36 protein-coding genes and 2 pseudogenes are annotated in these 45473 nt (G+C 63.5%); 22 read left to right on the top strand and 16 right to left on the bottom strand.

The features are described 5' to 3' along the window. Nucleotides 1-240 precede the first annotated feature (240 nt). Both rsmI and ACDC67_RS14685 read right to left on the bottom strand, forming a co-directional pair. A complete protein-coding gene (gene rsmI, locus ACDC67_RS14690; protein ID WP_376694346.1) occupies nucleotides 241-1074 on the bottom strand; it encodes a 16S rRNA (cytidine(1402)-2'-O)-methyltransferase in 834 nt (277 codons plus the stop codon). Beyond that, nucleotides 1074-1847: an AMP nucleosidase gene (locus ACDC67_RS14685; RefSeq protein WP_376694344.1), complete on the bottom strand. Its 774-nt coding sequence runs from the start codon at nucleotides 1845-1847 to the stop codon at nucleotides 1074-1076. Before ACDC67_RS14685 ends, rsmI begins: the two co-directional genes overlap by 1 nt. A gap of 170 nt (nucleotides 1848-2017) precedes the next feature. Between ACDC67_RS14685 and ACDC67_RS14680 the strand changes: the two genes are divergently transcribed. The 4 genes from ACDC67_RS14680 to thrC all read left to right on the top strand — a co-directional run bounded on the left by ACDC67_RS14680 (nucleotide 2018) and on the right by thrC (nucleotide 8532). Then, nucleotides 2018-3058 carry a YeiH family protein gene (locus ACDC67_RS14680; protein WP_376694342.1) on the top strand — a complete coding sequence of 347 codons (1041 nt, stop codon included), beginning with the start codon at nucleotides 2018-2020 and terminating at the stop codon, nucleotides 3056-3058. A 736-nt stretch (nucleotides 3059-3794) separates the two neighbouring features. Next, nucleotides 3795-6266, top strand: a complete 2472-nt coding sequence (gene thrA / locus ACDC67_RS14675) for a bifunctional aspartate kinase/homoserine dehydrogenase I (RefSeq protein WP_376694341.1) — start codon at nucleotides 3795-3797, stop codon at nucleotides 6264-6266. Then, nucleotides 6263-7213, top strand: a complete 951-nt coding sequence (locus ACDC67_RS14670) for a homoserine kinase (RefSeq protein WP_376694339.1) — start codon at nucleotides 6263-6265, stop codon at nucleotides 7211-7213. The genes thrA and ACDC67_RS14670 overlap by 4 nt, the downstream gene beginning before the upstream one ends. After that, complete coding sequence (gene thrC / locus ACDC67_RS14665) at nucleotides 7210-8532, top strand: threonine synthase (RefSeq protein WP_376694337.1); 1323 nt, start codon at nucleotides 7210-7212, stop codon at nucleotides 8530-8532. The genes ACDC67_RS14670 and thrC overlap by 4 nt, the downstream gene beginning before the upstream one ends. Before the next feature lie 83 nt (nucleotides 8533-8615). On the opposite strand, the gene tnpA is transcribed toward thrC, so the two are convergent. Beyond that, nucleotides 8616-9044 carry an IS200/IS605 family transposase gene (gene tnpA, locus ACDC67_RS14660; protein ID WP_376694335.1) on the bottom strand — a complete coding sequence of 143 codons (429 nt, stop codon included), beginning with the start codon at nucleotides 9042-9044 and terminating at the stop codon, nucleotides 8616-8618. 416 nt (nucleotides 9045-9460) lie between these two features. Here tnpA and ACDC67_RS14655 point away from each other — a divergent pair, with 416 nt between their 5' ends. Continuing rightward, on the top strand, nucleotides 9461-11542 hold the full coding sequence (locus ACDC67_RS14655; protein ID WP_376694334.1) for a hypothetical protein: 2082 nt from the start codon (nucleotides 9461-9463) through the stop codon (nucleotides 11540-11542). Nucleotides 11543-11867: 325 nt separating this feature from the next. Here ACDC67_RS14655 and ACDC67_RS14650 read toward each other — a convergent pair whose 3' ends face one another. The 7 genes from ACDC67_RS14650 to ACDC67_RS14615 form a co-directional block, all read right to left on the bottom strand. Further along, nucleotides 11868-13925, bottom strand: coding sequence for an oxidoreductase (locus tag ACDC67_RS14650; RefSeq protein ID WP_376694332.1), 2058 nt, complete (start codon nucleotides 13923-13925; stop codon nucleotides 11868-11870). A gap of 606 nt (nucleotides 13926-14531) precedes the next feature. Next, nucleotides 14532-15479 carry a DnaJ C-terminal domain-containing protein gene (locus ACDC67_RS14645; protein ID WP_376694330.1) on the bottom strand — a complete coding sequence of 316 codons (948 nt, stop codon included), beginning with the start codon at nucleotides 15477-15479 and terminating at the stop codon, nucleotides 14532-14534. A gap of 689 nt (nucleotides 15480-16168) precedes the next feature. Next, nucleotides 16169-18811: a serine/threonine-protein kinase gene (locus ACDC67_RS14640; protein ID WP_376694328.1), complete on the bottom strand. Its 2643-nt coding sequence runs from the start codon at nucleotides 18809-18811 to the stop codon at nucleotides 16169-16171. Between the two features lie 3 nt (nucleotides 18812-18814). Continuing rightward, complete coding sequence (locus ACDC67_RS14635) at nucleotides 18815-19357, bottom strand: ECF-type sigma factor (protein ID WP_376694326.1); 543 nt, start codon at nucleotides 19355-19357, stop codon at nucleotides 18815-18817. Nucleotides 19358-20404: 1047 nt separating this feature from the next. Then, nucleotides 20405-20833 (bottom strand): putative toxin-antitoxin system toxin component, PIN family, encoded by a 429-nt coding sequence (locus tag ACDC67_RS14625; RefSeq protein WP_376694323.1) that lies wholly within the window; start codon nucleotides 20831-20833, stop codon nucleotides 20405-20407. After that, nucleotides 20823-21074: a type II toxin-antitoxin system Phd/YefM family antitoxin gene (locus ACDC67_RS14620; protein WP_376694321.1), complete on the bottom strand. Its 252-nt coding sequence runs from the start codon at nucleotides 21072-21074 to the stop codon at nucleotides 20823-20825. Before ACDC67_RS14620 ends, ACDC67_RS14625 begins: the two co-directional genes overlap by 11 nt. Before the next feature lie 761 nt (nucleotides 21075-21835). After that, nucleotides 21836-22333, bottom strand: coding sequence for a GNAT family N-acetyltransferase (locus ACDC67_RS14615; RefSeq protein ID WP_376694319.1), 498 nt, complete (start codon nucleotides 22331-22333; stop codon nucleotides 21836-21838). 161 nt (nucleotides 22334-22494) lie between these two features. Between ACDC67_RS14615 and ACDC67_RS14610 the strand changes: the two are divergent. Next, nucleotides 22495-22659, top strand: a pseudogene (locus ACDC67_RS14610) (DUF2061 domain-containing protein); the annotation flags it as partial. Between the two features lie 276 nt (nucleotides 22660-22935). Here the strand turns inward: ACDC67_RS14610 and ACDC67_RS14605 are convergent. Together ACDC67_RS14605 and ACDC67_RS14600 are read right to left on the bottom strand one after the other, a co-directional pair. Further along, nucleotides 22936-23148: a ribbon-helix-helix protein, CopG family gene (locus tag ACDC67_RS14605; RefSeq protein ID WP_376694317.1), complete on the bottom strand. Its 213-nt coding sequence runs from the start codon at nucleotides 23146-23148 to the stop codon at nucleotides 22936-22938. Beyond that, entirely contained in the window at nucleotides 23145-23564 is a 420-nt protein-coding gene (locus ACDC67_RS14600) for a putative toxin-antitoxin system toxin component, PIN family (protein ID WP_376694316.1), read from the bottom strand. The genes ACDC67_RS14605 and ACDC67_RS14600 overlap by 4 nt, the downstream gene beginning before the upstream one ends. A gap of 69 nt (nucleotides 23565-23633) precedes the next feature. Here ACDC67_RS14600 and ACDC67_RS14595 point away from each other — a divergent pair. Further along, nucleotides 23634-23907: pseudogene (locus ACDC67_RS14595) on the top strand (helix-turn-helix transcriptional regulator). Between the two features lie 206 nt (nucleotides 23908-24113). Here the strand turns inward: ACDC67_RS14595 and ACDC67_RS14590 are convergent. The 3 genes from ACDC67_RS14590 to ACDC67_RS14580 form a co-directional block, all read right to left on the bottom strand. After that, entirely contained in the window at nucleotides 24114-26192 is a 2079-nt protein-coding gene (locus tag ACDC67_RS14590; protein ID WP_376694314.1) for a putative bifunctional diguanylate cyclase/phosphodiesterase, read from the bottom strand. A gap of 150 nt (nucleotides 26193-26342) precedes the next feature. Next, on the bottom strand, nucleotides 26343-27191 hold the full coding sequence (locus ACDC67_RS14585) for a nucleotidyl transferase AbiEii/AbiGii toxin family protein (protein WP_376694312.1): 849 nt from the start codon (nucleotides 27189-27191) through the stop codon (nucleotides 26343-26345). Next, complete coding sequence (locus tag ACDC67_RS14580) at nucleotides 27188-27874, bottom strand: type IV toxin-antitoxin system AbiEi family antitoxin domain-containing protein (protein ID WP_376694310.1); 687 nt, start codon at nucleotides 27872-27874, stop codon at nucleotides 27188-27190. The genes ACDC67_RS14585 and ACDC67_RS14580 overlap by 4 nt, the downstream gene beginning before the upstream one ends. Before the next feature lie 35 nt (nucleotides 27875-27909). On the opposite strand from ACDC67_RS14580, the gene ACDC67_RS14575 reads away from it, so the two are divergent. From ACDC67_RS14575 to ACDC67_RS14505, 15 genes are all read left to right on the top strand, one after another. Further along, nucleotides 27910-28044, top strand: coding sequence for a hypothetical protein (locus ACDC67_RS14575; protein WP_376694308.1), 135 nt, complete (start codon nucleotides 27910-27912; stop codon nucleotides 28042-28044). A 58-nt stretch (nucleotides 28045-28102) separates the two neighbouring features. Further along, nucleotides 28103-29026: a glycosyltransferase family 2 protein gene (locus ACDC67_RS14570; protein ID WP_376694306.1), complete on the top strand. Its 924-nt coding sequence runs from the start codon at nucleotides 28103-28105 to the stop codon at nucleotides 29024-29026. 71 nt (nucleotides 29027-29097) lie between these two features. Beyond that, nucleotides 29098-30201: a nitroreductase family protein gene (locus ACDC67_RS14565; protein ID WP_376694304.1), complete on the top strand. Its 1104-nt coding sequence runs from the start codon at nucleotides 29098-29100 to the stop codon at nucleotides 30199-30201. Next, nucleotides 30198-31133, top strand: coding sequence for a lysylphosphatidylglycerol synthase domain-containing protein (locus ACDC67_RS14560; protein ID WP_376694302.1), 936 nt, complete (start codon nucleotides 30198-30200; stop codon nucleotides 31131-31133). The genes ACDC67_RS14565 and ACDC67_RS14560 overlap by 4 nt, the downstream gene beginning before the upstream one ends. Further along, nucleotides 31130-32368, top strand: coding sequence for a polysaccharide pyruvyl transferase family protein (locus ACDC67_RS14555; protein ID WP_376694300.1), 1239 nt, complete (start codon nucleotides 31130-31132; stop codon nucleotides 32366-32368). The genes ACDC67_RS14560 and ACDC67_RS14555 overlap by 4 nt, the downstream gene beginning before the upstream one ends. Before the next feature lie 83 nt (nucleotides 32369-32451). Next, nucleotides 32452-34419 carry a DUF2339 domain-containing protein gene (locus tag ACDC67_RS14550; RefSeq protein WP_376694298.1) on the top strand — a complete coding sequence of 656 codons (1968 nt, stop codon included), beginning with the start codon at nucleotides 32452-32454 and terminating at the stop codon, nucleotides 34417-34419. Next, nucleotides 34416-35273 carry a hypothetical protein gene (locus tag ACDC67_RS14545; protein WP_376694296.1) on the top strand — a complete coding sequence of 286 codons (858 nt, stop codon included), beginning with the start codon at nucleotides 34416-34418 and terminating at the stop codon, nucleotides 35271-35273. Before ACDC67_RS14550 ends, ACDC67_RS14545 begins: the two co-directional genes overlap by 4 nt. Nucleotides 35274-35368: 95 nt before the next feature. Continuing rightward, nucleotides 35369-37294: a hypothetical protein gene (locus tag ACDC67_RS14540; protein WP_376694294.1), complete on the top strand. Its 1926-nt coding sequence runs from the start codon at nucleotides 35369-35371 to the stop codon at nucleotides 37292-37294. An 84-nt stretch (nucleotides 37295-37378) separates the two neighbouring features. Then, nucleotides 37379-37816, top strand: coding sequence for a pilin (locus ACDC67_RS14535; protein WP_376694292.1), 438 nt, complete (start codon nucleotides 37379-37381; stop codon nucleotides 37814-37816). Between the two features lie 264 nt (nucleotides 37817-38080). Further along, complete coding sequence (locus ACDC67_RS14530) at nucleotides 38081-38524, top strand: pilin (RefSeq protein WP_376694349.1); 444 nt, start codon at nucleotides 38081-38083, stop codon at nucleotides 38522-38524. A gap of 197 nt (nucleotides 38525-38721) precedes the next feature. Further along, nucleotides 38722-40440, top strand: a complete 1719-nt coding sequence (pilB, locus tag ACDC67_RS14525; RefSeq protein ID WP_376694347.1) for a type IV-A pilus assembly ATPase PilB — start codon at nucleotides 38722-38724, stop codon at nucleotides 40438-40440. 247 nt (nucleotides 40441-40687) lie between these two features. Continuing rightward, complete coding sequence (locus tag ACDC67_RS14520; RefSeq protein WP_376694290.1) at nucleotides 40688-41911, top strand: type II secretion system F family protein; 1224 nt, start codon at nucleotides 40688-40690, stop codon at nucleotides 41909-41911. Nucleotides 41912-42150: 239 nt separating this feature from the next. Then, nucleotides 42151-42378, top strand: a complete 228-nt coding sequence (locus tag ACDC67_RS14515; RefSeq protein ID WP_376694288.1) for a BrnT family toxin — start codon at nucleotides 42151-42153, stop codon at nucleotides 42376-42378. Nucleotides 42379-42436: 58 nt separating this feature from the next. Then, on the top strand, nucleotides 42437-42646 hold the full coding sequence (locus ACDC67_RS14510) for a BrnA antitoxin family protein (protein WP_376694287.1): 210 nt from the start codon (nucleotides 42437-42439) through the stop codon (nucleotides 42644-42646). 41 nt (nucleotides 42647-42687) lie between these two features. Then, the gene (locus ACDC67_RS14505) at nucleotides 42688-43551 is read left to right on the top strand and encodes a prepilin peptidase (protein WP_376694285.1); all 864 of its coding nucleotides are present in this window, start codon (nucleotides 42688-42690) and stop codon (nucleotides 43549-43551) included. A 413-nt stretch (nucleotides 43552-43964) separates the two neighbouring features. On the opposite strand, the gene ychF is transcribed toward ACDC67_RS14505, so the two are convergent. After that, complete coding sequence (gene ychF / locus ACDC67_RS14500; RefSeq protein WP_376694283.1) at nucleotides 43965-45056, bottom strand: redox-regulated ATPase YchF; 1092 nt, start codon at nucleotides 45054-45056, stop codon at nucleotides 43965-43967. Between the last annotated feature and the right edge of the window lie 417 nt (nucleotides 45057-45473).

The raw sequence follows: 45473 nt of genomic DNA, 5'->3' as shown, positions 1-45473 counted from the left end.
ATGCGTTGCGCTTCGCTCCACGCATCCTACGTTTCCGTGCCGCCTGAGGTGGGCACCGGGTCCGTAGGATGTGTGGAGGCCGGAGGCCGTAACGCATCATTTCCGGCGGTGGGTGCGGCGTCGGTGCCGCCCAACATCGTCCCCGTCGTCCGTGATCCGTGATCCGTGATCCGTGATCCGGAAACCGTAAACCGTAAACCGTAAACCGTAAACCGTAAACCGCACGAACATCGCGCGGATCTACGTCCGCATCCTTTCAATCAGGGCGAACGCTTCCTGGCGGTTCATGCCGGTCAGGCGGGCGAGGATCTTGGCGGCGCGGGATGGGGGGAGTTCGCGGGCGAGTTCTTCGGCCAGTGCGTTGGGGTCGACGGTGGGTGCGGTGGCTTCGCTGCCGGCGACGACCAGGACGGCTTCGCCGCGTTGCTGGTCGGGGTCGGTGGCGATCCATTCCTGCAGAGGTTTCAATTCGTCGCGCCTGACCGTTTCGTGCAGCTTGGTGAGTTCGCGCGCCAGGGTGGCGCGTCGGTCCGGGCCGAAGGCGGCGGTCATGTCTTCAAGCACCGTCGGCAGGTCACGCGCCGGGGTGTAGAACACCAGGGTGGCGGTCTGGCCGGCCAGTTCGCCCAGGCGCTTGCGGCGCGCGCCGGGCTTGGCCGGCAGGAAGCCCTCGAACCAGAAGCGGTCGGTGGCCAGGCCGGCAATCGACAGCGCGGCGGTGGCCGCACAGGGACCGGGGACGGTGCGTACCGGCACGTCCGCATCGTGCGCGGCCGAGACCAGGCGGTACCCGGGGTCGGAGATCAGGGGCGTACCGGCGTCGCTGACCAGGGCGACGTCGACGCCCGAGCGCAGCCGCTCGATCAGGCCGTCGACTTCGCGCGTCTCGCTGTATTCGTGCAAGCGCACCATCTCGGCACGATCGGCGCGATCGGCCAGGAGGCGCGAAGACACCCGCGTGTCCTCGGCGGCAATGACCGGCACCGATTCGAGCACGGACCTGGCGCGCGGGGACAGGTCGTCGAGGTTGCCGATCGGCGTGGCCACGACCCAGAGCGTGCCGGCGGTGCTCATCAGTCGAAGCGCAGGTGCTTGACCGAGCGCCCCTCGTCGCGGATCTCCTTGAGCGCGTCGATGCCGATGGCGATCTGCTTGTCGACGTAGTGCTGCGTGACGGCACGGTCGGACACGTCGGTCTTGACGCCGTCGGGCACCATCGGCTGGTCGGAGACGAGCAGCAGCGCGCCGGTGGGAATCGAGTTGGCGAAGCCGGTGGTGAAGATCGTGGCCGTTTCCATGTCGATGGCCATGCAGCGGGTCTTGCGCAGGTACTTCTTGAAGTCCTTGTCGTGCTCCCACACCCGGCGGTTGGTGGTGTAGACCGTGCCGGTCCAGTAGTCCAGGCCGTGATCGCGGGTGGTCGACGACACGGCGCGCTGGAGTTTGAAGGCCGGCAGCGACGGCACTTCGGGGGGAAAGTAGTCGGCGGAGGTGCCCTCACCCCGAATGGCGGCGATCGGCAGGATCATATCGCCGAGCTTGTTCTTCTTCTTCAGCCCGCCGCACTTGCCCAGGAACAGGCAGGCGCGCGGGCTGATCGCCGAGAGCAGGTCCATGATGGTCGCGGCGTTGGCCGAACCCATGCCGAAGTTGACGATGGTGATGTCCTCGGCCGTGGCGTTACGCATGGGCCGGTCCTTGCCGCGCACCTCCGCGCCCATCGCCGCGGCGAACTTCTCGACGTAGTTGTCGAAGTTGGTCAGCAGGATGTGCTTGCCGAAGCCGTCGAGCTCCGTGCCGGTGTAGCGCGGGAGCCAGTTTTCTACGATGTCTTGTTTTGTATCCATGCTTTGAAAGAAGGTTTCAGGGTTCAGGTTTCAGGTTTCAGGGGAGACACGGGTTGCGGTTTACGGTTTACGGTTTACGGGTTCCGGGTTCCGGGTTCCGGACTACGGACTACGGACCACCGGCTTCGATTAACCTATCATGCCTCCGTGTTCACATTGTTTCTCGAGTGATGGGTTTTTCGAACAAGCTGCCCGGGCTGCTGATTGCTCTGGGGATTGCCGTTGGCGCGTGGGTGCTCGTGCGCCTGGTCGGGATGCTGCCGCCGCCGGTGGGGGCGTTGCCGCTTTCGATGATGCTCGTGGCCATCCTGGCGGGGCTGGTGCTGGCCGGGCCGGCGAATCGGCGGGCGGGGTGGACGCCGGGGCTGGATTTTGCGCGCGGGCCGATTTTGAAGACGGCCGTGGCGTTGATCGGGCTGCGGCTGAGCCTGGCCGACCTGGGCGAGCTCGGCATGCAGGCCCTGCCGCTGGTGCTGCTGGTCGTACTCGTCGGTCTGGGCGTGACGCTGCTGCTGGCGCGCCTGGCGGGTGCCGCACCCCGATTGGGCATCCTGCTGGCCGCCGGGACATCGATCTGCGGTGCTTCGGCCATTGCCGCCACCGCGCCGGGCCTGAAGGCGAAAAGCGACGAGGTCTGCTACGCCATTGCCTGCATCGCGCTGATCGGCCTGACCGCCACCGTGCTCTACCCCTGGGCCCTGAACCACTTGTTCGAAACGCCAGAGCAGATCGGGTTCATCATGGGCGTGGCCATCCACGACACCGCCCAGGTGACCGCTGCGGCGGCGCTGCACGAGCAGGCCTGGAATTCGGAGGGCACCCTGGTGGCGGCCACCGTCGCCAAGCTGATGCGCAACGCCGGCATGCTGGTGATGATCCCGGCGCTGGTGTGGTTCTACTCGCGCAATCACGAGGGCGGCTCGGCCAAAGTGAAGCTGCCGCTGTTCATCGTCGCTTTCATCCTTCTGTCGGGCGTACGCAGCGGCGTGGATGCCCTGCTCGGCGCCGATCACGCGCTCTGGAACGACATCCTGAACGTGATCGCCCAGATCTCGATGTTCGCCTTCGCCATGGCCATGGCCGCGCTGGCCACGACCGTGCAGCCGTCGGAGCTGAAGGCGCACGGGTGGAAGCCGGCGGTGGCGGCGGTTGTGGCCGCGGCGGTGATGTTTGGGGTGGCGGTTTGGTGGGTTGGCTGGTTGGCTGGTTAGCTGGTTGGCTGGTTCGGCGCCGACAGGATTGCGGGGCGGCTATGCCGCGACCCGATTGGTGGAGCAATGTAGGATGCGTGGAGGCCGAAGGCCGTAACGCATCGTTGCCGGTGGTGGGGCTGGCGTCGGGGTGTGGGGGCTGCCGCCGCGTTGACCTGATGCGTTGCGCTGCGCTCCACGCATCCTACGTTTTGATGGCGCCCTTGGCTGGCAACCGGTTCGTAGGATGTGTGGAGGCCGGAGGCCGTAACGCAGCATTGCCGGTGGTGGGGCTGGCGTCGGGGTGTGGGGGCTGCCGCCGCGTTGACCTGATGCGTTGCGCTGACGCTCCACGCATCCTACGTTTCGATGGCGCCCTTGGCTGGCACCGGGTCCGTAGGATGTGTGGAGGCCGAAGGCCGCAACGCATCAATTCCGGTGGTGGGTATGGCGTCGAGGCGTGGGGGCCGCCGCCATGTTGTCCTGATGCGTTGCGCTGCGCTCCACGCATCCTACGTTTTGATGGCGCCCTTGGCTGGCACCGGGTCCGTAGGATGTGTGGAGGCCGAAGGCCGGAACGCATCGTTGACGGCCGCGGGGCTGGCGGCGGGGTGTGGGGGCTGCCGATACGTTGACCTGATGCGTTGCGCTGACGCTCCACGCATCCTACGTTTCCACGGCGCCGCACCAAAAAACCAAAACACCAAAACACCAACGCCGGGTACACTCGAAGCCACGAGATTGCCGGGGACTACTAATGCACTGGATTGCCCACAAGTTCGGGGGCTCTTCGCTGGCCGATGCCGAATGCATTGCGCATGTCGTCGACTTGCTGGGGCGGCGTGACGATGACGCGCAGGTGGTGGTGGTTTCGGCCATGGCCGGTGTCACCGATGCGTTGATTGCGCTGACACAACTGGCGGCCGCCGGCGACGAGGTCTGGCGTGATCGGCTGGTGCGACTGCGTGAACGTCACCTGGATACGCTCGATCAACTGGTCGGTGAGGGCGACGAGGCCGCGCGCGAGCGGCTTGTTGCGCGCTTCGGGCAGCTCGAGCAGTTGCTGGGCGGCCTTGCCCTGATGGGCACCGCGCCGCTGGAGGCGGTCGAGCTGGTTTCGGGCCTGGGCGAGGTTTTCTGTGCCGAGCTGGTCACGGCGCGCTTCAACCGGGAGAGGGACGAGGCGGTGATGATCGACGCGCGCGAGGTGTTGCGCGTCCAGCCCACACCGCTGATGGTGGGGGTGGACTGGGATGACAGCCATCAACGCCTGACCGGGTTCCAGGTCGAACATCCCTCGAAGCGCTACGTGATCACCGGTTTCGTCTGCCGGCGCCGCGACGGGCGCGTTTCCACGCTGGGGCGCAACGGCTCGGACTACTCGGGCAGCATCTTCGCCCGCCTTTTCGGCGCCCGCGAGCTGCATATCTGGACCAACGTCGACGGCCTGCTTTCGGCCGACCCGGCGGCCGTGCCGCAGGCCGTGCTGCTCGATCACCTGAGCTACAGAGAGGCCTTCGAACTGGCCTATTTCGGCGCGCGGGTGCTGCATCCGCAGGCCCTGGCGCCGGCGCTGGAGTCGGGCATCCCGGTGCGCGTTCGCAACACCTTCAAGCCCGACAACCCCGGCACCCTGATCGACGCCGAGGGGCGCGATTCGACGCCGGTCAAGGGCATTACCAGCATCGGCGACATGGCGCTGATCACGATCGAGGGCGCGGGCATGATCGGCGTGCCGGGCACGGCCGAGCGCGTGTTCTCCGCGCTGCATCGCGCCGAGGTGTCGGTGGCGATGATCTCGCAAAGCTCCTCGGAGCACTCGATCTGCCTGGTGGTGCCGGCCGCCGGCAGCGAGCGCGCCACGACCGTCATCGAGCAGGCCTTCGAACAGGAGCTGCGTCACGGCCAGGTTCAGCGGGTGTACGCCACCGGCGGTATCCGCGTGCTGGCGATCGTCGGCGAGGGCATGTCCGGCACGCCCGGTGTGGCCGCGCGGCTGTTCAACAGCCTCGCGCGCGCCGGCGTCAACGTGCGCGCCATCGCCCAGGGCGCTTCGGAGCGCAATATCTCCGTGGCGGTGGACGAGGACGAAGCCGAGCGCGCGCTCAAGGCCGTCCACGCCGGCTTCTATCTTTCCGAACACACCCTGTCGATCGGCCTGGTCGGCCCCGGCCAGGTCGGACGCGCCCTGCTGCGCCAGATCGGCAGCGCGCGGGACGGGTTGCTCGAGCGCGCCCGCCTGGACCTGCGCCTGCGCGCGGTCGCCAGCTCCAGGCGCATGCGCCTGGCCGCTGACGACGAGGCCAGCCTGGATGCTTCGGCGCTGGCCGAGGATCCGTGGTCCGACCAGGACGGACCGCTGGACTTCGAGACGTTCACCCAGCAGGTCAACGACGACCACTGGCCGCACGCGGTGATCATCGACTGCAGCGCCAGCGACGAAGTGGCCGAGCGCCACACCGACTGGCTGGCGGCCGGTATTCACGTGGTCACGCCCAACAAGCGCGCCGGCAGCGGGCCGGGCGAGCGTTACGCCGCCATCCGCGCGCCGGTGGCCGCCGGGCGGGCGCGCTGGCGCTACGAGGCCACGGTGGGCGCGGGCCTGCCCATCATCCAGACCCTGCGCGATTTGATCGACACCGGCGATCGCATCCGCCGCATCGAGGGGATTTTCTCCGGCACCCTGGCCTACCTGTTCAATCGCTTCGAACCGGGCATGTCGTTTGCCGAACTGGTGGGCGAGGCGCACGCGGCCGGCTACACCGAACCCGACCCTAGAGACGATCTGTCGGGCATGGACGTGGCGCGCAAGCTCGTGATCCTCGCCCGCGAGATGGGGCTGTCGATCGAGCTCGACGACATCGAGGTCGAGAACCTGATTCCCGACGCGCTGGCCGAGCTGGCGGTGGACGACTTCCTGGCACAGCTCGGCTCGATGGACGCGGCCATGAGCGAGCGCCTGGAAGCGGCCCGAAGCGAGCATTGCGTGCTGCGCCACGTTGCCGAGCTCGACGAGTCCGGCCGTGCGGCGGTCAAACTGCGGGCCCTGCCCGAAGACCATGCATTCGCCCACCTGGCGCTGACCGACAACGTGGTCGCCTTCACCACCGACCGCTACTGCGACAACCCGCTGATCGTACAGGGCCCCGGCGCCGGCCCGGAAGTGACCGCCGCGGGCGTGTTCGCCGACCTGCTGCGCGTGGCCAGTTCCCTGGGGGCGAAGCTTTGAGCGGCCTCCAGTCCGCCAGTGCCTTCGCGCCGGCCAGCGTGGGCAACGCCGCCTCGGGCTTCGACTTGCTCGGCCATGCCGTCGAGGGGCCGGGTGACACGGTCACGGCAACCCGCAGCGAGCGCCCGGGCGTGGTCATCGAGGCGATCACCGGCCTGGCGCCCGAGCTGCCCTTGGAACCCGAGCGCAACACCGCCGCGGTGGCCGTGCAGGCCCTGCTCGACGCTGTGAAGCCGGGTTTCGGCGTGGTGCTTCGCATTCACAAGGGCATCCCGCTGTGTTCCGGACTGGGCGGTTCGGCGGCTTCGGCGACCGCCGGCGTGGTTGCCGCCAATGCCCTGCTCGACGCGCTGCTGCCGCGCGAGGCGCTCTATCCCTTTGCCCTGGCCGGCGAGACGGTCGCCAGCGGCAGCGCCCACGGCGACAACCTGGGCTCGCAGCTGCTCGGCGGCCTGGTGCTGGCCACCCGCGATAATCTCCTGAAGCTGCCCGTGCCCGAATCGCTGCACGCCGTGGTGGTGCATCCCGATTGCCGTGTGGCCACGCGCGAGGCGCGCGAAGCCCTGCGCGAACCTTTCGAGCTGGAAACCGTCGTCGCCCAGCAGTCGCATCTGGCCGAATTGATCTGCGGCTGCTACGAGAACGACATCGAGCGCCTGGCGCGCGGACTGGTCGACGTGATGATCGAGCCGCGGCGCGCCCGGCTGATCCCGGGGCTGGCGCAGGTCAAGGCAGCCGCCTTCGACCAGGGCGCGATCGGCGCGGCGATTTCCGGGGCCGGCCCCACGGTGGTCGCCTGGTTCGACGGCACGGCACAGACCGAACAGGCCGCCGCGGCCATGCGCGCAGCCTTCGAAACGGCCGGACTGTCCTCGCAGGCCTGGATCACGCCGGTGGACGCGCCGGGTGCTCGGCTGGTCGATGGCTCACCGGAGCCGGCAGCGTGAGGTTCATAAGCACCGCCGGCAACGCCAGCGCGGACCTGGCCGAGGCGCTGACCAGCGGCCTGGCGCCCGACGGCGGGCTGTTCGTGCCAGAAGAACTACCTCATCTGGAACCCGACGCGCTCGACGGCTGCGCGACCCTGCCCGAGTCGGCCTACAAGACGCTCGCCCCCTTCTTTGCCGGCAGTCCGCTGGCCGACGAACTGCCCGTGATCTGCAACGAGGCGCTCGACCTGCCGCTGCCGATCAACCGGCTGGCCGTACCCGATGGCGCCCGGAGCGAGGCCGAGCACGCGTCGGCCTGGCTGCTGGAGCTCTTTCACGGGCCGACCGCCGCGTTCAAGGATTTTGCCGCGCGCTTCCTGGCCGCCTGCCTGTCGCGATTGCGCGCCGACGACGCGCCCGTCCGGACCGTGCTGGTGGCCACCTCGGGCGATACCGGCGCCGCGGTGGCCGCCGCCTTTCACCGGCGGGCCGGGTTTCGCGTGGTCGTGCTCTATCCCGACGGCCGCGTCTCCGCTCGCCAGGCGCACCAGCTCGGCGCCTTCGGCGACAACGTGGCCACCTACCGCGTGCAGGGCAACTTCGACGACTGCCAGCGCCTGGTCAAGCGCGCGCTCAACGACCGCGAACTGCTCGAGCAGGTACCGATGACCTCGGCCAACAGCATCTCCATCGGCCGCCTGCTGCCGCAGATCAGCTACTACGCCCACGCCGCGAGCAAGCTGTTTACAGAGACGCGCGAGCCGATCGACGTGATCGTGCCCACCGGCAACCTCGGCAACGCCCTGGCCTGCATCCTCGCGCGCGAAATGGGCCTGCCGATCGGCCGCGTCACCCTGGCCACCAACGCCAACCGCGCCCTGCCCGAGTATTTCTCCGGCGGTGAATTCAACCCGCGCGAGGCCGTCGCCACCCTGGCCAACGCCATGGACGTTGGCCGCCCGAGCAACTTCGAGCGCCTGGCCTGGCTGTTCCGGGATCGTGATGCGCGGGATGCCGGCATCGATGCGGTGGGCATCGACGATAAGCGCATCCGCGAGACCATCGTCAGAACCGAGCGCGAACGCGGCCTGGTCGTGTGCCCCCACACCGCCTGCGCCATGGCCGCGTTCGAAGACCGCCGTCGCGCCGGCCACGACCGCCCTGCCCTTGTCGTGGCCACCGCCCACCCGGCCAAATTCGAGCAGGTGGTCGAGCCCTTGCTCGGCCGAGAAATCCCGCCGCCGCCGGCGTTGGCTGAACTGCTGCGAAAAGACAGCCGTGCCATACCGATGGTGGCGGAGTATGGGGCTTTGCGGGATGTGCTGGTTTCTGGGTAGGAAAACCTTGTCAACGACCACCGGCTAAAGCCGGTGGCTTGCTGTTACGGCTCAAAGCCGGATCGATCGGCCGTTCGGCCGATTTACACCACCTCGAAGTCATCGTCCGGCTCCGGAGGCTGTTGATTCTTGATGTACTCCTTCCAAACGTCGTCGGTCACGTTGCCGCTTGTCGCCACCCAGTAGCCCCGGGCCCAGAGGTGCTGGCCCCAGTAGCGCTTCTTCAGCACCCGGAACTCCGATAAGAGCTTGTGCGAACTCTTGCCCTTGAGATACTGAACAGCCCGAGATACCGACAGCTGAGGCGGAATCCCTATCAGCATATGCACATGGTCCCGATTGATCGAACCCGCGTAGATGATCATCTCCTTGCTCATCGCTATGCTGCGTAGGAGTTCGCGGCACCTCAGCCCAACGTCACCGCCCAGAACCTGATAGCGATACTTGGTCGTCCAGACCAGGTGATATTTGCAATCCCAGACCGTGTGGCTACCGCGTTTGTAGTCCTCCATCGCCTCACACTACCATCCATCGCCTAAAGGCGAGGGAGTTACGGATCCCCTATCGGGGACTTTAAACGCGAAGACGCTAAGACGCTAAGAAAGGTAAAAAAAAGAGCAAGAAAATTGAAACAGACAGTCGACCTGGGTACCGCGTGAGCAGAGCGTGTTCTAGTCTGAAGCGTCGACCGTCGGGGATGCGACCCCGACCTGCACGGGTCACGTTATCAGTTTCAATCTTTTTCAGTTTTCTTTGCGTCTTCGCGTCTTTGCGTTTCAAAAATTTTGATTTTGACTTCCCCGGCACCGGAGCATCCTAGAGCTCCGCAGCTAAACGGGCGCCTTCGGCGATGGCGCTGCGTGTCTTCGGATTCACCCATCCTGCGTACTCCTCCATAGGGACTCACCGTATTGGAGGCTTCTAAGCTATGCATCTGAAGAAAAACTGGATTCTGGGCACGGGACTGCTGTTGTCCACTGCCGTCATTGCCGTTCAACTCTCGCTGGTCGGCGAGGTCTCGGCCGCTAAGGCCGTGGACGCACCGGCTACGAGCCGAGCCGGAGAACGGGTGGCCGCCCACCAGCCCGTTCGCGAGGCCGACGTCCTGGCGCGAGAGCAGCTCTGGACAAGGGAACGGCAAGCGGCACCGGAGCCGAACTACAGCGAATGGAATGACGCCGCCGCGCGGGGAACAACGGTCTCCGTCGGGCCCGGTTGCGACTACGAGAATCTTCAGGACGCCATTGACGATGCCGTTACCGGAAGCATCTCGGGCGAGATCGGAATCCACAAGGACTACCAGGCGTCCGGCCCGTACGTGATCATCCCGAATGGCAGCGGGCTTTTGCAGGCGTGGCTGATGGGCGGGTTCCCCGATTGCAACGTCTCGAACCCGGACAATACCAGCGGCCGAACGACCCTGAGTGTCACGGGCGGCGGGCGACCGATCACGGTCAGCTACAACGCCGGCCCATCCGACCCCTTCTCGGCTGTCCTGCTGGAGAACCTGGTGCTTACCGGCGGCGATACACAGCTGGGTGGCGGCCTGCGGGTCGTCGGCCGCCCCGGCCTTCTGACGACCATCCTGTTCAACACGGAAGTATCCGGCAATCAGGCCGGAAGTGGCGGCGGCATCCAGTTGTCGGCACCACTGGACTGGCTGGTTCCCGACCCGACGAACCCGCCTCTTCCCATGCTGTTCCTGGACGACAACAGTCATGTGATCGACAACGTCGCCTCGAACGATGGTGGCGGCATATGGTGCGGGAGCAACGCCGAACGCGACTATGCGATGACGCTGGTTCGCTCCGGCTCGGGCCTGATCTTCAGCAACGAAGCTGAACGTGGCGGCGGCGTTTTTCTCTCCGGCTGCAGTTTCGCTTTGCGCAATGGTGGCCCCACCGCTCTCATCGTTCCGGCCGGCGGTGTGTCATTCAACACCGCCTCCGTTGCGGGCGGAGGCGTGTACGCCGAAAACAGTGCTTCCGGATCGATCTCTGCCCTGAGCTCCGACGAGTTTGGCGGAGATCCGGAAAGCGCGGGAATCGTAGCCAACAACGAGGCGCCTGAGGGCGGAGGCATCTTTGCCACTGGTGACGACACCAACGTCTTCGGTATCCAGGCCTACGTCGTCGACAATACTGCGACAGGCACGAGCGGGGCCGGTGGCGGTATCCAGGTGGAAGAAGGGGCCTTGGTGCATTTTATCGCGATGGAGGGCACCGGTGCCTGTACGCCCCGTTCAAGTAGCGGCGGCGTGACCACCGCGCCGCCATGCAATCGCCTGGAAGACAACCATGCCGAGTATCGGGGAGGCGCAGCCCAGGTTCTAACTCGCGGAAGGCTGATCATTGAGAGGGCCTACATCAGGGGCAACACGTCTGTCTCCGAATGGGGAGAAATCATCGACGCCTTTGGCGGCGTATTCTCCAACGAACCGGTGGAAGTCGATATCTCGAACAGCTTGATTGCCGGCAACGGCAGTGGGGGCATCATGCTCCATGCCGACACGAACTCCGACTTCACCGTTCGCTGGTCGACGGTTGTCGACAACGACGTGGGCGACGGCGCAAGCCTATTCCATGTGCGCGCGCCAGGAAATCGGGAAACCGTCCTCAACATTTACAGCAGTATTGTATGGGACGACGACGATGAAGCCATGGTGATTACCACCGGAGACGGGGATGTAACCGCTGCTGCCGACTGCGTCATCGGATACCGGGCAGTGGAAGACACCGACCTGACCAACGTAAGCTACTACAGCCAGATCGATCCGGAGTTTCAGGACGCCGGGGCAGGAGACTATCGTCCCGGCCCCAGCTCTCCGGCCATCGACTACTGCGATGATTACCACACACCACCTGACCGTGACCTGGACGACCGCGCTCGGGGAGAGAGCTACCCCAACCCCATTACCGCGCCCCCCGACCCCGTACCCAACGGCATCTATGACCTGGGGGCCTTCGTGATCGTGATCGATCGCATGTTCTCGGATCGCTTCGAACCCTGATCCTGGGACGACAAAAGGCTGCATACGCCGGGGCCGCATCCCCGACGGACGATCCATTTGTCTTGTTGATGTTGGAAAACCTTTTAAACGCGAAGACGCAAAGACGCTAAGAAAGATAAAAAAAGAGCAAGAAAATTGAAACAGACAGACGACCTGGGTAGCGCATGAGCAACGCGTACTCTAGTCTGAAGCGTCGACCGTCGGGGATGCGGCCCCGACCTGCGCGGGTCACGTTCTCAGTTTCAATCTCTTCCGGTTTTCTTTGCGTCTTAGCGTCTTTGCGTTTCAAAGATTTTGATTTTGACTTTCCCCGCACCAGAGCCCCCTAAAGCTCCGCAGCTAAACGGGTGCCTTCGGCGATGGCGCGTTTGGCGTCGAGTTCGGCGGCGATGTGGGCGCCGCCGATGACGTGGGTATTGATGCCGGCCGCTTCCAGCGGCTCGACCAGTTCGGTGCGCGAGAGCTGGCCGGCGCAGATGATCACGTTGTCGACTTGCAGCAGCTGCGGCTTGTCGTCGATAGTGATATGCAGGCCCTCGTCATCGATGCGTTCGTAGCTCACGCCGCCGAGCATGTTCACGCCGAATTCCTTGAGTGACTTGCGGTGGATCCAGCCGGTGGTCTTGCCCAGGCCCTTGCCGTGCTTGGTGGTCTTGCGCTGCAGCAGGTAGATCTCGCGCGCGGGCTCGTGGAACTTCGGCTCGAGACCCTCGACGCCACCGCGGCGCTCGATCGACATGTCCACGCCCCACTGCTCGAAGAATTCTTCCGCCGTGGGCTCGTCCGGATCCGGTCGCGTCGGGACCTCGCCGTGGACCAGGAACTCCGACACGTCGAAACCGATGCCGCCGGCGCCGATGACGGCCACGCGCTTGCCGACCGGTTTGTCGTGCAGCAGCACGTCGATGTAGCTGAGCACGGAGGGATGATCCTCGCCGGCAATGCCCGGTTCGCGCGGGACCACGCCGGCGGCGACGATGACCTCGTCGAAGCCCTGCTTCTCGAGCGCCGCGGCATCCACCTTCGTGTTCAGGCGCAGGTCCACTTTGTGCAGCTCGATCTGGCGCCCGAAGTAGCGCAGGGTTTCGACGAACTCTTCCTTGCCGGGGATGCGCTGGGCCATGTTGAACTGCCCGCCAATACGGTCCATGGCCTCGAACAGCACGACTTCGTGGCCGCGCTCGGCCGCCGTTGTGGCCGCCGCCAGGCCGGCCGGGCCGGCGCCGACGACCGCCACGCGCTTCTTCTTATCCGTCGGACGGATGACCAGTTCGGTCTCGTGGCCGGCGCGCGGGTTGACCAGGCAGGACGCCTTCTTGTTTTCGAACACGTGATCCAGGCAGGCCTGGTTGCAGGCGATGCAGGTGTTGATCTCGTCGGCGCGTTTGGCGCGCGCCTTGTTGACCCATTCCGGGTCGGCCAGGAAGGGTCGGGCCATCGACACCATGTCGGCGTCACCGCGCTCGAGCACTTCCTCGGCGGTGTGCGGCATGTTGATGCGGTTGGTGGTCACCAGCGGGATTGAAACGGTGTCGCGGAACTTGCGCGTGACCCAGGCGTAGCCGGCGCGCGGCACCGAGGTGGCGATGGTTGGGATACGCGTCTCGTGCCAGCCGATGCCGGTGTTGATGATGCTCGCGCCGGCGGCTTCGATCGCCTTGCCCAGCTCGACGACTTCTTCCCAGCTGTTGCCGTCTTCGAGCATGTCGAGCATGGACAGGCGGTAGATGACAATGAAGTCGCTGCCGACCGCTTCGCGCGTGCGGCGCACGATCTCGACGGCGATGCGCATACGGTTTTCGAACGAACCACCCCACTCGTCCTTGCGCTTGTTGGTGCGCGGCACCAGGAACTGGTTGATCAGGTAGCCTTCCGAGCCCATCACCTCCACGCCGTCGTAGCCGGCGTGCTGGGCCAGATTTGCCGCGCGGACGAAGTGGCGGATCTGCTTTTCGATGCCGCCGCTGGACAGCGCTTTCGGCTTGAAGGGATTGATCGGCGCCTGGATGGCCGAGGGCGCGAGCGAAAACGGATGGTAGGCGTAGCGCCCGGCGTGCAGGATCTGCATGCAGATGCGCCCGCCGGCTTCGTGGACGGCGTCGGTCATGCGCCGATGCCGCCGCGCCTCGAGCTTGTTGGTCAGTTTCGAAGCCAGCGGCGCCAGCGAGCCACGCCGGTTGGGCGCAATACCCCCGGTCACCATCAGCCCCGCCCCACCCTTCGCGCGCTCGACGAAATAGGCCGTCAGCTTGGGCCAGTTCCACAACCGATCCTCCAGCCCGGTGTGCATCGAACCCATCAGGATGCGGTTGGGCAATGTGACGTGCCCGAGATCGAGCGGGCGGAAGATGTTTGGGTAGGCGGCGGGGGTGGATTCGGTCACGGCATACTCTGGCGTACGGGGGAGAGGCACCATTATGCATTGACAGAAGGTTTCAGGGTTCGGGGAAAGACGGTTTACGGTTTACGGTTTACGGTTTACGGTTTACGGGTTCCGGGTTCCGGGTTCCGGGTTCCGGGTTCCGGGTTTCGGGTTCCGGGTTTCGGGTTTCGGGTTTCGGGTTTCGGAATACATGCTAGCGGCATCCGTAGGATGTGTGGAGGCGAAGCCGCAACGCATCAGCCGCGCCGGACGGGAGCCGATGCGTTGCGCTGGCGCTCCACGCATCCTACGACCAGGCACGCCCGGTCAGGCGTCCGGCATCGGCCAAGGCAGCCGTAGGATGCGTGGAGGCGGAGCCGCAACGCATCAGCCCACGCCAACCAAAAGCCGCCGCATTGCGCCAGCGCTCCGGCATCGGCCAAAGGCAGCTGAAGGATGTGTGGAGGCGAAGCCGTAACGCATCAGCCGCGCCGGACGGGAGCCGATGCGTTGCGCTGGCGCTCCACGCATCCTACGACCAGCCCAGCCCCGATAAGCCAGTGCGGCAAAGCCGCCCCGCCTAGCCGGCAAAATGCCGCCGGAAACCGGAACTGTGAAAACCGCGACCTACATCCGTTCGCGCACCTTTGCACCGCTGGCCTCGGCCAGCTCCTGGTAGAGCTCCCGCTCCCGCTCGCTCTGCGGCTTCGGAACCACGACCTTGAGGTTGACGATCTGGTCGCCGGCGGGCTTGCCGGGCAGGCCGCGGCCTTTCAGGCGCATGCGCTTGCCGCTGGACGAGCCGGCCGGGATGTTGAGGTTGACCTTGCCGCCCAGGGTGGGCACGCGCACTTCCGCGCCCAGGGCGGCTTCCCAGGGGGCCACCGGCAGGTCGATGAGCACGTTGCGGCCGTCGAGTTCGAACAGCGGGTGCGGGGCGATCTTCACTTCCATCAGCAGATCGCCGGCCGGGCCGCCGCCGGGGCCGGGCTCGCCCTGGCCGGAAAGGCGGATCTTGCGCCCGGGGGTCACACCGGCCGGGATGTTGACGTCGAGATTCTGCCGCTTGCCTCCGCGGTCGAGGGTGATGCGCCGCTTGCCGCCGTTGAAGGCGGTGTCCAGGTCGATTTCGACGCTGGCGGTGATATCGCGGCCCTTGGCGCTTGCCTGGCGGCGCCCGCCGCCCATACCGCCACCCATGCCGCCGAGACCGCCGCCACCGAACAGGGTCTCGAAGAAGTCGCTGAAATCGCCGAAGCCGCCCATGCTCTCGCCACCGTGGGCGCTGCGAGTTCGCGTGCCGCCGCCAAATCCGCCGTCCCAACCCGGCGGCGGTCGGAAGTCCTCGCCGCCGCGGTAACCGCCGGCGCGCAGCTGGTCGTACTGCTTGCGCTTCTCGGCGTCCTTGAGCACCTCGTAGGCCTCGCCGACCTCCTTGAAACGGTCTTCCGACCCGGATTCCTTGTTGCGGTCGGGGTGATACTTGCGCGCGAGCTTGCGGTAGGCGCGCCGGATGTCGTCGGCCGAGGCGTCCGGCTCGACGCCCAGCGTCTTGTAGTAGTCCTTGAATTTCATGCTTGCAGTCGCCCGGAAGGATTTGTATTCGCTGTCTCTTGAATAAGGGTGAACGGGGGAAAGTCAATGTCTTCCGGCGGTTTCCGGTTTCCGGTTTCCGGTTTCCGGTTTCCGGTTTCCGGTTTCCGGTTTCCGGTTTCCGGATTACGGATTGCGGATTGCGGATTGCGGATGGCGTTCGGGGTTGGTGGTTTCGTAGGATGTGTGGAGCGGTAGCGGAACGCATCGGCTCCCGGTGGGCATGGCTGATGCGTTGCGGCTTCGCCTCCACGCATCCTACGGATGGCGGGTTACGGGTTACGGGTTACGGGTTACGGGTTACGGATGGCGGATGGCGGATGGCGGATGGCGTTCGGGGTTGGTGGTTTCGTAGGATGTGTGGAGCGGCAGCGAAACGCATCGGCTCACGGTGGGCATGGCTGATGCGTTGCGGCTGCGCCTCCACGCATCCTACGGATCAGGGGCACGGATCACGGGGCACGGGGCACGGGGCACGGGGCACGGATCACGGGGCACGGTCGACGGTTAACGGGTGACGGATGGCGTTCGGGGTTGGTGGTTTCGTAGGATGTGTGGAGCGGTAGCGGAACGCATCGGCTCCCGTGTGGGCGTGGCTGATGCGTTGCGGCTTCGCCTTCACGCATCCTACGAGTTGAGGCCGCTGCGTTGCGGTCTTGCCTTCGCGCTTCCTACGGGTTGAGTTGCTCGAAGCGGGTGACGGCGGGGTGGTCGGGGTTCATTTCCTTTGCCAGGCGGTTGACCAGGTTTCGGGTCTTTTCGCTCTTTGCGCCTTCGGGGGACTCGGCGGTGGCGAGTAGGGCCTCGGCTTCGGTGATTCGCCAGCCGCCCAGGCCGAGTTGGCGCCGCAGGTCCAGGCATTGCCCGGCCCGTTCCCGGGCTTGGTCGGCGTGGCCGCGCTCGAGGGCGTGGCGGGCGCGTTCGCAGGCGAGGACCGAGAGCGCCGAGAGCGCCGAGCTTCCCGCCGCCTCGGCATCGGCCGCCAGGGCCTCGTAGGCTTCGGGGTCGACCGCTTCGCCGAGGCGCCGCTGCACGTTGAGCACGGCCAGGCGGGTCTGGATGCTGTAGGGATGGGTCGGGCCGAGCAGCCCGGTCATGATGTCGCGCGATTCGGTATAGCGCTCCAGCGCTTGCTCCAGGCGCCCGCGGGCCTCGGCCAGTTCGCCCAGGCCGAGCAGCGCGGCGGCGTAGTCCGGCGTGTCGTCGCCGATGAACCGGGCAAAGACCTCGCGCGCGCGCTCGAGATGGGTTTCGGCTTCGTCGAGCTTGCCGCGCACCACCAGCATCCGCCCCAGGCTGAGCTGGGCGGCCGCCATGGCGCCGGACGGGCCGTATTGTTCGCGGCGGATGTCGATGACGCGTTTCAGGCGCTGCTGGGCTTCTTCGAGGCGCCCGAGGCGTTCGAGCACGGTGGCGAGGTTGGCGGTGACCGACAGGCCGTCGCTGGAGTCGCCGCGTTCGAGCGCCAGCCACAGCGCCTCGGCCGACTCGAAATGGCGCGCGGATTCTTCGAGCTCGCCGCCCATGAGCAGGGTCACCGCCAGGTTGTTCTCGGCCCGCGCCATCAGCGGACGCGGACCGGCGGAAACCTCCAGCGCCAGGTCGCGGGCACGACGCAGGTCGGCCACGGCCCGATTCCACTGGCCCAGGTCGCGGTGCAGGCGCCCGCGGATCTGCAGCGCATCGGACAGGCGCGCCGGGTGTGCGCCCGGCAGCGACTCGAGAATCTCCATCGCCTCATCGGCCGCCGCCAGACCTTCCTTGACGCGCCCGCGCCGGTGGTGCACCTGCGCCATGTCAAGCAGCGCGATGGCGTGCAGCAGGGGATTCTCGGTGCCCTCGTCGCCGGCGGCAAAATCGGCCAGCAGGGGCTCGGCCGCGGCGTAGTCGTTGAGCGCGATCATGATCTCGCCGAGCACGGCGTTGACCTGCTGGCGAAGATCCGGGTCGTTGGCCAGCCATTCCCCGGCTACTTCGGCAGTACGGTCGAGCAGCTCGCGCGCGGTCATGTCCTCGGTGTCGTCGGAGAGACTGCCGACCTCTCGAAACAGCAGCGTGAGGTGTTCGCGCAGCGCCTTGGAACGGGCGGCCTCCGCTTGTGCCAGATCGCGTTCGACCGCGGCCACGCGCGCCTGCCAGACCACCGCGGACACGCCGCCGACGAGCAAGACCACGGCCAGCGCGCCAAGTGCGGCCCCGACCGTGTGGCGGCGTGCCCACAGGCCCAGGCGCTCGAACATGCCGCTGCGCCGCGCACGAACGGGGAGGTCATTCTCCAGCCGATCGATGTCGAGCGCCATGGCGTTGACCGTGGCGTAGCGCATGGCCGGATCGGTGTGGGTGGCGCGCTCGATGATGGCCTCGACATCGCGCAGGCGATGAAAGCGCCGCCAGCCCTGCCCGGGCGATGCCTGGCCGGGTGACGCGGCGCAGTCGCCGTGGACCAGCCAGTTGAGCAAGGCGCCCAGGCCATAGATATCGGCGGCGGTCGAAACCGGCTGCCCCTCGAGCACTTCGGGCGCGGCATAGCCGGGGGTCATGGCCGCCGGCAGATCCTGCTGCATGTCGCGGTCGAGCAGTCGGGCGACGCCGAAGTCGAGCAGGCACACACGTCCGCTGTCGGTCACCTTGAGGTTGGCCGGCTTGATATCGCCGTGGACGATCAACTCGCGATGGGCGGCGGCGACTGCCTCGCAGGCTTCCTTGAAGACCCTGAGCACTTCGCTCGGGCCGGGTTGCCGCCGGTCGCACCACTCGTCGAGGTTCTCGCCCTCGACCCAGTCCATCACCAGGTAGGGGCGCCCGTCATCGCTGACGCCGCCGTCGAGCAGGCGCGCGATGCCGGGGTGGTTCAGGCGGGCCAGGGTCTGACGCTCGAAGGTCAGCAGCCGGGCCAGGTCATCGCTGAAGCCGCGGATAAGCTTGACGGCCACCTGCATGTCGAAAGCGCCGTCGGCGCGCTCGGCCCGGTAGACCGCGCCCATGCCGCCGGTCCCGATCGGCTCGAGCACGCGCCAGGGGCCCAGGCGGGTGCCTGGCTCCAGCGCGCGATCGTCGCGGCTCATGCGTGCATCGAGCGCGTCACCGACCATCGGCTGGGCGGATTCGTCGAGCAGGCCGCCGGGTTCAGTGCTGGCAGCGTGCAGGCGCGCCAGCCAGGCACCCAGGCGCGGCGCGCGGGCGCGGATGCGCTCGAGCGCGGCGCCGCGCTCGGAAGACGGGCGATCGAGCAGTTCGTCGAGAAGCCGGTCGAGCAGTCGTCGACGGGCGGGCGTCAGGCGTCCGGCAGGCTTGCGTTCAGGGGCTTCGGGCATGCCTCAGCCCTGCATTTCCACCAGCAGCCAGGCCCGCGCACGCTCCCAGTCGCGCTGGACGGTGCGCACGGAAATATCGAGCATCTCGGCAATCTCCTCGGCCGTCTGTCCGCCGAAAAAGCGGGCAATGACCACCTCGGCCAGGCGCGGGTTGGCCTCCTCGAGCCGGGCCAGGGCCTCGTCGATCTGCAGCACGGTTTCCTCGCTGCCGCTGGGCGCGCCGGCGAGTTCTTCGTTGAGACTCAGCGGGGTCTGGCCGGAACCGCGCTTGGCCGCGAGCTTGCTGCGGGCGTGGTCGACGATGAGCTGGCGAATGGCCAGCGAGGAAAGCCGCTTGAGGTGCATGCGGTTGCGAATGTTCTGATCGGCGCTGTTGCGCAGTTTGAGGAAGGCTTCGTGCACCAGCTCGGTGGTCTGCAAGGTCGGCGTAGCGCCGAAGCGCGCCTGCTGGCAGCGAGCGACCTCGCGCAGGTCGTCGTAGATGAGGGGCAAAATCTGATCGATGGTTTCAGGCTGCTCGCGCAGCTCCGAAAGCAGCCGAGTCACCTCCCCTTCCGAAATGACGTCCTGCGTAGTTGACACGATGGCAACCGATTTTTCGTTGGAGTAGTGATGTGCAGTGTGCCACATTCCGGCTTAATGGGAGCTTAAGAGCGACGGTTGGCTGGTTGGCTGGTTGGCTGGTTGGCTGGTTGGCTGGTTGGCTGGTTGGCTGGTTCGGCAGCGTGGGCTGCGATGGAGGCTGCAAATGCCTCATGCGAAGGCGCGAGGGCCGCGGAGCTTCGTCGGATGCGTGGAGCGTGAGCGCAACGCATCGGCTCCCGGTTGGCGTGGCTGATGCGTTACGGCTGCGCCTCCACGCATCCTACGGAAACGGTTGGCTGGTTGGCCGGGCGGCTGGTTCAGCCGCGTGGGCTATGGTGGGGCTGAATCGGCGCTGGAAACGCTCCACGCGAAGCTGCGAGGGCCGCGGAGCTTCGTAGGATGCGTGGAGCGTGAGCGCAACGCATCGGCTCCCGGTTGGCGTGGCTGATGCGTTACGGCTGCGCCTCCACGCATCCTACGGAAACGCTTGGCTGGTTGGCTGGACGACTGGTTCGGCCACGAGGGCTGCTGTGGTCGGGCTGAATCGGCGCTGGAAACGCTTCACGCGAAGCTGCGAGGGCCGCGGAGCTTCGTAGGATGCGTGGAGCGTGAGCGCAACGCATCGGCTCCCGCTTGGCGTGGCTGATGCGTTGCGGCTGCGCCTCCACGCATCCTACGGATGGCGGATGACGGATTACGGGTGACGGATGGCGTTCGGGGTTGGTGGTTTCGTAGGATGTGTGGAGCGGTAGCGGAACGCATCGGCTCCCGGTGGGCGTGACTGATGCGTTACGGCTTCGCCTCCACGCATCCTACGGATGGCGGATGACGGATTACGGGTGACGGATGGCGTTCGGGGTTGGTGGTTTCGTAGGATGTGTGGAGCGGTAGCGGAACGCATCGGCTCCCGTTGGGCGTGGCTGATGCGTTACGGCTGCGCCTTCACGCATCCTACGAGGCGGGTTGTGGGGTTGGCGGGTTGGCTGGGCCGCGTGGACTTCGGATATTTCAGGGCTTGGGTGTGGAGTGCAGATACGAGGCGGGGGTGATGATGGGGATGCCCCGGAATGGGTGGAGTTCCAGCAGGTCCCGGTCACCGGTGATCAGGACACTTGCCTGACCGCTGACGGCCAGGTCGAGAAACTTGTTGTCCGACGGATCTCGGCAATCCGAGAACCGATGGGTGATCGGGGGCATATCCACGATACGGCCCAGCAGGCGCATGAACTGCTGGCGCTCGTCCAGGCTGAGATAGCGGTCGAACTTCGCCCGGCCAAGCACTTCTGCAAGCTCCGCAAGCGTTTCGGAGGACGCAAGCAGGCGGCCGTGTCGAACGGCATGAGACAGGGCCCTCGCCGGCGCCGACTGAGGCGCCAGGAGTCGGCTGATAAGGATGTTGGTATCGACGACGACCGTCAGCGGCCGTTCATCGGTCATCGGCGAGCAGTTTCTCGAGGTCGTCTTCGGTCAGGCCACGTTTTCGGGCCGCTTGCGCCATCGCATCACAAAAATTCTCGAATTCCTGGACATTCAGCCCGTGCAGACGCTCGTATTCGCGCGTGGAAAGGACCACCGCGACTTCCCGGTTCTGGCGCCTGATCGTCACCGGTTCGTGCTGCGCGGCGTCGAGTATGGCCGCGAATCGCTGCTTGGCTTCGGTGGACGAGACGTGCTTCATGGCGGCAACCTTCGATTGATTCGTTCCATTATGGACAAATTGGACAATTTAATCAAAAGGCGCGAGGGCCGCGAAACTTCGTCGGATGCGTGGAGTGTGAGCGCAACGCATCGGCTCCCGCATGGCGTGGCTGATGCGTTGCGGCTGCGCCTCCACGCATCCTACGGAAACGGTTGGCTGGTTGGCTGGTTGGCTGGGTGGCTGGGCGGCTGGATCGGCCGCGAGGGCTGTGGCGGGCTGAATCGACGCTAGAAACGCCTCACGCCAAGGCGCGAGGGTCGCGGAACTTCGTAGGATGCGTGGAGCGTGAGCGCAACGCATCGGCTCCCGGTTGGCGTGGCTGATGCGTTGCGGCTGCGCCTCCACGCATCCTACGGAAACGGTTGGCTGGTTGGTTGGGCGGCTGGTTCGGCCGCGTGGGCTGTGGTGGGGCTGGATAGGCGCTGGAAACGCTTCACGCGAAGCTGCGAGGGCGGTAGAGCTTCGTAGGATGCGTGGAGCGTTAGCGCAACGCATCGGCTCCCGGTTGGCGTGGCTGATGCGTTACGGCTGCGCCTCCACGCATCCTACGGAAACGGTTGGCGGGTTGGCCGGGCGGCTGGTTGGGCCGCGAGGGCTGCGTTTGGGGTGGATCGACGCTGAACCCCCCCTACGCGAGGGCGCGAGGGCCGCGAAGCTTCGTAGGATGCGTGGAGCGTCAGCGCAACGCATCGGCTCCCGGCTGGCGTGGCTGATGCGTTGCGGCTGCGCCTTCACGCATCCTACGAATCGGTTTGGCTGTTCGGGAGGCTGGCAAGGGCGTGTTCGTCGAGGCGGAAGACTGTCCAGTCCGACATGGGCCTGGCGCCTAGGCTGTTGTAGAAATCGATGGCGGGCTGGTTCCAGTCGAGCACGCTCCACTCCATTCGGCCGTAGTTTCGCGCGCGGGCGATGCCGGCCAGGTGCAGCAGCAGCGCCTTGCCAATGCCCTTGCCGCGGTGGGTTTCGCGCACGTAGAGATCTTCCAGGTACAGCCCGGGGCGGCCGACGAAGGTGGAGAAATTGCGGAAGAACAGGGCAAACCCGACCGGCTGGCCTTCCCACTGGGCGATCACGGCCTCGGCCACCGCGCCGCCGCCGAACAGCGACTCGGACAGATCGCCGGGCGTGGCCTCGACTTCGTGGGACAGGCGTTCATATTCGGCCAGCTCGCGGATAAGGTCGAGCAGCAGCAGTTCGTCGCCCGGTCGGGCGGCGCGCAGTTCGAGGCGATCGGTCATGTCGGCAGCGTCTGGTGGGATCCTGCTTTCGCATGCTACGTCAAAGGCGGGCGCGAGTCAGGCCTCCATATCCGTTCGCTATGGAAACAATCTTGATAATCACTTGTCTCAATGCACGCGAGTCATTATTGTTTCCATTCAGACCGATCAGGATCGCCCCAATGGCCAGCCGAAAAACCTTCACATTCGCCATCATGCACATGACCGTGGCCTTCGCCGTGGTCTACCTGATGACCGGCAGCCTGGCCCTGGGCGGTGCGGTGGCCATGATCGAGCCGGCGATCAACACCGTCGCGTACTTCTTCCACGAGAAGGTCTGGGAGCGCTTCGGCCTGGGGGGGACGCGCTCGGGCCCGTCGACGCAGGCCACCCGCGCCCCGGCCGACTGCCCCTTCGCCGCCAACGCACGCCCGAGCAACGACCCCATCGCACGCTGCCTGCAGTGCCAGTGGCGGGCGAGAACGGCCGCCTGAACCCCAGGGCAGAAACAGATGCGTTGCGCTGGCGCTCCACGCATCCTACGCAAATCTCACCAGTCTCCGAGGAGCACACATTCTTCGAGACCAGGCTGCCAACTCGTCTGAAGGCGAATTAGCGCCAATCTACGCCGAATCGAGTCGATCCAGAATTCGCCGCGCCTCATCGAGATCACCGTGACGCGCCATTGCCCGAAACCTGTTTTCCGCGTCGAAAGTTGCGATGGCCTGGGTACTCAACTCCTCCATCAGCTTGTTGACACTGAGCCCCCTGGCCTTGGCCAGCGATCGAAGCCTTTCTGCCGTGTCGTCCGGAAGTCGAATCGTCAATGTACTCATATCTCTAGCTCCAACGCCTGGGCCGGTGTCACCACCCGAGGCCTGTTCCATTTGAGTTCAGCGCCGCGAAAGTCGCGGAGATTGTGAGTGATGATCGCTTCTGAAGCTCCCGCGACCGCCAGTTCATAAAGGTGATTGTCTCCTTCGTCCGGAAGATTGGGCCTCCAACCGAAGTAGATTGATACCCATCTACCCACCGAAGCGAGCGAAGCAACGACCGTCAACCGTTCCATCTCTGTTGTTGCCTTGTCCCAATTGTCCCGCTTTAGTACATCCTCGTACTCCAGCCACAAGGCATTGCCGAAGAGAGGCCGAAAGTCACCGTCGAAACAGCGACGCAACACGCGGCGCGAGGCGCCACCATCAGACCTCAGCGCAGAGACGACCACGCTTGTGTCAACCACTACTTCAATCATTATTGACAGCGTATACGCAAGCATGGTTTCCTGTAAATAGAGTCCCCACCAACCGATCAGGTGATCCTGATGCCCTCAAAAGGGACGCGCGACACAGAATTCGTTCAGGCACCGGCACGCGTCAAGGTTTCGCCGGGCGAATCGGTTCGCATCCTGCGCGAGTTGCAGGAACTGAGCCAGAACGAGCTTGCGGAACGGACCGGCATCGCACAGTCCACGATTTCGGCCATCGAGAACGGACGCGTGAACCTCGGCGTTGAACGCGCCAAGACTCTGGCGCGCGCTTTCCTGCCACCCCGCCGTTCTGGTCTTTCCCGACTGGGAGGTGGACGACGCGGCGTGAATCCGGGGGCGCCATTGCGAACGGAAATGGGACTCGTAGGATGCGTGGAGCGACAGCGCAACGCATCGGCTCCCGGCTGGCGTGGCTGATGCGTTACGGCTGCGCCTCCACGCATCCTACGTGACTCCATCCCTTCTTTTCCTGAACCCTGAACCCTGAACCCTGAACCCTGAACCCTGAACCCTGAAACCTGAAACCTGAACCCTTCAGTCCACCAGGTCCGGCCGTCCGTAGTACCAGCCCTGGGCATAATCGCAGCCGACGCTGCGCACGAAATCCGCTTCGGCGGCGGTTTCCACGCCCTCGGCGGTGACTTCCATGCCCAGGTCGTGCGCCAGGTGGGTGATGGCGCGCACGATGGCGGCGCTGGCGGCATCGTCTTCGATGTGGCGCACGAAAGTGCGGTCGATCTTGAGGTGCTGGACCGGCAGCCGCCTGAGATAACCCAGGGACGAAAACCCGGTGCCGAAATCGTCGATGGTGACGCTGATGCCGGCCTCGCGCAGGCGGCCGATCTGCTTGAGCGATTCGGCGCTGTCGCGCATGAAGGCGCGCTCGGTGATCTCCACCTCCAAGCGTTCAGGGCCGAGGCCGGCGGCCTCGCCCAGGGCGAGCAGGCCCGAGCAGAAGGACGGGTCCTGCAGCTGGCTGGGTGCGGCGTTGAGGGCCAGGTTGACGCCGCTCATTCTGGCCACGGCGTGCATGGCGCGGCGATAGACCTGCTCGCCCAGGGCCGCCACCAGGCCGCGCTTTTCGGCCATGGCCACGAAGCGGTCGGGCGAGAGCCAGCCGTCTTCCCAGTGATACCAGCGCGCCAGGGCCTCGACCGCCACGCGACGGCCGTCGCTCAAGGACACGATGGGCTGCAGGGAGACCTGGATCTGCTCGCGCTCGATGGCGCTGCGCAGCTCTGTCTCCAGGTAGCGGCGGGCGCGTGCGGCCTCGGTCAGCTCGCGCGTGTAGCGGGCCCAGCACCCCGGCCCCTGCGACTTGGCTTTGTACACGGCCGCGTCGGCGTGGCGCACCATGTCTTCGGCCGATTCGGCATCGTCGGGAAACAGGCTGATCCCGATCGAGATCGTCATGCGCACCTGGCGCTGGTCCAGGCGCATGGGCGCTTCCATGGTGCGGCAGATCTCGTCGCTGAGGCTCTCGGCGCGTTCGCCGGCGTTCGGCCCCCGCAGCACCACCAGGAATTCGTCGCCGCCGATCCGACCAAGCACGCCCTCGCCCGAGACGAGTGAATCCAGCCGCTCGGCCACCTCCTGTAGCAGGCGGTCGCCGGCGGCGTGGCTCCAGGCGTCGTTGATGTCGTTGAAGTTGTCGACGTCCAGGTAGAGCACCGCCAGGCCTTCGCGGGCGGCAGCCGCCAGCTTGAGCTCGTCGCGCAGGGTCGAATGCAGATGCGCGCGGTTGGGCAGGCCGGTCAGTTCGTCGTAGTAGGCCAGTCGCGTGAGCTTGCGTTCGAGCTGGCGGCGCTGCGTGACCAGGCGCGCGAAGCCGTGCCACATCACGCTGCCGTCGGCGAGCTGCTCGGGCCCCGAATCGACCTCCACCCACTCCAGGTAATCGTCGCTGCGCGGTCGGTCGATCGGGTACATCCGGAAATGCTCGAAGAAAGGCTCGAGCGTCTCGGCGCTTTGCTCCACCGCCGCCATCACTCGCGAGCGGTCGTTTTCGTGGATGCGATCGAACAGCGGCATGGCGTCCTCGGCCACGCCGGCGTAGTCGGTGCCGAAGACCTCGGGAAACTTGGTGCTCGCGTACGGCATCCACAGCCGGCCGGTGCCGGCGTCGCGCTGCAGCTGGTAGACCGTGCCGGGCACGTGGCTGGCCAGGCGCTCGAGCTGGATGCGCTGGCGCGCGTGATCCGCTTCGACGGCCTTCAGGCGGGAGACGTCGAGTGCGACCCCGGCCACCATGTGCTCGCCGTTGACCTCCACCCGCCGGCCCTGGAAGTGATGCGGCGGGCTGGCGCCGCGCGAGGTGAGCACGGCCGCGTCGATGGCCGAATAGCCCTCGACCAGGCACCGCTCCAGCGCCGCCTCGACCGAGGCCTGGTCCGCTTCCTCGAAGAACTCCAACGCCGACATGCGCGCGATCGTCCCGGACTCGAACCCGGTCAGCTCCTCGAGGCGATGGTTCCACAGGCGCAGGCGCTTGCGCGTGTCGATGAGGTAGAAAATGCCCGGAATGACATCGAGCAAGAGGCCCGAGAGCTCCCGCGCATCCACGAGCTCGCCCAGACCCCGCGCCGGGCCGAATAGCTTTCCGCTGGTTGTCATCCCCTGCTGGTCCTGTTGTCCCTCAACCGCCTGCCCCAAACACGGCAGCCACCAAGCCACCGCGTCCCCTGATTGCCGCCTTAGTCAACGCCGCCGACAATAGCAGATCGTGACCGGCATCACAAAATGGCTCAACAAGTCCCTGCACAGCTACCCGGGTATCAACCGATTCAACCGGTCCCGAAACATCTCTCGCCCCCATAGCTGAAGGCTGTGCCGTTCGGATTCTGACAGGAACGGCTCAACGTCTTTAGCCGCGGCGCTCCAATCGATATCTTCGATCTTGTCTCCTAGTGCCTGTTTAAGCCAAGCAGGTTCCACGTGCACGCCACGACCCGCCCAAGCTCCGTACTGCTCCAGCGCATTGCCCAAATGCTTCAGGTTCGGCTGCACGCCACGACGGACATACCAAAGAAAATCGAACCAGTCGCGCCCCTTGAGATAGGGCCGACACAGGAGTGCATGCAGCTTCAGGGCGAAGTTGCTCGGCAAATCCTGGCTTACCACCAGAAAATCCGCCGGAAAATCCGGAAAGTGCCGCTCCCAACCCGACCCGAGCGGTGGCCTGGTATCGATCTCGAGCTTTACCCTTAACTTGCGCCCTGGCGCGCCGTCGCGAAAGCCCAATTGCAGCAGGCCCGCGAGCGAGTCGTCCTTCACCATCGTGCGGCGAACAGCGCCCTGCGCCTGCCGAGGCTCAGTCAGTTCAATGGTTACCCCGAATTCCAGCAAAACCTCTTCAATTCCCGCGGCCACGGACCGCCAGGCAAAGGAATCATCAGGCTCGATGAGGATGAAATCCATGTCCTCGGAGAATCGAGGCAACCCATACAAAATCCGTAAACTTGTCCCACCCTGAAAAGCCGCCTGCTCGAAAAAACCGTTCCGCCATAGCGCATAGAGCACCAGCTCCTGCAGAATTTCCTTGAGTGCCTGCTCCTCCGCCAGGCCATCGGCTGCCTGGTACGCGGCCAGGCGTTGTTGCAGCAGTTCGATCATGCCGCGACCTCTTCGGCCAGCCTTTCGACAATAGTTTTCATCTTCCGAAAGCGATAGACGTCGTTGTAGCGATGGATATCGGCAGCAGTCAACTTTGCGAGCCACTCCGGGTTCATACGCAAACCGCCCACAAAATCGGCCAGGGCGTCGACCTCGATCTTCAGGCAGCAACACAGGTCGAACAACGCACGAAGCGGTGCGGCAACCAGCGCAACACCGGCATCCAGTTCGTGGCGCTCGACACCGGCCAGCAACTGCCCCGGCTTCACGGCTAGCGGAAAGAACCGAAATTCACCGTAGCCGGGCACGTCGAATCGGGCGCTTCGCCGCCCGGGCGTCACGCTCCGCACCTGGCGAACAGCCTCTGGAATGCATCCGTGCCATGACAGCGCTGACTCGAACGACACGAACGAACCCGGCCGCAATGCCTGCGCAACTACAAACGAATGCGGCCGCACCCCAGAGATGGATGGTTCCAGCATGTACAGGCCGCGACTCAATCGCACCAGCTCACCCGCCTTCAGCGCCCTATTGACCAGGTTGTAGCGCCGCTGCGCCGACCCTTCAATGACCCAGGCGAGCTCACGGTCCGAAAAGATCCGCTGCCCCAGACCGGCACTCACAACAAGCTCGGACAACTTCTGCATAAAATGCAGAATACTTTCACTTAGTGAAAGTTTCAAGTATTTTATTGCCCGGTGAAGTAGCGCCGTGAGACTTGGCGCTCCGACATGCGCGCGATCTTCCCGAACTCGAACGCGAGCAGTTCCTCGAGGCGATGGTTCTAAAGGCGCAGGCGCTTACGCGCATCCATGAGCCCATCGAGATCCAGCCCCGCCCCGACAGACTGTAGCCTCCCGTCCATTTCTGTCATACTTTTAGCCTGTTCCCAGTCGAAGCACCGGCCCGCGATGAGCGCGCGAACACTGTCCATCATCATTCCGGCAAAGAACGAGGAAGGCGCCATCGGTGGGCTGGTCGAAGACATCGTCGCGCGCTACCCGGATGCTGAAACACTGGTCATCGACGACGGATCGACGGACAAGACCGCCGAAACCGCAAAGCGCGCCGGCGCCCGCGTAATCAGCCACCCGCACAGCCTGGGCAACGGCGCCGCGGTCAAGACTGGGGCCCGAAACGCGTCCGGCGAAATCCTGGTGTTTCTTGACGGCGACGGCCAGCACAATCCTGCAGATATCCCAAGGCTGCTCGAGCGACTGGATGAGGGTTTCGACATGGTCGTGGGCGCCCGCGCCACGGCAAAGTCTCACGCCAATACCGGCCGACTGATGGCCAATGGCGTCTACAACCTGGTCGCGTCGATCGTCACCGGACACACCATCCCCGACCTGACATCGGGGTTCCGCGCCGCCAGAGCCGCGAAATTCCGCAAGTACCTCTATCTGCTGCCCAACGGCTTTTCGTACCCCACCACGATCACCATGGCCTTCATGCGCTCGGGCTTTCCGGTGGATTTCATCGATATTGAAGCGGCAGCCAGGATCGGCAAGAGCCACATTCGCCCAATCCACGACGGTCTGCGATTTCTGATCATCATCTTCAAGATCGCGACGCTTTATGCGCCGTTGAAGTTGTTTCTACCGGCCAGTGCAGCGTTCTTCACGACGGGGCTTGGTTACTACCTTTTCACTTATATCACTCAGTCTCGATTCACGAACATGAGTCTTCTCTTATTCTGTGCATCGGTCATCATCTTTCTGATTGGGCTGATCTCCGAACAGATCACTTCCCTCAATTACAAGGATACGGATAGCGAGACTGGTGCACTGTCGCCTTTGAGTGGTGGCTCGACTCAAAACAAGAAGGCCGATTGACGCTTTGATCAGGCGCGGAAACACGCTCGGATGACACAAGCGACAGACCTCATTGGCACGGCGACTTTGCGATGCTCGACAAGCTAAAGGAACTAATAGAGCGCTTCGCTAGCTTTCGGGCTGTTCGGCAGACTCACTATTACCTGGTCCGATGCATGCTGGAGATCTTTGCCAGCAATCGCCTCATGGCGTCAATCTATGGAATCTTCGCATTCCCCACCTTCAACCGTGAGCAATTTGCGGTACTCAGAGGCAGACGAGACTACTACCGCAGTCTTTCGGCCAGCTCCGTTCGATCTTCCGAACTGCGGCGCAGCATTCACCGAATCGAGAAGGGGCTCAGCATGCGCCCCCTGCGCAGCCGGTTTGCAGAGAACTACATCCTGGATGCAGTCGAGCAGTATGAGAGGTGCTTGCGAGCTGGAGAACAGGCACAGGGAGGCGCGGACGAGCAGGAGTTGCGATGGGCCCGGGATGTCCTCCACCGCTATTTCCAGACCGTAGAGCTTACGCCCACCACGGAGCGTGCCCATACGCTGTTCAACCGCTTGGGCCGCCCGTCCGCGCAGACAGAAGAGCATGCGCCCTACCCCGCTGGCAGCAGGCCGAACTGTCCGATTGGGCACGACGAGTTTCATCAGCTCAGCTTGCGTCGCCGTTCGATTCGCTGGTTCCTGGAAAAGCCTGTTCCGCGACCGCTGGTCGATCAGGCGCTGGCTTCTGCAGGACTCGCCCCCACGGCCTGCAACCGCCAACCCTATGAATTCCTGATCTATGATGAGCCAGAGTTGGTCAAACGGGTCGCCTCCGTACCCTTCGGAACAAAGGGCTACGCTCAACAGATTCCGGCTCTGGCCGTGGTGGTGGGCAACCTGGATAACTATGCCAGCCCCAGGGACCGCCACGCGATCTACATCGACTCCTCCCTGGCAACCATGTCGTTCCTGCTCGCCCTGGAAACGCTTGGTTTATCGTCTACCGCCATCAACTGGCCGGATTTCGAACCGCTGGAGCTGCGAATGCAGCGGCTGCTCGGACTAGAGCCGAGCCAGCGAGTGATCATGCTCGTAGCATTCGGCTATGCCGACCCTGAGGGGCTGGTTCCGTATTCGGGAAAGAAAAGCCTGGATTTCTTCAGGTCATTCAATCGGCGGCAAGGCAAGCTGGCCAAATGATCCAATGGCATTGGATGACGCGGGCGCTGGCGGCCGTCTTCCTGTTGACTGTGGCCTACTTTTTCACGGTTACGCTTGTCGAGCACATACAGGCTACGAAAGGGGCCGGACTGGCGCCCAACCTGTACACAGCACTCTCGGTTGCCTGTTTCGCCCTCGCCGTAGTGATGTCGGCGCTGTTGTGGCGTTCAATCCTGAACCGCTCTGCAAAAGCGATAGTTCTGAATGGAATTGATTCCGTGGATGTCTATATCGCCGCGTGGCTGCTCAAGTATCTGCCTGGAAAGGCATGGTCCTATGCATACAGGGCCGCAGTCGCCCGAAGACGCGGAATAGAATTTGCCACGCTCATCAATTCTTTCACCCTGGAGACGCTGTTTCTCCTGTTGGCATCCACCGTTCCGGCTATTCCGATTGTGCTGGGCGTGGCCCTGACCGACCCTGGCATCAAACTACAGATGCTGACGCCGCTGCTGCTGCTCCTGCCCGCATTGATCCTTCTCCACCAACCCACGGCAGAAAAGCTCACGGGTATGCTGTATCGCCTCCTGCGCCAGCCAAAGCCAATGGGGACCGGCCGTGTAGAAAAGGGCTTCATGGTCGGGATGCAGGCAGCTTATCTTGGCCCCAGGGTCCTGAATGGCATTGCATTCATCCTGATCACACATTCGCTCTACGGGGTCACGCTCGACATGTGGGTGCCCCTGGTGGCCTTCTACATGCTCGCCGGCATTCTGGGATCGCTGGCGTTCTTTGCTCCCAGTGGTATCGGGGTGCGCGAGGGGGTCCTCGTGGCATTATCCATGCATTATTTCAGCCTGGAGGAAGCAGCCACGCTTGCCGTCGTTACGCGTGTCTATACACTATTCGCCGACTTGCTCCTGGCGGCGCTGCTGCTATTGCTTCGCGCACGAAATTGGAGAACACCATGAAATACGCCGTGATCGGCTCCGCGCTGTACGGCAACAAGGGTGCGTCGGCAATGCTCGAAACACTCGTTCAGGGTCTCGAGGCCCTCGACGACGACGCGCAATTCGTCCTTTTCAGTCTCTACCCGTCACAGGACGTCGAGCGCAATGATTTCGAAAATCTCAGCATCGTTCCGGCGTCCCCCCTCGCCCTGGTGCTGGCGATCATCCCGCTGTGCCTGGTGCACCGGTACATCAAACCGCTTCGGCCCTGGCTGGCCGGGCGTTCCCTGGCCGTCAGGGAACTGAGCCAGTCGCACGTCTACGTCGACCAATGCGGCATCAGCTTCAACGATGGCCGACTGACCTTTCTTGTCTACAATATTGCAGTTCTGCTTCCCGGGTTGCTCATGCGCCTGCCAATCGTCAAGGTCGCGCAGGCGCTGGGTCCGTTCAAATCCCGGATAAATCGCCTGGCGGCGAAACTGATCCTCCCACGGCTACACCATATATTTGCGCGGGGTGAGATCACATTTTCGCACTTGCAGTCGCTGGGACTGACGAACATCTCCGAAGGAACCGATCTCGCACTCGCTTTTTCGCCCACCCGGAATGCAGAGTCGCCGTGGACCGCGGCGCTGCCACAGCTTGACAATGCCGATCGCGAACTAGTAGGGATCGCACCCAGCGCCGTCGCCGCCCGGAAGGCCGCGGCGGCCAACATCGACTACGTCGACGCGATGGCCCGACTCATCGACTCGATTTCCGAGCGCGGCTACTGGCCCATACTCTTCCCCCACAGCGCGAGACCAGACTCCGAGCGTGAACACAACAACGACCTGCCGCTGTGCCGAGCCATTCATGCGGCGCTGGCGCGGCCCGACACCTGCCAACTGATTGATCAGGAGCTGACTACATCCGAACTGCGCGATTTGATCGGAACCTGCACATGCGTAGTCACATCGCGGTTTCACGCCATGGTAGGCGCCCTGGCCGTGGAGGTGCCCTGCCTCGTGGTTGGATGGAGTCACAAATACGAGGAAGTTTTGTCGCCATTCGGGCTGGAAGATCAGGCACTTGACTATCGGAACTGCGAACAACATCAGCTGACTGCCCGTTTTGATCACACGGTATCTCACAGCGCGGAAATAAGGGGCAAGCTGTCAAGAGCGCTACCCAGAATGCGCAGCCTGGCCTTTCAACAGATCAGTCTTGTACATGAGACGGCGACCATCATGGCTCCGAAACAGCACCGATAGTGGCGCACTTGAATCTTCGACATGGTGCTGACTGTCGGCTAGAGTAGGTTCAAGTCGAATATAAACTCCGGGAATCAATTCATATGACCCAGATTCAACACGGCGCAGAGGAGACCGCACCTACGCGGCTGCGCCCATTCCTCCCTCATGTTCTGGCAATCATCGCGGCCATTGCCCTAGGCCTGGTTTATGCCCTTGCCGAATCGGGAGGGTGGCATTTCGACGATAGCCCCAACCTTTGGAAACTGGACTTTGTGGATGACTGGTTGAGCGCGGCCCACTTTGTCTTTTCGGGAGGTGCCGGGCCTACCGGCAGACCAATGAGCCTGCTGACATTTGCCCTGCAGGCTCAACACTATCCTGAGAACCCGGGCGCATTCCTTCGGATCAATATCGCCCTGCATGTTGTCAATTTCCTGCTCGTCTATACCGTCCTGAGCCTGCTCGGACGGATGGCCTTTCCCGGGTGCCGGCGAGTCGCCTGGCTGGCCCTGACAGCCGCAGGCCTTTGGGCCTTCAGTCCGCTACTCATGAGCAGCACACTGATGGCTGTACAGCGGATGACGCTACTGTCCGCGACTTTCCTGCTGGCTGGACTGGCGCTTTACCTGAAAGGGCGACAGGTCGCCGCCAGCGATCCGAACGCTGGGTTTCGGCTAATTGCCACTGGCTTGATTGCGGGCACTGTCCTGTCATCGCTCGCAAAAGAGAACGGTGCGTTGCTCCCAACCCTCGCACTCTGCGTGCATTATTTCCTCCTTCGTCCGGCGGGATGGAAAGTCCATCCGCGCTGGCATCGTGCTCACCTGGCGCTCCTATGGGTACCTACCGCGCTCATTCTCGCCTACCTCGCCTGGATCGGCTTGGTCCAGTCGGGCTACGACCATCGAGACTTCACGCTCTGGGAGAGGCTGCTGACGCAGTCAAGGGTACTCTGGGACTACGTCTTTTCGCTGCTGCTGCCGCGAACCGAGGCCGCCACTCCGTTCAGCGACAATTTCCAGCTCTCCACGGGGTTGCTATCCCCCTGGACGACGCTGGTTGCCATCTCGGGCTGGGCCGCGGCCGTCTTTCTGGCAATAGCACTGCGCCGCTGGTCGACGGTTCCATTATTCGGTCTGTGCTGGTTCCTCGCCGGACACCTGGTGGAGTCGACGACACCCGCACTAGAACTCTACTTCGCACATAGAAACTACGCTCCCTCCCTGGGTCTTTGGGTGCTGGTCGCATGGTTCGCTTTTCTGGGCTTGCCTGGCAATGATGCGCGCAAATGGACTAGAGCTGCAGCCGCAGCTTACGGGGCAATGATCACAATCGTGCTGTTCAGTGCCGCGTCGCTTTGGGGCCAGCCACGGCTGGCGTCGGAGATTTGGTTCATACAGAATGAGGACTCAATTCGAGCCGCCCAGTACATAGCCAATGCACACGTCCGGGAGAATGACGAGCTGGTGGCGGACCGCATCATGCGGACTGCCCAAGAGCACCACACTGACGAGACCCAGATCCATTTGCAGCGCTTGAGCTACTGCACGGGCTCAGAGGAAGACTACCGAACTCGTTATCGCAAGGCCCTCGATCACACAAGGGAAAATCCCGAAATCGAGCTCGGAGGCATGGCAGGACTTGATCACCTCGCGCAACTGGCCATCGCCGGTCACTGTCCATTCCTGCATCCCGAAGACATTCGCAAGCTCGTGGAAGCAAGCAGCCCTCAAACAGGCAACCCCCGAGTTACCCGGCTTGCAACTCGACAGCGCCTGGTGACCCAAGCGCGGCTGGAGTTTCACGACGGTCAGGACGATCACGCCGTCACACTTATCGTGCAGGCGCTTCAGACCGACCCCAACCCGTTCCTTCTCAAATCCCTGGGCACCTCCCTGCTCGCTCGTGGCCTGGGGCCGAAGCTGCGCGAACACGAGCATGAGCTGTCGATGGTAAGAATCAGCAAGCCCTTCGGGCAAAGGCTCTGGGATCGAACGCTTGCGGAGCTGACGAACACTCAACCTCAGCAGCGTTCTTCATCGGAGAACATGGGCAACCCCGGCAGGTGAACTTCGTAAACCGACTCAATCATGCGATTGCAGAGTTTGTTACGAGGCCAGAGAACCTCGTACTCAAACCGGCAACCGGCAGCTACAGCACACCGTTTCGTGGAGGGCTGTTCGGCGAACACAAAGCCAGCAAGGTTCAAAAGGCACTTCGGCACAATCCCGGGCCGGTACTGATGCTCGGCTCCAACCCGAACTGCCCATCCTCGATCCGCTTCATCGAGTCCGGTGCAGACGGGCAAGGCGACTGGCCCGGTTTCGTGCGGCAGATGGAATCGGACGAGTTCGGGCACCTGGAGTTCGATCCAGGCGGGAATTCCACCCGTTGGGACCCCTTGCACAATCCGGCCAGCGCTGGGCGCGGCACTTTCGGCTGGCGGTTCTACGCCGATATTCTCGAAGTGTCGCTCGGCACACTCGATTCTGTTGCACTCGCCAACATATATCCCTGGGGCAGCGGCGACTTTGACACGATCAAGAGGAGCATCGAGAACTGTTCCGGCGCTGACAAGAAACTGTACGAAAGAACGATCGAATTCGCACAGTCACAACTGAGCATCATGCTGCGAGCTCTCCAACCGCGCCTGATCGTTGCGCCGAAGAGCCTGGTCAGAAACAGAATTTCCGAGCGGCTTTCCATAGCCCCTAAAAACCTCACGGAGTGCCGCGAAGTCGTGCTTCGGCCTACCAGCGGCAGAACCTTTCGATTATTTGCCGGAACTCTGGAAGGAAATCACCCCTTGCCGGTATTGATCACCAATCACCCGAGTTCATTGCGTTACGTCGCAAAGATTGATCACCCCGCATTGCATACACAGCTCGCAGCAATGGTTTCAAAACACCTCGATGCGCGTTGAGCAGTGGTAGTTGCGGATGCAGCCAAAGACGTGGTGGTTGTGGCATCCTGTGCCCCGGTCGACCCGTGCTGCCAAAAATCGATGTGAATAACACCATGAACAAGCCTCCGTCTCAGCCAGAGAGCCGCTCGCAGTTCGGTTTTCGACAGCTCGCCGCCGCTGGTCTCCTCGTTCTTGCCCTGATGGTCGTCGTCACCTGGCTCTACAGCCCGGGCTGGTCGGGTTCCTGGCAGTTCGACGACTTTGCCAATCTGTCCGGGCTGGAGTACGTGAACGATGCCGTTTCGGCAATTGGTTACGCCACCGAGGGCATCGCCGGCCCTCTCAAACGACCGGTGGCTCTGCTTTCCTTTGCGCCTCAAGCCGAACACTGGCCAGACAGCCCGCGCCCGTTCCTGGTCGTCAACTCGGTCATACACGCCTTCAACGGCATGCTCGTATTCCTGATCGCCACCCTTCTGGGGCGATTCCTGGCGCCGGGCTCTCCCCGAGTTGCCTGGTTCGGTCTTGCCGTGGCCGCGCTCTGGACACTGTCTCCGTTCCTCGCCAGCGCCTCCCTGATGGTCGTTCAGCGAATGACAACCCTGTCTGCAACGTTTCTGTTCGCCGGACTCGCGATCTATCTTCAGGGCCGGTGGATGATGGCCCGAAGGCCACGCGGGGGGCTTTTCCTGGCATTGTCGGGGCTGGGTCTCGGCACCATACTGGCCACGCTCTCCAAGGAGAATGGCGCTCTGCTGCCCAGCCTGGCCCTGGTGTGCGAGTTGCTGATCATGCAGCGCTGTTCCGCCTGCCCCCGGCTCCCTCGACCCTGGCTCCTGCTGGCACTGGTGCTGCCCACTGTGCTGATTGCCGGCTACCTGACAGCCAAGGGATTCATTGACACCGGTTACGAACGCAGGAATTTCGACCTGACCGAGCGCCTGCTCAGCCAGGCCCGGATCCTTTGGAACTATGTTTACCACCTGATTCTCCCCAGAAGTGCGGCCATCACCCCCTATTCAGATGGCTATACTGTATCGCGCAGCCTTTTCGTTCCGCCCTCGACCGCCCTCGCGATTTCGGCACTGGCAGCCACGATAGCTGCCGCCACCGTGCTCGCGAAACGCATGCCGCTGTTTGCCTTTGCTGTGGCGTGGTTCCTGGCCGGCCATTTGGTGGAGTCCACGGTGATTCCTCTGGAACTCTACTTTTCTCACCGCAACTACGTGCCGGCCTTCGGCCTCTACTTTCTCCTCGCCTGTCCCCTGCTGCTTTTGCGCGGCGACACGGCCTGGCATCGAGTTGCCGTGGCTGCAACACTGGTGTACGCAGGGGCTTTGGCAAGCATTCTGTACGCCACCACCAGCCTGTGGGGCCAACCCGACCGGGCAAGCCTGGTGTGGTACCGAGAGAGCCCGGAATCGGTTCGCGCCGCTCAGGCATTGGCCAGCAGCTACCAGCAGGCCGGGCGGCCCGACAACGCCGACAAGATTCTGAGTCAGGCACTCGAGCAACATACCGGCCACCAAATGCTGACCGTGCAGCGTGTGCGTTACTGCCCCGAAGGACAGAGCGACCTGCTTCAGCGGCTAGAAGCCGCAGACCAAGCACTTCGGCCACCAAACACCATTGGCCTTGGGACTGCTATTCAATTGCACCATTTCGTTCTCGCAGGTGGCAGTAGAGGGTGCCCGGAACTGAGCCAGCCACAACTGCTGGAGTTAATCCAGACTGCCTTGGACGAAGCGGTGCGGCACCGTAGCGAAAAAGTGACTGAATACCTGCACCACTCGATGGCCTATGTCGCGCAAAGCAACGGTGACTACCGGGCCATGCGGATTCACCTGGCCGAGTCCCTTCGACTTCACCGCGACCCCCAAACAGTCATTCTCATCGCCTTTTCGATGGTGCTAGAGGGACAAATGGCGGAGGCGAGACAGTACCTGAAAGCGCGGCTGAAAGATCCGCCCGGCGGAATCATCCAGCGAAGGGTCTGGCAGTCAGAGCTGTCCGACTACCTCGAGGACTTGGGCGACTGAAACCGTTGGCGGGCTCACACAACAGTTGAAAAGGTACGGATACTGCAAGCAGATAGCTTAGACAGCGCGCTCAAGAGACAGCCCATGCAACCCACACGACACGACGGCTTCACCCTGATAGAACTGATGATCGTGGTGGCCATTCTGGCCATCCTGATGGCCTTGGCCGTACCCGCCTACCAAGACTACACCATTCGCGCCCAGGTCTCGGAAGGCATGTCGCTGGCGGAGGGCGCCAAAGCGGCCGTGTGGGACTACTGGTCCAACGAAGGGACGTTCCCCGCCGACAACGATGCGGCGGGGCTGGAGGAACCGGCCGACATTAAGGGCGAATACGTCAGCGAGCTCAGAATCGACAATGGCGAGATCCAGATTACTTTCGGGGCCACGAATGCGAATGCGGCGATCTCCGGCGATACACTGATCCTCAGTCCAGTCGGAGCGGCTACGGATGCGTCCATGAACTGGAACTGTGACGCGGGCAGCATTTCCAGCCGTTACCTGCCAAGCCGCTGCCGCTAGCCCAATCCGAGCGACTGACACTATTTGTCAGAGGTGACAAAAAACGTCACATTCGGCTCGGCCGCACTCGGCTCCGAAGCACCAAACCCCATTCATTGGAGGGTGAGCAACAATGCAGAGCGAGACCGACCCATGGGGAATCGCGGATCTGGCACGGATAGTGCATGATTAAGCTTGAAGGGGAACTTTGTCGCGCCCCCAGGGCAAAACCAATGTTCGCTTGAACATGACCGTTAAAACCGAAAGGAGCAACACATGAACACCATGCGCAAACAATCGGGCTTCACGCTGATCGAACTGATGATCGTGGTGGCCATTCTCGCCATCCTGATGGCCATTGCCATTCCTGCGTATCAGGATTACACGATCCGTGCTCAGGTATCTGAAGGCATGAATTTGACCGGCGGCGCAAGAACCGCTGTGGCGGAATACTGGACGGATACCGGCAGCTGGCCTGGCGACAATACCGAAGCCGGAATCGCATCACCTGCCAGCGATATTTCTGGCGAATACGTTTCGCAGGTCCAGGTAACGGCTGAAGGTACTATCCAAGCCACCTTTAATACCGGCAACGAAAACGCCGCCATCCAGAATGGCATTCTTGAGCTGTCACCCACCAGCTCGGGCGGAAGTGTCTCATGGGCGTGTTCACCAACTGACACCGCCACTGACATTGATGAGAAGTACCTGCCCGCTCGTTGCCGCTAATAGTTAGCCGCTAGAGCAGACAACTGATAGCGTAAATGCCCCGCACTGCGGGGCATTTTTCGTCCCGGCCGTCACACATTCCCCTGCACTACTAGCGACCTAACCCAATCTGGCCGCACGAACGACCCGAATTCTTTTTGCAAAATCAACTCCCGGGCGCTAGCATCTGAGGCAGATTCAAGGAGATTGAGCTCATGCTGGCGCAACCCGCAACCGTCATGCGACTGCCCTCGCTCGGCCGCAAGCTGGTCGATGCGGGGCTGGTGACCGAGGGCAAGGCGCTCGAGATTGCCAATAAGGCCAATGAGAAGGGCCGCACCTTTACCAGCCACATCGTGCGCGAGAAGGCGGTGGACGCCATGGGTTTTGCCCACGTGGCGGCCGAGGACTTCGGCATGCCGCTGGTCGACCTGGCCGCGGTCAACCTCAAGCACGCGCCGATGGACGAGGTCAGCGAGGAGCTGCTGCGCAAGCACCTGATCGTACCCGTTCTCAAGCGCGGCAAGCGGCTGTTCGTGGTGGCGGCCGACCCCGGCAACAAGGCCGGCATCGACGAGCTTTCCTTCTCCACCGGGCTGGCCGTGGAAGCCATCTTGGCGCCCTACAGCGCCATCGAACCGGCGCTGGATCGCGCCCTGGCCGGCTCGGCCCAGGCCTTCAACGACCTGACCGAGGACGAGGACGATCTCGACAACCTCAAGTTCGACGCCGGCGAGGAGAAGAAGGAAGACAACGACGCGGCCGCGGGTGCGGACGACGCCCCGGTGGTGCGCTTTGTCAACAAGGTGCTGGTCGACGCCATTCGCAAGGGCGCTTCCGACATTCACTTCGAGCCCTACGAGGAAGACTACCGGGTCCGCTTCCGCGTCGACGGCGTGTTGGTAACCCAAGTGCGCCCGCCCAAGCGCATGGCGCCCCGGCTCTCGGCGCGCCTTAAAGTCATGGCCAACCTGGATATTGCCGAGCGCCGGATTCCGCAGGACGGGCGCATCAAGCTCAATGTATCCAAGGGGCAGGCCTACGATTTTCGTGTCTCCACCTGCCCGACGCTTTGGGGCGAGAAGATCGTGCTGCGTATTCTCGACTCCTCCGGCGCCTTCCTGGGCCCGGAGAAGCTGGGTTTCGAGGAAAAGCAGAAGGACGACTACCTGTCGGCCATTTCCAAGCCCTACGGCATGGTGCTGGTCACCGGCCCCACCGGCTCGGGTAAGACGGTCACCCTGTATACGGCCCTGGGCATCCTCAACGACGAGGGGCGCAATATCTCGACCGTCGAGGACCCGGTCGAAATCCGCATGAAGGGCGTCAACCAGGTGCAGCAGAACGTCAAGCAGGGGCTGACCTTCGCCGCCGCGCTCAGATCCTTCCTGCGACAGGATCCGGACATCATCATGGTCGGGGAAATCCGCGACCTGGAAACGGCCGAGATCGCCATCAAGGCCGCCCAGACGGGTCACCTGGTGCTGTCGACCCTGCATACCAACGACGCGCCCGCCTCCGTGGCCCGACTGGCCAATATGGGCGTGCCGACCTACAACATCGTCTCGACCGTTCACCTGGTGCTGGCCCAGCGCCTGGCGCGAACCCTGCACTCGTGCAAGAAGCCCGAGGAAGTGCCGGATGAGGCGCTGCTGAAGGTCGGATTCGACGAAGAAGAAGTCGCAGAGGGCATCAAGATTTACCAGGCCGGCGGCTGCGACCAGTGCACCGGCGGCTACAAGGGCCGCTCCGGCGTGTTCCAGGTGATGCCGATCTCCGAGGCGATGGAACAGATCATTCTCGAGGGCGGCGGCGCGCTGCAGCTCGAGAAGCAGGCGGCGAAGGACGGCGTGACCGACCTCCGCCGGGCCGCACTCAACAAGGTCAAGGACGGCAAGATCAGCCTGGCGGAGATGAACCGGGTGACGAAGGATTGACCAACGGAGAGGTCGTCGGCACGATTCTTTCAAGTCGAGTTCGGCAGCAGCGGCACGTCGCCCGTGGCGAACGCGACCGCGAACTGAGTCACAAGATTTCGGGGTAGGGACGACGATCGTTCGGGGGAGCATTGGGGGCGTCCTTGCAATTGGCGTGGTTTCTGCGCAAAATCACGACGATAGGGACAACTGTGCAGGCCGGACACGAACTCCGGCCAATACCAGCAGGATGCAGGAGCGGCACTAGATGGCGACCACCACGCAGGATCAGATGCAAACCTTCCAGTGGGAGGGCAAGGACAAGCGCGGCAAGAAAATCAAGGGCGAGCGTCTCGGCCGCAACGAGATGATCGTCAAGGCCGAGTTGCGTCAGCAGGGAATCGTCCCGGGCCGGGTCAAACGCAAGCCCAAGCCCCTGTTCGGCAACAGCGGCAAGCGAATCAAGCCCAAGGACATCGCCATCTTCACCCGCCAGTTGGCGACGATGCTCTACTCGGGCATCCCCCTCGTGCAGGCATTCGGGATCATTTCCCAGGCCGCCGAGAACCCGCGATTGAAGAAGCTGATCGACACCATTCGGAACGATGTCGAGTCCGGCAACACGCTGGCCGAAGCGCTGGCCAAGCACCGTGATTACTTCGACGACCTGTACGTCAACCTGGTCACTGCCGGCGAGTCGGCGGGTGTGCTCGACCAGGTGCTCGACTCGATTGCCGGCTACAAGGAGCGGATCGAGTCGATCAAGGGCAAGATCAAGAAGGCCATGTTCTACCCCGCCGCCGTCGTCGCCGTGGCCATTGGCGTGACCGCCTTGCTGCTGATCGTGGTGATCCCGCAGTTCGAGGAGATGTTCCAGAGCTTTGGTGCCGACCTGCCCGCATTCACGCGCATGGTCGTGAGTGCATCGGAGTTCATGCAGTCCAAGGGCTGGATCGTTCTGCTAGTGGGCATTGCTGCCATCGTCGGCGCCATCCAGGCACGAAAGCGCAGCCCCAAGGTCGGTCATTTTGTCGACCGCGTATCGCTGAAGCTGCCGGTTGTCGGCCCCGTGCTGGAAAAATCCGCACTGTCACGCTTTGCCAGCACCCTGTCCACGACCTTTGCGGCGGGTGTGCCGCTGGTCGAGGCGCTGCAGACCGTGGCGGGCGCGACCGGCAATATCGTCTACGAACAAGCCACGATGCAGATTCGAGAAGACGTTGCCACGGGCCACTCCCTGCAGTTGGCCATGCAGCAGACCGGGCTGTTTCCTCCGATGATGATCCAGATGACAGCCATCGGCGAAGAGGCCGGTTCCCTGGACGCCATGCTTGACAAGGTAGCGGCCTTCTACGAGGAAGAGGTCAACAATACGGTCGACGCCCTCTCCAGCCTGCTCGAGCCGATCATCATTGTCTTCATCGGCGTTGTCGTCGGCGGCATGGTCGTGGCCATGTATCTGCCGATCTTCCAGATGGCGGCGGTGATGTAGAAGGAAGGTTTCAGGTTTCAGGTTTCAGGTTTCAGGTTTCAGGTTTCAGGGGTTGGAGCATTGAGATGAATTTTGGTTTCGTGCCCTTGAGCCTGGACAGCATGGGGAGTGGAATTGGATTTTCTTGACGCATTGAATGCACTGCATCCGGCGGTCCTGGCGGCCGCCGTTTTCGTTTTCGGGCACTTGCCGATTGGGCCTCGCTTGACAGTATTTACATAATACATACAATGTAATTTATGAGCCGTCTCGCCTTCGAATGGGATCAACGCAAGGCGGCGGCGAACCGCCAGAAGCACGGGGTTTCGTTCTCCGAAGCCAAAACTGCTTTTTCGGACGAGTTCGGGCGGCTGATAGCAGACCCGGATCACTCTGACGAGGAGGATCGATTCGTTCTCCTGGGAGCGAGCATCCATTCTCGGCTGCTGGTTGTATGCCATTGCGTCAGAGACGGTGACACGATTTGAATCATCTCCGCCCGTAAGGCGAACAAGCGAGAGCGTAAGATTTATCAAGGATACAGACATGCGTGACAATTACGATTTTTCGGAGTCCGTAGATAACCCCTATGCGAGGAAGCTCAAGAAGCAGGTCACGATAAGACTTGACGAGGACACCGTCGCTTACTTCAAGAAACTCGCAGAAAAGAAGGATCTGCCCTATCAGAGCCTTATCAATCTCTATCTACGGGACTGCGCGCAGTCACATAAAGAGCCCAAGATCGAGTGGCGGTAACCTAATGATTTACAACCGGTTTTTGCAGAGGGAAGATTCAAGTGGAATTTCTTGATAGCTTGAATGCATTGCCCCCGGCGGTCCTTGCGGCCGCCGTTTTTGTGTTGGGGCTGTTGGTGGGTAGTTTTCTCAACGTGGTGATCCTGCGCTTGCCGGCGCGGCTGTTTCACGACTGGCGCTGTCAGTGCCGGGAGTTGCTGGAAATCGACCAGGCCGAGTCGGCGCCGCCGGGGCTGGTGGTTCAGCGCTCGCACTGCCCGAAATGCCGGGAGACGATCGCCTGGTACGACAATGTTCCAGTTGTCAGCTGGCTGGTGTTGGGGCGCAAGTGCCGGCACTGTGGCGAGCCGATTTCCTGGCGTTATCCGTTGGTGGAGCTGGTCACGGCCGTTTTGTCCGCGGCCGTTGTTGTGCATTTCGGGGCCACGCCCGAGGCGGCAGCCGCGCTGGTGTTCACCTGGGCGCTGATCGCCGCGACGGGCATCGACTTCGATCACCAGCTGCTGCCCGACCAGATCACCCTGCCCTTGCTGTGGCTGGGGCTGGGGCTGAACCTGTGGTTCGGGCTGTTCGCCAGCCTGGAGGACGCCGTCATCGGCGCGATTGCCGGTTACCTGGCGCTTTGGTCGGTGTTCCACCTGTTCAAGCTGCTGACCGGCAAGGAGGGCATGGGCTTCGGCGATTTCAAACTGCTCGCTGCCCTGGGCGCCTGGATGGGTTGGCAGGTGTTGCCGGTGGTGATCCTGCTGGCGTCCTTCGTCGGCGCCGTGGCGGGGATTGCGCTGATGATTGCCACCCGGCGCGGCAAGGAGGTGCCGATCGCGTTCGGGCCCTACCTGGCGGCGGCGGGGTGGATTGCTTTGATTTGGGGGGAGGGGATTCTGGATTACTGGCTTTATATGTAACCGGTTTCCGGTTTCAGGGTTCCGGGTTTCGGGTTTGGGAGTCGGATTCTTGGGGTGTGTGGAGACGTGGCGCGGCGTGGCTTTCTTCGGCGTGTGGCTGATGCGTTGCGCTTCGCTCCACGCATCCTACGGATGGCCCGGGCGTGCCTGCGGGGGCGGGTGTTGGGCGAGTCAGTGCGTAGGATGTGTGGAGGCCGGCAGGCCGTAACGCATCGGCGGCGTTGGGGCGGGGAATGATGCGTGGTGGCGTTGCCGGCGGGGGCCGGGTTTCGGGCGGATCGGGCGGATCGGGCGTAGGATGTGTGGAGGCCGCCAGGCCGTAACGCATCAGCGGCGTTGGGGCGGGGATGATGCGTTGCGGCTTTGCCTCCACGCATCCTACGGTTGCCCTTGGGTGCCGGGCGTTGGCTTGATCAGACGTTGAACCGGAAGTGCATCACGTCGCCCTCGGCGACAATGTAATCCTTTCCTTCCAGCCTCAGTTTGCCGGCGGCCTTGGCGCCGGACTCGCCGTTGCAGGCGATGTAGTCGTCGAAGGCGGTGACTTCGGCGCGGATGAAGCCTTTTTCGAAGTCGGTGTGGATGCGCCCGGCGGCCTGCGGGGCCGAGGAGCCCTTCTTGACGGTCCAGGCGCGTACTTCCTTGGGCCCGGCGGTGAAGAAGGTGAGCAGGTCCAGCAGGGTGTAGCCGGTGCGGATCAGGCGGTGCAGGCCCGGCTCGTCCTGGCCCAGATCGGCGAGGAATTCGGCCTGTTCGTCTTCATCGAGCTCGGCCAGTTCGGCTTCCATGGCGGCGCACAGCACGACCACTTCGGCGTTCTCGGCCGCGGCGTGTTCGCGCACGGCGCGGACGAGTTCGTTGTCCTCGGCCGCGTTGTCGTCGACGTTGGCGACGTAGAGCACCGGCTTGCGGGTGATGAACTGCCAGGTTCTGAGCGTCTTGCGCTCTTCGTCGTCCATCTCGAAGGTGCGCAGGGGGCTGCCCTCGCCCAGGTGGGCAACGACGCGCTCGAGCAGGCCCGCCTGGCGGATGGCTTCCTTGTCGCCGGACTTGGCCTGGCGACCGATCTTGTAGAGCGCGTTCTCGGCCACGTCCAGGTCGGCCAGGCACAGCTCGGTGTCGATGGTCTGGATGTCGGAAACCGGATCGACGCGGCCGGCGACGTGGGTGACGTCGTCGTCTTCGAAGCAGCGCACGATATGGGCGATGGCGTCGGTCTCACGGATGTGGGCCAGGAACTTGTTGCCCAGCCCCTCACCCTTGGAGGCGCCGGCGACCAGGCCGGCAATGTCGACGAACTGCATCATCGTCGGGATGACCTTCTCGGGCTTGACGATGGCCGCGAGCTGGTCGAGGCGCGGGTCGGGCACGGGCACCATGCCGACGTTGGGCTCGATGGTGCAGAACGGGTAGTTCTCGGCCTGGATGCCGGCCTTGGTCAGGCAGTTGAAGAGGGTCGACTTGCCCACGTTGGGGAGGCCGACGATGCCGCATTTAAATCCCATTGGGGGCTCCGATGAACATTTCAGGGGCGGAAAGGTGGGCGGTTTCTTGACCGGCGGTGGGCCGGGACTCGGGACTCGGGACCCGGGACTCGCGATTCAGGCAGCGCATTTTGAAGACCATGACTTTACTCGGTTGGTTGTTTGGCTCGTCGGTTTTGGCGCCGTTGGTCGTAGGATGCGTGGAGCGTTAGCGCAACGCATCGGCTCCCGGTTGGTTTGGCTGATGCGTTACGGCTTCGCCTCCACGCATCCTACGATGACATTCTTCTTTGCCGAATGACCGGCTCGGCGTACCCGGTCGTAGGATGCGTGGAGCGGTAGCGCAACGCATCGGCTCCCGGTTGGTTTGGCTGATGCGTTACGGCTTCGCCTCCACGCATCCTACGATGACATTCTTCTTTGCCGAATGACCGGCTC

The organism is Wenzhouxiangella indolica (assembly GCF_042310355.1).
In the GTDB taxonomy this organism is placed as follows: Bacteria; Pseudomonadota; Gammaproteobacteria; order Xanthomonadales; family Wenzhouxiangellaceae; genus Wenzhouxiangella.
This window is presented reverse-complemented; position numbering and strand designations above follow the sequence as displayed.

Bases quoted from the DNA above. Each gene is read 5' to 3' on its own strand.
- ACDC67_RS14530 (WP_376694349.1), top strand. From the start codon at position 38,081: ATGCGCAAACAATCGGGCTTCACGCTGATCGAACTGATGATCGTGGTG.
- ychF (WP_376694283.1), bottom strand. From the start codon at position 45,056: ATGGGATTTAAATGCGGCATCGTCGGCCTCCCCAACGTGGGCAAGTCG.
- ACDC67_RS14655 (WP_376694334.1), top strand. From the start codon at position 9,461: ATGCATCTGAAGAAAAACTGGATTCTGGGCACGGGACTGCTGTTGTCC.
- ACDC67_RS14560 (WP_376694302.1), top strand. From the start codon at position 30,198: ATGATCCAATGGCATTGGATGACGCGGGCGCTGGCGGCCGTCTTCCTG.
- ACDC67_RS14685 (WP_376694344.1), bottom strand. From the start codon at position 1,847: ATGGATACAAAACAAGACATCGTAGAAAACTGGCTCCCGCGCTACACC.
- rsmI (WP_376694346.1), bottom strand. From the start codon at position 1,074: ATGAGCACCGCCGGCACGCTCTGGGTCGTGGCCACGCCGATCGGCAAC.
- ACDC67_RS14615 (WP_376694319.1), bottom strand. From the start codon at position 22,333: ATGACCGATCGCCTCGAACTGCGCGCCGCCCGACCGGGCGACGAACTG.
- ACDC67_RS14585 (WP_376694312.1), bottom strand. From the start codon at position 27,191: ATGATCGAACTGCTGCAACAACGCCTGGCCGCGTACCAGGCAGCCGAT.
- ACDC67_RS14550 (WP_376694298.1), top strand. From the start codon at position 32,452: ATGACCCAGATTCAACACGGCGCAGAGGAGACCGCACCTACGCGGCTG.
- ACDC67_RS14520 (WP_376694290.1), top strand. From the start codon at position 40,688: ATGGCGACCACCACGCAGGATCAGATGCAAACCTTCCAGTGGGAGGGC.
- tnpA (WP_376694335.1), bottom strand. From the start codon at position 9,044: ATGGAGGACTACAAACGCGGTAGCCACACGGTCTGGGATTGCAAATAT.
- ACDC67_RS14515 (WP_376694288.1), top strand. From the start codon at position 42,151: ATGAGCCGTCTCGCCTTCGAATGGGATCAACGCAAGGCGGCGGCGAAC.
- ACDC67_RS14555 (WP_376694300.1), top strand. From the start codon at position 31,130: ATGAAATACGCCGTGATCGGCTCCGCGCTGTACGGCAACAAGGGTGCG.
- ACDC67_RS14605 (WP_376694317.1), bottom strand. From the start codon at position 23,148: ATGAGTACATTGACGATTCGACTTCCGGACGACACGGCAGAAAGGCTT.
- ACDC67_RS14510 (WP_376694287.1), top strand. From the start codon at position 42,437: ATGCGTGACAATTACGATTTTTCGGAGTCCGTAGATAACCCCTATGCG.
- ACDC67_RS14680 (WP_376694342.1), top strand. From the start codon at position 2,018: ATGGGTTTTTCGAACAAGCTGCCCGGGCTGCTGATTGCTCTGGGGATT.
- ACDC67_RS14625 (WP_376694323.1), bottom strand. From the start codon at position 20,833: ATGACCGATGAACGGCCGCTGACGGTCGTCGTCGATACCAACATCCTT.
- ACDC67_RS14645 (WP_376694330.1), bottom strand. From the start codon at position 15,479: ATGAAATTCAAGGACTACTACAAGACGCTGGGCGTCGAGCCGGACGCC.
- thrA (WP_376694341.1), top strand. From the start codon at position 3,795: ATGCACTGGATTGCCCACAAGTTCGGGGGCTCTTCGCTGGCCGATGCC.
- ACDC67_RS14535 (WP_376694292.1), top strand. From the start codon at position 37,379: ATGCAACCCACACGACACGACGGCTTCACCCTGATAGAACTGATGATC.
- ACDC67_RS14540 (WP_376694294.1), top strand. From the start codon at position 35,369: ATGAACAAGCCTCCGTCTCAGCCAGAGAGCCGCTCGCAGTTCGGTTTT.
- ACDC67_RS14600 (WP_376694316.1), bottom strand. From the start codon at position 23,564: ATGATTGAAGTAGTGGTTGACACAAGCGTGGTCGTCTCTGCGCTGAGG.
- ACDC67_RS14590 (WP_376694314.1), bottom strand. From the start codon at position 26,192: ATGACAACCAGCGGAAAGCTATTCGGCCCGGCGCGGGGTCTGGGCGAG.
- ACDC67_RS14570 (WP_376694306.1), top strand. From the start codon at position 28,103: ATGAGCGCGCGAACACTGTCCATCATCATTCCGGCAAAGAACGAGGAA.
- ACDC67_RS14640 (WP_376694328.1), bottom strand. From the start codon at position 18,811: ATGCCCGAAGCCCCTGAACGCAAGCCTGCCGGACGCCTGACGCCCGCC.
- ACDC67_RS14565 (WP_376694304.1), top strand. From the start codon at position 29,098: ATGCTCGACAAGCTAAAGGAACTAATAGAGCGCTTCGCTAGCTTTCGG.
- ACDC67_RS14620 (WP_376694321.1), bottom strand. From the start codon at position 21,074: ATGAAGCACGTCTCGTCCACCGAAGCCAAGCAGCGATTCGCGGCCATA.